This is a genomic window from Micromonospora carbonacea (assembly GCF_014205165.1).
In the GTDB taxonomy this organism is placed as follows: Bacteria; Actinomycetota; Actinomycetes; order Mycobacteriales; family Micromonosporaceae; genus Micromonospora; species Micromonospora carbonacea.
This window is the reverse complement of sequence record NZ_JACHMZ010000001.1, coordinates 1,605,051-1,661,742: the sequence shown is the minus strand read 5'-3', so window position 1 is coordinate 1,661,742 and position 56,692 is coordinate 1,605,051. Positions and strand designations below refer to the sequence as shown.

Annotated in this window: 52 protein-coding genes and 1 pseudogene (2 of these 53 only partly in view); 15 read left to right on the top strand and 38 right to left on the bottom strand. The window is 76.2% G+C overall.

The window, feature by feature from the left end:
• A protein-coding gene (locus tag HDA31_RS07535; protein WP_178065807.1) for an SAM-dependent methyltransferase crosses the window boundary here: on the bottom strand, positions 1-604 show its 5' portion. 230 nt of this gene lie to the left of the window's left edge; only the first 604 of its 834 coding nucleotides appear in the window; the start codon lies at positions 602-604; its stop codon lies off the left edge, out of view.
• Between the two features lie 385 nt (positions 605-989).
• Here HDA31_RS07535 and HDA31_RS07530 point away from each other — a divergent pair, with 385 nt between their 5' ends.
• Positions 990-1,202 carry a hypothetical protein gene (locus HDA31_RS07530; protein ID WP_178065808.1) on the top strand — a complete coding sequence of 71 codons (213 nt, stop codon included), beginning with the start codon at positions 990-992 and terminating at the stop codon, positions 1,200-1,202.
• A gap of 199 nt (positions 1,203-1,401) precedes the next feature.
• Complete coding sequence (locus tag HDA31_RS07525) at positions 1,402-1,968, top strand: hypothetical protein (protein ID WP_178065809.1); 567 nt, start codon at positions 1,402-1,404, stop codon at positions 1,966-1,968.
• Between the two features lie 64 nt (positions 1,969-2,032).
• On the opposite strand, the gene HDA31_RS07520 is transcribed toward HDA31_RS07525, so the two are convergent.
• Positions 2,033-2,509 carry a hypothetical protein gene (locus tag HDA31_RS07520; RefSeq protein ID WP_178065810.1) on the bottom strand — a complete coding sequence of 159 codons (477 nt, stop codon included), beginning with the start codon at positions 2,507-2,509 and terminating at the stop codon, positions 2,033-2,035.
• A gap of 67 nt (positions 2,510-2,576) precedes the next feature.
• Positions 2,577-3,461: a LysR family transcriptional regulator gene (locus HDA31_RS07515; RefSeq protein ID WP_219824938.1), complete on the bottom strand. Its 885-nt coding sequence runs from the start codon at positions 3,459-3,461 to the stop codon at positions 2,577-2,579.
• 125 nt (positions 3,462-3,586) lie between these two features.
• Between HDA31_RS07515 and HDA31_RS07510 the strand changes: the two genes are divergently transcribed.
• Positions 3,587-4,543, top strand: coding sequence for an FAD-dependent oxidoreductase (locus HDA31_RS07510; RefSeq protein ID WP_178065811.1), 957 nt, complete (start codon positions 3,587-3,589; stop codon positions 4,541-4,543).
• Between the two features lie 48 nt (positions 4,544-4,591).
• On the opposite strand, the gene HDA31_RS32005 is transcribed toward HDA31_RS07510, so the two are convergent.
• From HDA31_RS32005 to HDA31_RS07495, 3 genes are all read right to left on the bottom strand, one after another.
• Positions 4,592-5,455: a hypothetical protein gene (locus HDA31_RS32005; RefSeq protein ID WP_246384039.1), complete on the bottom strand. Its 864-nt coding sequence runs from the start codon at positions 5,453-5,455 to the stop codon at positions 4,592-4,594.
• A gap of 3 nt (positions 5,456-5,458) precedes the next feature.
• Positions 5,459-8,080 (bottom strand): FtsK/SpoIIIE domain-containing protein, encoded by a 2,622-nt coding sequence (locus tag HDA31_RS07500; protein WP_178065812.1) that lies wholly within the window; start codon positions 8,078-8,080, stop codon positions 5,459-5,461.
• A gap of 192 nt (positions 8,081-8,272) precedes the next feature.
• Entirely contained in the window at positions 8,273-9,100 is an 828-nt protein-coding gene (locus HDA31_RS07495; RefSeq protein ID WP_074474412.1) for an SGNH/GDSL hydrolase family protein, read from the bottom strand.
• 195 nt (positions 9,101-9,295) lie between these two features.
• Here HDA31_RS07495 and HDA31_RS07490 point away from each other — a divergent pair, with 195 nt between their 5' ends.
• A complete protein-coding gene (locus tag HDA31_RS07490) occupies positions 9,296-10,846 on the top strand; it encodes a M1 family metallopeptidase (protein WP_178065813.1) in 1,551 nt (516 codons plus the stop codon).
• Positions 10,847-10,894: 48 nt separating this feature from the next.
• Here HDA31_RS07490 and HDA31_RS07485 read toward each other — a convergent pair whose 3' ends face one another.
• Both HDA31_RS07485 and gltB read right to left on the bottom strand, forming a co-directional pair.
• Positions 10,895-12,400, bottom strand: a complete 1,506-nt coding sequence (locus tag HDA31_RS07485) for a glutamate synthase subunit beta (RefSeq protein WP_178065814.1) — start codon at positions 12,398-12,400, stop codon at positions 10,895-10,897.
• Positions 12,393-17,057, bottom strand: coding sequence for a glutamate synthase large subunit (gene gltB / locus HDA31_RS07480; RefSeq protein WP_178065815.1), 4,665 nt, complete (start codon positions 17,055-17,057; stop codon positions 12,393-12,395). The genes HDA31_RS07485 and gltB overlap by 8 nt, the downstream gene beginning before the upstream one ends.
• A 145-nt stretch (positions 17,058-17,202) precedes the next feature.
• Between gltB and HDA31_RS07475 the strand changes: the two genes are divergently transcribed.
• Entirely contained in the window at positions 17,203-18,054 is an 852-nt protein-coding gene (locus tag HDA31_RS07475) for a GNAT family N-acetyltransferase (protein WP_178065816.1), read from the top strand.
• Between the two features lie 293 nt (positions 18,055-18,347).
• Here HDA31_RS07475 and HDA31_RS07470 read toward each other — a convergent pair whose 3' ends face one another.
• The 5 genes from HDA31_RS07470 to trpC all read right to left on the bottom strand — a co-directional run bounded on the left by HDA31_RS07470 (position 18,348) and on the right by trpC (position 23,861).
• Positions 18,348-19,535: an FAD-dependent oxidoreductase gene (locus tag HDA31_RS07470; RefSeq protein ID WP_178065817.1), complete on the bottom strand. Its 1,188-nt coding sequence runs from the start codon at positions 19,533-19,535 to the stop codon at positions 18,348-18,350.
• A gap of 14 nt (positions 19,536-19,549) precedes the next feature.
• Complete coding sequence (gene lgt, locus HDA31_RS07465) at positions 19,550-20,671, bottom strand: prolipoprotein diacylglyceryl transferase (protein ID WP_178065818.1); 1,122 nt, start codon at positions 20,669-20,671, stop codon at positions 19,550-19,552.
• Positions 20,672-20,884: 213 nt separating this feature from the next.
• Complete coding sequence (gene trpA, locus HDA31_RS07460) at positions 20,885-21,688, bottom strand: tryptophan synthase subunit alpha (protein ID WP_178065819.1); 804 nt, start codon at positions 21,686-21,688, stop codon at positions 20,885-20,887.
• A 3-nt stretch (positions 21,689-21,691) separates the two neighbouring features.
• On the bottom strand, positions 21,692-22,927 hold the full coding sequence (gene trpB / locus HDA31_RS07455) for a tryptophan synthase subunit beta (RefSeq protein ID WP_178065820.1): 1,236 nt from the start codon (positions 22,925-22,927) through the stop codon (positions 21,692-21,694).
• Between the two features lie 70 nt (positions 22,928-22,997).
• A complete protein-coding gene (trpC, locus tag HDA31_RS07450; RefSeq protein WP_074474421.1) occupies positions 22,998-23,861 on the bottom strand; it encodes an indole-3-glycerol phosphate synthase TrpC in 864 nt (287 codons plus the stop codon).
• 521 nt (positions 23,862-24,382) lie between these two features.
• On the opposite strand from trpC, the gene HDA31_RS07445 reads away from it, so the two are divergent.
• On the top strand, positions 24,383-24,640 hold the full coding sequence (locus tag HDA31_RS07445; protein ID WP_178065821.1) for a hypothetical protein: 258 nt from the start codon (positions 24,383-24,385) through the stop codon (positions 24,638-24,640).
• 87 nt (positions 24,641-24,727) lie between these two features.
• On the opposite strand, the gene HDA31_RS07440 is transcribed toward HDA31_RS07445, so the two are convergent.
• The 4 genes and pseudogenes from HDA31_RS07440 to HDA31_RS31995 all read right to left on the bottom strand — a co-directional run.
• Positions 24,728-25,348 (bottom strand): Trp biosynthesis-associated membrane protein, encoded by a 621-nt coding sequence (locus HDA31_RS07440; protein ID WP_178065822.1) that lies wholly within the window; start codon positions 25,346-25,348, stop codon positions 24,728-24,730.
• A gap of 37 nt (positions 25,349-25,385) precedes the next feature.
• On the bottom strand, positions 25,386-26,939 hold the full coding sequence (locus tag HDA31_RS07435; RefSeq protein ID WP_178065823.1) for an anthranilate synthase component I: 1,554 nt from the start codon (positions 26,937-26,939) through the stop codon (positions 25,386-25,388).
• The gene (hisI, locus tag HDA31_RS32000; RefSeq protein ID WP_246384707.1) at positions 26,936-27,370 is read right to left on the bottom strand and encodes a phosphoribosyl-AMP cyclohydrolase; all 435 of its coding nucleotides are present in this window, start codon (positions 27,368-27,370) and stop codon (positions 26,936-26,938) included. The genes HDA31_RS07435 and hisI overlap by 4 nt, the downstream gene beginning before the upstream one ends.
• 219 nt (positions 27,371-27,589) lie before the next feature.
• Positions 27,590-28,585: pseudogene (locus tag HDA31_RS31995) on the bottom strand (hypothetical protein); the annotation flags it as partial.
• Positions 28,586-28,616: 31 nt separating this feature from the next.
• On the opposite strand from HDA31_RS31995, the gene HDA31_RS07425 reads away from it, so the two are divergent.
• The 3 genes from HDA31_RS07425 to HDA31_RS07415 are packed head-to-tail and all read left to right on the top strand — an operon-like array spanning position 28,617 to position 30,760.
• A complete protein-coding gene (locus tag HDA31_RS07425) occupies positions 28,617-29,387 on the top strand; it encodes an ABC transporter ATP-binding protein (protein ID WP_178065825.1) in 771 nt (256 codons plus the stop codon).
• Entirely contained in the window at positions 29,384-30,139 is a 756-nt protein-coding gene (locus HDA31_RS07420; RefSeq protein ID WP_178065826.1) for an ABC transporter permease, read from the top strand. Before HDA31_RS07425 ends, HDA31_RS07420 begins: the two co-directional genes overlap by 4 nt.
• A 21-nt stretch (positions 30,140-30,160) precedes the next feature.
• Positions 30,161-30,760 (top strand): TetR/AcrR family transcriptional regulator, encoded by a 600-nt coding sequence (locus HDA31_RS07415; RefSeq protein ID WP_178065827.1) that lies wholly within the window; start codon positions 30,161-30,163, stop codon positions 30,758-30,760.
• A 109-nt stretch (positions 30,761-30,869) separates the two neighbouring features.
• On the opposite strand, the gene HDA31_RS07410 is transcribed toward HDA31_RS07415, so the two are convergent.
• The 3 genes from HDA31_RS07410 to HDA31_RS07400 all read right to left on the bottom strand — a co-directional run bounded on the left by HDA31_RS07410 (position 30,870) and on the right by HDA31_RS07400 (position 35,383).
• A complete protein-coding gene (locus HDA31_RS07410) occupies positions 30,870-31,622 on the bottom strand; it encodes a DUF2470 domain-containing protein (protein WP_178067672.1) in 753 nt (250 codons plus the stop codon).
• A 111-nt stretch (positions 31,623-31,733) separates the two neighbouring features.
• On the bottom strand, positions 31,734-33,509 hold the full coding sequence (locus tag HDA31_RS07405; RefSeq protein ID WP_178065828.1) for an ABC transporter ATP-binding protein: 1,776 nt from the start codon (positions 33,507-33,509) through the stop codon (positions 31,734-31,736).
• A complete protein-coding gene (locus HDA31_RS07400) occupies positions 33,506-35,383 on the bottom strand; it encodes an ABC transporter ATP-binding protein (protein WP_178065829.1) in 1,878 nt (625 codons plus the stop codon). Before HDA31_RS07400 ends, HDA31_RS07405 begins: the two co-directional genes overlap by 4 nt.
• 151 nt (positions 35,384-35,534) lie before the next feature.
• Between HDA31_RS07400 and HDA31_RS07395 the strand changes: the two genes are divergently transcribed.
• The 3 genes from HDA31_RS07395 to HDA31_RS07385 all read left to right on the top strand — a co-directional run bounded on the left by HDA31_RS07395 (position 35,535) and on the right by HDA31_RS07385 (position 39,183).
• Positions 35,535-36,164, top strand: a complete 630-nt coding sequence (locus tag HDA31_RS07395; RefSeq protein WP_178065830.1) for a TIGR03085 family metal-binding protein — start codon at positions 35,535-35,537, stop codon at positions 36,162-36,164.
• Positions 36,165-36,291: 127 nt separating this feature from the next.
• Positions 36,292-37,233 (top strand): terpene synthase family protein, encoded by a 942-nt coding sequence (locus HDA31_RS07390; protein WP_178065831.1) that lies wholly within the window; start codon positions 36,292-36,294, stop codon positions 37,231-37,233.
• A 123-nt stretch (positions 37,234-37,356) separates the two neighbouring features.
• Positions 37,357-39,183: an AMP-dependent synthetase/ligase gene (locus HDA31_RS07385; RefSeq protein WP_074474430.1), complete on the top strand. Its 1,827-nt coding sequence runs from the start codon at positions 37,357-37,359 to the stop codon at positions 39,181-39,183.
• A 149-nt stretch (positions 39,184-39,332) separates the two neighbouring features.
• Here HDA31_RS07385 and HDA31_RS07380 read toward each other — a convergent pair whose 3' ends face one another.
• Positions 39,333-40,637: a low temperature requirement protein A gene (locus HDA31_RS07380; protein ID WP_246384041.1), complete on the bottom strand. Its 1,305-nt coding sequence runs from the start codon at positions 40,635-40,637 to the stop codon at positions 39,333-39,335.
• A gap of 74 nt (positions 40,638-40,711) precedes the next feature.
• A complete protein-coding gene (yczR, locus tag HDA31_RS07375; protein ID WP_178065832.1) occupies positions 40,712-42,169 on the bottom strand; it encodes a MocR-like transcription factor YczR in 1,458 nt (485 codons plus the stop codon).
• A gap of 58 nt (positions 42,170-42,227) precedes the next feature.
• Between yczR and yczE the strand changes: the two genes are divergently transcribed.
• Together yczE and HDA31_RS07365 are read left to right on the top strand one after the other, a co-directional pair.
• Complete coding sequence (yczE, locus tag HDA31_RS07370; RefSeq protein ID WP_178065833.1) at positions 42,228-42,896, top strand: membrane protein YczE; 669 nt, start codon at positions 42,228-42,230, stop codon at positions 42,894-42,896.
• Between the two features lie 85 nt (positions 42,897-42,981).
• Positions 42,982-43,443 carry a hypothetical protein gene (locus HDA31_RS07365; RefSeq protein WP_178065834.1) on the top strand — a complete coding sequence of 154 codons (462 nt, stop codon included), beginning with the start codon at positions 42,982-42,984 and terminating at the stop codon, positions 43,441-43,443.
• A gap of 120 nt (positions 43,444-43,563) precedes the next feature.
• Here HDA31_RS07365 and hisF read toward each other — a convergent pair whose 3' ends face one another.
• From hisF to hisD, 12 genes are all read right to left on the bottom strand, one after another.
• Positions 43,564-44,331, bottom strand: coding sequence for an imidazole glycerol phosphate synthase subunit HisF (hisF, locus tag HDA31_RS07360; protein WP_178065835.1), 768 nt, complete (start codon positions 44,329-44,331; stop codon positions 43,564-43,566).
• A 206-nt stretch (positions 44,332-44,537) separates the two neighbouring features.
• Complete coding sequence (locus HDA31_RS07355) at positions 44,538-45,536, bottom strand: NADP-dependent oxidoreductase (protein ID WP_178065836.1); 999 nt, start codon at positions 45,534-45,536, stop codon at positions 44,538-44,540.
• A 95-nt stretch (positions 45,537-45,631) separates the two neighbouring features.
• Entirely contained in the window at positions 45,632-46,063 is a 432-nt protein-coding gene (locus HDA31_RS07350) for an organic hydroperoxide resistance protein (protein WP_178067676.1), read from the bottom strand.
• A 5-nt stretch (positions 46,064-46,068) separates the two neighbouring features.
• Positions 46,069-46,515 carry a MarR family winged helix-turn-helix transcriptional regulator gene (locus HDA31_RS07345; RefSeq protein ID WP_043967344.1) on the bottom strand — a complete coding sequence of 149 codons (447 nt, stop codon included), beginning with the start codon at positions 46,513-46,515 and terminating at the stop codon, positions 46,069-46,071.
• Between the two features lie 123 nt (positions 46,516-46,638).
• Entirely contained in the window at positions 46,639-47,028 is a 390-nt protein-coding gene (locus HDA31_RS07340; RefSeq protein ID WP_074474436.1) for a RidA family protein, read from the bottom strand.
• Entirely contained in the window at positions 47,025-47,750 is a 726-nt protein-coding gene (priA, locus tag HDA31_RS07335; protein WP_178065837.1) for a bifunctional 1-(5-phosphoribosyl)-5-((5-phosphoribosylamino)methylideneamino)imidazole-4-carboxamide isomerase/phosphoribosylanthranilate isomerase PriA, read from the bottom strand. Before priA ends, HDA31_RS07340 begins: the two co-directional genes overlap by 4 nt.
• Before the next feature lie 32 nt (positions 47,751-47,782).
• Positions 47,783-48,106 carry a hypothetical protein gene (locus tag HDA31_RS07330; protein ID WP_074474438.1) on the bottom strand — a complete coding sequence of 108 codons (324 nt, stop codon included), beginning with the start codon at positions 48,104-48,106 and terminating at the stop codon, positions 47,783-47,785.
• A 42-nt stretch (positions 48,107-48,148) separates the two neighbouring features.
• Positions 48,149-48,793 carry an imidazole glycerol phosphate synthase subunit HisH gene (gene hisH / locus HDA31_RS07325; RefSeq protein WP_178065838.1) on the bottom strand — a complete coding sequence of 215 codons (645 nt, stop codon included), beginning with the start codon at positions 48,791-48,793 and terminating at the stop codon, positions 48,149-48,151.
• On the bottom strand, positions 48,793-48,963 hold the full coding sequence (locus HDA31_RS07320) for a CG2302 family histidine operon protein (protein WP_178065839.1): 171 nt from the start codon (positions 48,961-48,963) through the stop codon (positions 48,793-48,795). The genes hisH and HDA31_RS07320 overlap by 1 nt, the downstream gene beginning before the upstream one ends.
• 2 nt (positions 48,964-48,965) lie before the next feature.
• A complete protein-coding gene (gene hisB / locus HDA31_RS07315) occupies positions 48,966-49,577 on the bottom strand; it encodes an imidazoleglycerol-phosphate dehydratase HisB (RefSeq protein WP_074474440.1) in 612 nt (203 codons plus the stop codon).
• Positions 49,577-50,647 carry a histidinol-phosphate transaminase gene (locus HDA31_RS07310; protein WP_178065840.1) on the bottom strand — a complete coding sequence of 357 codons (1,071 nt, stop codon included), beginning with the start codon at positions 50,645-50,647 and terminating at the stop codon, positions 49,577-49,579. Before HDA31_RS07310 ends, hisB begins: the two co-directional genes overlap by 1 nt.
• A complete protein-coding gene (hisD, locus tag HDA31_RS07305) occupies positions 50,644-51,966 on the bottom strand; it encodes a histidinol dehydrogenase (protein WP_178065841.1) in 1,323 nt (440 codons plus the stop codon). Before hisD ends, HDA31_RS07310 begins: the two co-directional genes overlap by 4 nt.
• Before the next feature lie 186 nt (positions 51,967-52,152).
• Here hisD and HDA31_RS07300 point away from each other — a divergent pair, with 186 nt between their 5' ends.
• Positions 52,153-52,854 carry an LON peptidase substrate-binding domain-containing protein gene (locus tag HDA31_RS07300; RefSeq protein WP_074474443.1) on the top strand — a complete coding sequence of 234 codons (702 nt, stop codon included), beginning with the start codon at positions 52,153-52,155 and terminating at the stop codon, positions 52,852-52,854.
• On the opposite strand, the gene HDA31_RS07295 is transcribed toward HDA31_RS07300, so the two are convergent.
• The 4 genes from HDA31_RS07295 to HDA31_RS07280 all read right to left on the bottom strand — a co-directional run.
• Positions 52,769-53,635, bottom strand: a complete 867-nt coding sequence (locus tag HDA31_RS07295; RefSeq protein WP_246384042.1) for a DUF2567 domain-containing protein — start codon at positions 53,633-53,635, stop codon at positions 52,769-52,771. The two genes, HDA31_RS07300 and HDA31_RS07295, sit on opposite strands and share 86 nt — an antisense overlap.
• A gap of 90 nt (positions 53,636-53,725) precedes the next feature.
• A complete protein-coding gene (locus HDA31_RS07290; RefSeq protein WP_178065842.1) occupies positions 53,726-55,465 on the bottom strand; it encodes a MinD/ParA family ATP-binding protein in 1,740 nt (579 codons plus the stop codon).
• Between the two features lie 76 nt (positions 55,466-55,541).
• Positions 55,542-56,450 (bottom strand): hypothetical protein, encoded by a 909-nt coding sequence (locus tag HDA31_RS07285; protein WP_178065843.1) that lies wholly within the window; start codon positions 56,448-56,450, stop codon positions 55,542-55,544.
• Positions 56,451-56,454: 4 nt separating this feature from the next.
• A protein-coding gene (locus tag HDA31_RS07280) for an RluA family pseudouridine synthase (protein WP_074474445.1) crosses the window boundary here: on the bottom strand, positions 56,455-56,692 show its 3' portion. 707 nt of this gene lie beyond the right edge of the window; only the last 238 of its 945 coding nucleotides appear in the window; the start codon falls outside the window, past its right edge; it ends in the stop codon at positions 56,455-56,457.

The following is a 56,692-nucleotide window of genomic DNA, read 5'->3' as shown; positions in this document are numbered from 1 at the left end:
CCGCGTCCACCGTGTCGGCGGTGAGGTGGGAGATCGCGAGGTAACTGCCAGGCGCCAGGGCCTCCCGGTATGCCGCGACGAGCCCCTTCGGATCATCCTCGTCGGGAACGAACACGAGCAGCCCACCCAGGATGATCCCCACCGGCTGCGACAAATCGATCAAATCGCGGATTGCCGGGTGTGCCCACACCTGCTCAGGGTGCCTCCCGTCGGCTTCCGCCATGGCGGCGAGCGGCTCCTTCGCAAGAATTTCCTCGCCGTGGATGACGGCCGACGGGTCGTTGTCCACATAAATCACCCGCGCGCGGGGGTTGAGGGCGTGCGCGACCTCGTGCGTATTGTTGGCAGTCGGCAGACCCGCCGCGATATCGATGAACTGCTCCACCCCCTGCGCCACCAGATATCGCACGGATCGGCGCAGCCAGTCCCGGTTACCGCGAGCCAGCAGGTCGACGCTGGGCAGCGTCAGCTTGATGCGCTCCGCCTTCTGCCGGTCGATGGCGAAGTTGTAGAGGCCCCCCAGGTAGTAATCGTAAATGCGTGCGATATTGGCGTTTTCCACGTCAGCTACCGCCCCATCCAGGCGGTTGGCGCTTGCCGTCATTCGAGCCCCTTCGGAGGTTGCTACGGCGCAGGACCGGCTCGCCGGCCCGCCACATGATAATCCGACAACCGCGGATATTGCGATGCTGTGTCCGCCATCGATTCGACTGTGCGGACATTATTGCGGCAGCCGCCGCTCGCGGTCGGACCTTCTCCGCGCGAAGAGCACGCCCGAGCCGTTGCAGTTTGAGGTAATTCGCCGGCAGGCCCCAGAGACGAGGACGAGTTCGACAGCTCCCGGGTCCCCGATGACGCCAGCCCATCGCCGTCACCGATTAGTTGAACCTCGTTACTCATCGTCAACTCCTGATGCGCGGGCTCCGAGTTCTTCGGCGGTGGCGGCGAACTCGCGCAACGCAGCCTGGAGGTCCCCGACGATCCCCGGGGTGATCACCTCGGGCGGCAGCGGCGCGGCGGCATCCTCCAGCAAGGTCCTTCAACCACGTGAGGGTGCCGCCGGCATCGAGCGCCTGCACCTGGTGCACGAACGTGGCGCCCTGGGCCCGGGCTCCGGTGCGCCGCACCGGGTCGCGGGCCCGCGCCTCGCCGAAGCCGCGCGTCTTGACCATGGCGGCCTGGGCGTCGACGTAGCCGGGTGATTCCGCGTCGGCGCCCCACCAGACCAGCAGCGGTGGTCCGCCACGGTGAACACGACAGGATATGAGGAGATGCCCATATTCGCCCACCGCCGACGTATCGGGTATCCGACAGAAACTCACGAGAACTATCGACGATCTTCATCCGTTGATGAGTCAGGATTCTTCGCGATCACTGTGGACCGACACGACCGGGAGAGCCATGCGGGACAGCCTTCTCAGCACCGCCGACGAGGTGTTGGAGCGGCTCGAAGACGAGATCGCCTTCCTGGCGGAGGGCCTGGCCGGGGTGTCCGAACAGCTCACCTGCCTGACCGCCGAGCTCGACGGCCAGCTCGCCGAGGGCGCTCCCGACCAGGTCGGGCACACCCTCGACCGGGTCGCCGCGCTCCTGTGCGACCAGGTGCTCAGCGACCTGACGGCCCTGGCCGGGCTCGGCGCGATCCGCCACGGCCATCCCCCACAACGGGAGGACGACAGCGTCCACGCGATCCCCACGCCGACCGCCGTGGGCCTCCCCGCCGCCGGGCAGGGCGACGCGGGCCAGCGCCCGGCCGACGAGTTGCGGACCCGGGTCGCGGCGGCAGCGGACCACCTCCGGCGCTTGTCGGCCTTCGTCACCGACCGGTTCGACCTGGCCCGCGCGGCGGCGGAACGCGGTGACGCCGACCGGGCGCTGGAGGAGTTGCGGCTGACGCGGGAGGCCGCCGGGAGCGCACCTGCGGGCTACCAGCTCTGGCTGACCTGCCTGGCCGACCTGCCCGGCTGACCCCGCCGGCCCCCGCCCAGCCCGACCCACGACCCACCGCCCGCTGTCCACCACCACGAAATGATCAGTCTGCGGTGCGCTCCGGGGTGGCCGCGGGTCGGACCCCCGCCGCCACGGCCCGCAGCTCCGGCTCGGGCACCTGTTCCGGGTCGGCGCGCACGTCGACGGCCACCCCGGGCTCGACCAGCCGGAACGCCTCGCCGTCGCCGACGAGGCCGGTCACGCCGCCCTCGGTGAACTCGGTGAGTGGCCACGTCGCCGCGTCCCGTTCGTGGTAGTCGGCGAGGAAGTCCCGCAGCTCGCCGAGCGTGCCCAGCCGGCCCCCGCGCAGGACGTGCACCCGCAGGTCGACGCGCCAGCCCTCCGCCACCTGCCGCTCCCACACCCGGGTCCGGAAGCGCACCCCCTCCCACTCGCTGGCGAAGTCGGACACCTCTCCGTCGACCCCCGCCGGAACGTACCCGATCAGGAACCCGCCCAGCTCCCCGCCCATCGACGCCTCCCCCTCGCCCGACCCGACCCGCGCCGGGATCCCGGACACCTATCGTCCACAACGGACGACAACTGTCCACGATCCCGGCGGCCACGGGCGACAAGGGGCGGCGCCGTCAGTCCAGGAGCGCCACGAGGGCGTGGACGGCCGGGTTGGTGGTGTCGCGGTGCCAGGCGAGGGCGACGTCCACCGTGGGGGTCGGCGCGGTGAACCGGCGCAGGCGTACCCCCGGCACCTTCAACGCCCGCGCGCGACCGGCGGGCACGGCCGCGACCACGTCGCCCTGCGCCACCGCGCGCAGCAACTGCTCGTCGTCGGGCTCCTGCCGGACCAGCCGGAAGCCGCCGTGCGGCCAGACCTGGGCGATGGTCCGGTCGAACATGCCGGGGCCGTTGGCGCGGGACCACATGACGGCCGGCAGGTCCACCACCTCGGCCCGGGTGATCCGGCGGCGGCCGGTGGCCAGCGGGTGCCCCGCCGGCAGGGCCAGCAGCAGTTCCTCGGTGTCGACGGTGCGGCAGGCGAGCGCCGGCTCGTCGACCGGCGGGCGGACGAACGCCGCGTCGAGCCGGCCGGCGAGCAGCCCGGCGACGTTCGGCGCGGTCCAGGCGGTCTCGGCGGCGACCTCCGCGTCGGGGTGGGCGGTGCGGAACCGGGCCACCAGGGCGTCCACCGGGCCGCCGCGCGCCGACCGGGTGTACGCGAGCCGCAGCCGCCCGCCCCGGCCCTGCACCAGATCCCTGATGCGGGCGGCGCCGGCGTCGACGTCGGCGAGCAGCCGCGCGGCCTCGGCGGCCACCCGCTGCCCCACCTCGGTCAGCGTGCAGCCCCGGCTGGTGCGGTGCACCAGCGGCACGCCGAGCTGGCGTTCCAGGGCGCGGATCTGCTGGCTGAGCGCCGGTTGGGCGATGTGCAGGCGGGCGGCGGCCCGGGTGAAGTGCAGTTCCTCGGCGAGCACGGCGAAGTAGCGCAGCCGGCGCAGGTCCGACCAGGCGTCCATCCCCGGATCATAAGCGCCGCCTATCGCCGCCCGCCCGGTTCCGTCTTGGACGTGGTCCCGGCCGGCGCGGCACGATCCGAGGCCACGGCACGACACCGGGCGGGCCACGAGGGAAGGAGCCGGCGATGACGGAGACGGCGGACGTGGTGGTGGTCGGCGGCGGGATCATCGGGTTGACCGCCGCCGTGACCCTCCAGGAGCGGGGCGCGCGGGTGACCGTGCTGGCGGCGGACGACCCGGCGGACACGGTGTCGACGGTGGCCGCCGCCGTGTGGTACCCGACGCACACCGACGCGGATCCCCGGGTGCTGCGCTGGGCGCGCGAGACCCACGCGGAGCTGACCCGCCAGGCGGGGGCGGGCGTGCCGGGGGTGGTGGCCCGGCCGACGCGGATGCTGCTGCGCCACCGCTACGACGGCCCGCCGTGGTGGGCGGCGGCCACCGGGGACCTGGTGGCCGGGCCGGCCGAGCCGCCGTACACGGCGGTGCTGCGGTTCACCGCGCCGGCGGTGGAGATGACGCCGTACCTGGGGTGGCTGGCCGGGCGGGTCACCGCCGGCGGGGGGCGGGTGCTGCGCCGCCGGGTGGGCCGCCTCGCCGAGGCGTTCGACGTCGCCCCCACCGTGGTCAACGCGACCGGGCTGGCCGCCGGCCGGCTCGCCGCCGACCCGGCCGTGCACCCGGTGCGCGGGCACCTGGTGCTGGTGGCGAACCCGGGGCTGACCACGTCGGTGCGCGACGAGGACGACCCGGCCGGGATCACCTACGTGCACCCACGCCGGCACGACGTGGTGCTCGGCGGCACGTACCAGCCGGGGGTGTGGGACACCGGGCCCGACCCGGAGACGGCGGCGGCGATCCGGCGGCGGTGCGTGGCGCTCGTGCCGGAGCTGGCCGACGCGCCGGTGCTCGGCGAGCGGATCGGGTTGCGCCCCGCCCGGCACGGCGGACCCCGGGTCGCGGTCGAGGCGGCGGGCCCCGCCGGGGGCCGGCTGGTGCACGCGTACGGGCACGGCGGCGCGGGGGTCACCCTGTCCTGGGGGTGCGCGGCCGAGGTGGCCCGCCTCGCCCTGGCCGGCTGACCGGCCGGCCGGCGACGACCGGCGGCCCGGGGCCGGGGCAGCCGGGCCTCAGCGCAGCAGGCGGAACAGCACCAGGTAGCCGCAGTAGGCCAGCGGCATGAGCAGCACGCAGGTCACGAAACCGAGCGGCACGAACCGGGGCGGCGGCCCGTCCGCGCCCAGCGCCGGCCGCCCCCATCGGCCGAGCACGAGGTAGCCGGCGACGAAGCAGAGCACGGGCAGCGCGCCGCAGGTGGCCACGTAGACGGCCCCCGGGCTGGCCACCACCCCCGCGACGCCGAGCAGCACCATCGCCAGCACGACGCCGGCAGCCGCGCACGCCGCGTACACGGCCAGGGCCCGCGCCAGCGGCGACCACGCCGGCAGCAGCGGCGGCCGGCGGCCGACGGCCTCCGTGAGGCCGATCAGCCGGTCGGTCTCGTCGGCGAGCCGCCGGGCCTCGGCCAGCTCCGCGCCCGGGTCGACACCCCCGGCGCGGGGCGCGGGCACCCCGGCCGACGTCGGCACCGCCACCACCGCGCCGGTCGTCCCACCCTGGGGGTACGCCCCGACACCCGGCCGCCCCGGCGCGTCGGCTGCGCCGCCGGCCCCCGCCGTCCCCGGCTCCGGCGACCCACCGGCCCGCCCGCCGGACGCCCCCGCCCCGGACGCCCCCGCCCCGGCCGGTGCCGGCGACACCGTCGGCGAGGCGGGGCGCGCGCCCGGGGCGGCCGGCGGGTCGGCGGTGACGCCGGCGGCCCGGCCGAGCTGGTCGAGGCGGTGGGACTGGGCGTCGAGGCGTCGGGTGAGCTGGTCGAGCGTCGCGCGCAGGGCCGAACGGTGGCGGTCGGCGGCGACGGCGTCCCGGTCGGTCTCGCGGCGCTGGTCGGCGAGCTGCCGGGCCAGGGCGGCGTACTCGGCGAAGGTGGCCACGGCTCAGCGCTCCTCGTCGATCTCGTGTCCCGGCCCGGTGAACGGCACGATCAGCCGGGTGCGCTGGTCGTGCCGGTCCACCAGCAGCGCCCGGTCGGGACGCGGGGTGTAGGCGAGGTCGTGCTCGCCCAGGTGCAGCCCCAGCTCCGCGCCGGGGACGTTCAACGCGACCAGGCAGGCGACGTCGTCGCGGTGGTGCGTCCCGCCGAGGTCGTCGGCGAGCCGGCGCAGCCCCCGCCACCAGCCCAGCAGGTGCACCCCGTGGCCGGGGCCCTCGCGCAGCAGGGCGCGCAGGTCGTCCAGGCCGGAGCGGAACGTGGTCGGGTCGGTGCCGGCGAGGGCGGCCGAAGCCGCGTCCGCGCCGAAGACCACCAGGTAGGTGCGGCCGGCGATCGGCGGACGGGCGGGGTCGGCCGAGTCGGCGGGGCTGGCCTGGTCGGCGGGGCTGGCCTGGTCGGCGGGGCTCGGCGGGCCGGCGGCGGCGAGGGCGGCGATCCGGTCGCGCAGGGCGGCCGGGTCGAGCCGCTGCACCGGGTGGCCCGCCGCGGCGAGCGCGACGGCGGTCGCGTCGACCACCGGGTCGACGGCGGCGACCAGCCCGGCGAGCAGGAACCGGGCCCCGCCGGGGGCGTGCTGCCGGCCGAGGCCCAGCGCGGCGGCGCGCAGCACCTCCGCGCCGACGGTCGAGGTGCCGACCACGGCCAGGTGCCGGCCCGGGGTGGCGTCGAGGGTGAACGAGGCGGGGCTGTTCGCCACGTCGACGACGCGGCCCACCAGGGCGACCGGGGGCCCGCCGCCGGGGCGCAGGGCGGCGAGGGCCGGATCGTCGTCGGCCCGCGCCGGATCGTAGCCCCGGAAGACGGTGGGCGCGGCGGAGCCGGCCGGCCGCTCGCGCCACAGCTCGTGGCGCAGCCGGGCCAGCTCGGCGCGGGCCGCGTACGCGTCGGGGAAGCGGGCCACGGTGTCGGCCCCGGCCGCCCCGGCGGCGGTGTTGAGCACGGCCGCGCCGATCGGCAGCGCGTCGGCGGCGGTGTTGAGCGCGTCGAGCACTCCCCCGCCGCCGGGCAGGGCCACCCGCAGCGGGAACTGCCCGAAGATCGCCTCGGCGCGGCCGTACAGCGACTCGATGCCGGCGGTGGACTGGCTGGCCAGGACCAGGTGCACCCCGTACGAGCGGCCCTTGCGGGCCAGCTCCTCCAGCAGGTCGACGGCCTGGCGGGCGACGGCGTCGGTGCCGGCGAGCAGCACCTGGAACTCGTCGACGACCGCCACGATCCGGGGCACCGCCGCGTCGCGGGGCAGGTCGGCGAGCTTCGTGACGCCGTGCCGCTTGAGGACGGTCGCCCGCCGGTTCAGCTCCCGGCGCAGCTCCCGCAGCACGGCCAGGCCGTATTCCCGGTCGCTCTCGATGCCGACGACACGGGCGTGCGGCAACCAGGACGGGTCCCGCTCGGTGGGCACGAACTCGGTGAAGCTGACGCCCTCCTTGAAGTCGAGCAGCCAGAGCTGGAGCTGGTCGGGGGCGTAGCGGGCGGCCAGCCCGTAGAGGGCGTCGAGCAGGAACACCGTCTTGCCGGCGCCGGTGCGGCCGGCGATCAGCCAGTGCGGGGTGGCGTCGTCGAAGGCGACGGTGACCGGCTGCCGCCCGGCCCGGCCGACCACGGTGGACAACCCGGCGGCGCTGGTCGCCGCCCAGCGGCGGGCCGGCAGCAGGTCGGCGAAGGCGGGCGGGACGTCGCGGCGGGCGGCGGGGGCGAGGTGCGCGGCGAGGGCGGCCACGGTGGCCGGCGGCAGGTCGCCGTCGAGCACGACGGGGGCGGCCAGCCCGGAGCCGTCGGCGCTGAACGGGTGCCCGGGCGGGTCGCCGACGTGGGCGTACCGCTGCATCAGGCGCAGCGCGGTGGCCGCGCCCGGCGGCGGCGCGTCGGAGCCGGCGGGACCCTGCTGGCCGGCGGCGGCGCGGTGGCCGGCGAGCAGCACGCAGACCGCGGCGGACGCCCCGGCGTGGGTGAGCGCGGCGAGCCGGGCCAGCTCGCGGGGGCCGGGCGCGGCGGCGACGACCAGCACCAGCAGCTCGCGGGCGGCCGGGTCGGCTGCCTGGGCGGCCCGGGCGTGCCGCTCGGCGGAGTCGAGCAGCGCGGCGACCTCGGCGGCGGTGGTGGCGGTCGGGGCGAGCACCCCGGCGTCGAGCAGCGGGCGCAGCGGCAGGAAGGTGGCCCCGAAGGCCACCGTGTCGATCCCGGCGACCCGGACCGTGCCGGGCGGGGCGGTGGCGAGCAGCCGCAGCACCACCGCGCGCAGCAACTCGCCGACGCGCGGGTCGCGGGCGTCGGCGTCGACGGTGAGGTGGCAGCCGCCGCCGAGCGGGACGAGCACGGGGAAGCCACCGTCCAGGGTGGTCGCCTCGCCGACGCGGATCGGGGCGGGCGCGCCGGTCAGCGCGGTGACCCCGGGGGCGGGGGCGGCGAGCCGCCCGCCCACGGCGGCCAGCCGGGCGACGACGTCGGCGGCGGTGGGGGCGGCCGGGCCGGGCGCGCCGAGCGACCGGCGGGCCCGGTCGAGCCGCTCGCGGGCCTGCCGATGGGCGGCGACCGCCTGACCGTACGCCGACGCGAGCCTGCCCACCCTCTGTTGCCCCCCACGCGCGATGGCCGTCTGGTCCAGCGAACCCTAACGGACGCGCGGCGGCGTGGGACAGTCCGCCGCGACGGCGCGCGCACCGGCCCCGCCGGGGCGGCCGGCGGGGCCGGTGGTGGGCCGGCGGCGGGGCCTGAGGCGGGGCCCGCCGGCCGCCGGCCGTCTCCGCAGGGCGCGGGGTCAGCCGGTGACGGCGGTGAGCGCCGGCAGGTAGCCCAGCCGGTAGCCGTCGGCCTTCGGGTGGTACGCCTCGATGACGCCGGTGACGTCGTGGATCCACGGCACGGCGGCGCAGACGCCGTGCCCGGCGAAGTAGGGGCGGGCGTCGGCGAAGGTGGCCCCGGCCGCGGCGGCCCGGCCGGCGGTGATCGAGGCGAGCAGGTCGGCGGCCTCGTTGATGATGGTGCGCTTGTAGGCGCTCATCGCCAGCGCGCCGCAGGAGGTCGTCTCGAACAGGCGCGGGTAGCCGAGCACCACGAGCCGGGCGTCGGGGGCCTTGGCGCGGATCGCCGCGTAGGTGCGGTCGAGGCGGCCGGGCAGCTCGGTGGTGGCGAACGCCCTGGCCTCGTTCACCGCGCCCTCGCAGGTGCTGGTGCTGCCGAACCGGCAGCTCGTGATGACGTCGACGAAGCCGGCGTCGTTGCCGCCGATGGTGATGGTGACCAGGGTGGTGCTGGCGCTCAGCGCGTTCACCTGCTTGTTGATCACGTCGGCGGTGACCGCGCCGCCGCAGGCGGGGAACGCGAAGCTGGCGACCTGGTGGGCGGCGGCCCAGAGCGGGGCGTACGACTTGTCGCTGCGCAGGCAGGTGGACAGGTCGTACGGCCCGGCGCCGACGCCGGAGGAGTAGGAGTCGCCCAGCGCCACGTAGTTGACCGCGGCGGCGGCTCGGGCGGGTTTCGCGGCCTGGGCGGCCTGGGCGACGCCGGGGGCGGCCGCCGCGCCGAGGGTCGCGGCGAGCAGTGCGGTCAACGCGGTCAGGGCGCGGACCAGCGGGCGGTGGGGCATGGGGAACCTCCGCGGGGGCAGGGGTGGTGGATCCTCGGAACCGCGCGCGTGGCCCAGGGGTGGTGGTTACTGGTCGGTAATGCTATCGAAACATTTCCATCGAGGGAATAGGGCGTGGACCGCCCGCCGGGACACACCCGTTTACATCTGTCGATTAGGTTGGCCGGCGTACACCCAACGGAGGGAGTCCATTCCGTGCGACGCGTTCTCGCGGCGGCCATCGCCGCCCTGACCGTCTCCACCGCCGGCGCGGTCGCGGCCGGCGCACCCGGCCACGCCGCCGCCCGATCGGGCTGGGGCCGGCCGGCAGCCGCGCCGGCCGCGCCCGGGCCCGGCAGCCCCGGCCTGGGCGACAGCTACTTCCCCGACTACGGCAACGGCGGGTACGACGTCGACCACTACGACATCCGGCTGCGCTACGAGCCCGCCACCGACCAACTCTCCGGCACCACCACGATCCTCGCCCGGGCCACCCAGGACCTCACCCGGTTCAACCTGGACTTCGTGCTCGGCGTCCAGTCGGTCAAGGTCAACAACTACCCGGCCGTCTTCGCCCGCGAGGGCGCCCACGAGCTGGCGATCACCGCACCCCGCCCGATCGTCTCGGGCCAGTCCCTGACCATCGTGGTGCAGTACGCGGGCGTGCCCTCGCAGACCCGCGTCGACGGCTGGACCGGCTGGACGAAGACGACCGACGGGGCGCTGGCCGTCAACGAGCCCGAGTCGGCCTGGTGGTGGTACCCGAGCAACGACCACCCCAGCGACAAGGCCACCTGGGACGTCTCCGTGTCCGTGCCGACCGGCGTCGAGGTCGTCAGCAACGGCGTGCAGCCCCGGCCGCCGCTGGCCGAGCCCGGCAACCGGACGCGCTGGGGCTGGCGCAGCGCCACGCCGGGCGCGACGTACCTGGCGTTCCTCGCGATCGGGGATTACGACATCGTCACCGACACCGCGCCGAACGGGCTGCCGGTCGTCAACGCGTACAGCACCACGCTGGGCTCGCTCGGGCCGGCCGCGCGGGCCAGCATCGAACGCACCGCCGAGATCGTCGACTGGGAGAGCGGGATCTTCGGGCCGTACCCGTTCGAGGCGCAGGGCGGCGTCGCCGCTCCGGCCAACAGCATCGGCTTCGCCCTGGAGACGCAGACCCGCTCGGTGTACGGGCCGGGCTTCTGGCGGCGCGGGTCGAACACCTACGTGGTCGTGCACGAGAACGCCCACCAGTGGTTCGGCGACTCGGTCTCGGTCGCCGACTGGAGCCAGATCTGGCTCAACGAGGGCTTCGCCAGCTACGCGGAGTGGCTCTGGTCGGAGGAGCAGGGCGAGGGCACCGCGCAGGAGTGGTTCGACTTCACCTACGCCAGCTACCCGGCCGACGACGCGTTCTGGCAGGTGCCGCCCGGCGACCCGGGCGCGAACAACGTCTTCGACGGCGCGGTCTACGACCGGGGCGCGATGGCCCTGCACCAGCTCCGGCTGGCCGTCGGCGACGCGGCGTTCTTCCGCATCCTGCCGGAGTGGACCGCCGCCCACCGCCACGGCAACGGCACGATCGCGCAGTTCCAGGCCCTCGCCGAGCAGGTCTCCGGCAAGGACCTCGACGCCCTGTTCACGACCTGGCTGTTCACCAAGGGCCGCCCGGAGCTGACGGCGGGCGGCTCGGCGGCCCGCGCCGCCGCCCCGGCCGCGCCGGTCAAGCCGAAGTCGTGGGCGAAGGTCCGCGAGGCCCACGAACTGCTGCACTGACACGCCGGCGGGCCGGGACACCAGGTCCCGGCCCGCCGAGCGGGGCCGTCAGCGGGCGGCGAGCGGCTGCCGCGCCGGGTCGACCGGGGCGGGCAGCTCGCCCACCCCGCCCAGGTAGGAGTGGATCGCGGCGGCCGCCGCCCGCCCCTCGGCGATCGCCCAGACGATCAGCGACGCGCCCCGGTGCATGTCCCCGGCGACGAAGACGCCGTCGGCCTCGGTCTGCCAGTCCGGCCGGGCGTCGATCGCGCCCCGGGCGTTGCGGGCCACCCCGAACTGCGCCAGCAGCGGCTGCTCCTCGGTGCCCTCGAAGCCGATCGCCAGCAGCACCAGGTCCGCCGGCAGCTCCCGCTCCGAGCCGGGCACCGCGGTGACGATCCGCCGGCCGTCGCGCTTCTCGACAGTCACCTCGGCGATGCGTACGGCGCGCACCTGGCCGGTGCCGTCGTCGACGAACTCCTGCACGGCGGCGGCGAACACCCGCTCGCCGCCCTCCTCGTGCGCCGGGTAGTTGCGCAGGATCCACGGCCAGGTCGGCCACGGGTCGCGCGCGGCGTCGCGGGCGTGCGGCGGCTCGGGGTACAGGTCGAGCTGGTGTACGCCGGCCGCGCCCTGCCGGTGGGCCACGCCGAGGCAGTCCGCGGCGGTGTCGCCGCCGCCGATGATCACCACGTGCTTGCCGGCGGCGTCGATCGGGGTGCCGTCGGGCAGCACCGCGAGGGCCGGCCGGCCCGCACCGGCGGCGGCGACGACGCGGTTCGCGGCGACCAGGTGCGTCATCGCCTGGTGCACGCCGCGCAGCTTGCGCCCCGGCGTCTCCGGGGTGTCCCGGCCCTGCAACGCGCCGCAGGCGAGCAGCACCGCGTCGTGCGCCTCGCGCAGCTGCTCGGCGGTCACGTCGACGCCGACGTCCACCCCGGTGCGGAACGCGACGCCCTCCGCCTCCAGCTGGGCCAGCCGCAGGTCGATGTGCTGCTTCTCCAGCTTGAAGTCGGGGATGCCGTAGCGGAGCAGGCCGCCGATCGCGTCGTCGCGCTCGTACACCGTCACGGCGTGGCCGGCGCGGGCGAGCTGCTGGGCGGCGGCCAGGCCGGCGGGCCCGGAGCCGACCACGGCGACCGACCGGCCAGTCGGGGCCGCCGCCGGACGCGGCGCGAGGCCGGCCCGCGCCGCCGCGTCGGCGATCTCCACCTCGACCTGCTTGATGGTGACCGGCTGCCCGCCGCCGATGCCGAGCACGCACGCGGCCTCGCATGGCGCCGGGCAGAGCCGGCCGGTGAACTCGGGGAAGTTGTTGGTGGCGTGCAGCGACTCCACCGCGGCGTCCCAGCCGCCCGTGCGGACCAGGTCGTTCCAGTCCGGGATGCGGTTGCCCAGCGGGCAGCCGTCGTGGCAGAACGGGATGCCGCAGTCCATGCAGCGGGTGGCCTGCTCGCGGATCAGCGTCTCGCCGGCCGGCGGGTACACCTCCCGCCAGTCGGAGATCCGCACCGGCACCGGCCGGCGCGCGGGCAGCCGCCGGTCGTAGCGCAGGAAACCGTTCGGGTCAGGCACGAGCCACCTCCTGGGCGACCACCCGCGTGGCGGGCGGCACCGGCGCGGCCGGCGCGCTCAGCGCGCTCATCACCGCGTCGTCGACGTCGTGGCCGGCGGCTTCGGCGGCCCGCATGATCTCCAGCACCCGGCGGTAGTCCCGGGGCACCACCGCGGTGAACTCCTCCACCGCCTCCGGCCAGCGCTTCAGCAGCGCCTCGGCGACCGCCGAGCCGGTCTCGGCGAAGTGCCGGTGCACCAGCTCGTGCAGCCGGTCGGACTCCTCGTCACTGAGCGGGGACAGGTCGACCAGCTCGGTGTTGACCCGCTGCTCGTCGAGCCGCCACACGTACGCGGTGCCGCCGGACATGCCGGCGGCGAAGTTGCGCCCGGTCTCGCCGAGCACCACCACCGTGCCGCCGGTCATGTACTCGCAGCCGTGGTCGCCGACGCCCTCGACGACCGCCACCGCGCCCGAGTTGCGCACGGCGAACCGCTCGCCGACCCGGCCGCGCAGGAAGACCTCGCCGGCCGTGGCCCCGTACAGGATGGTGTTGCCGGCGATGATCTGGTCCTCGGCCCGCTCCCCCGGCGCGGCCTCGCCGTCGACGAACGGCGCGGCGGCGTCCGGGCGGACGACGAGCCGGCCGCCGGAGAGCCCCTTGCCGACGTAGTCGTTGGCGTCGCCGTGCAGCCGCAGGGTGACCCCGCTGGGCAGGAACGCGCCGAAGGACTGCCCGGCGGTGCCGCGCAGCAGGAACTCGATGGTGTCGGCGGGCAGGCCGGCCCCGCCGCGGCGGCGGGTGACCTCGCCGCCGAGCATCGCGCCGACGCTGCGGTGCTCGTTGCGCACCGCCACCTCGACCCGCACGGGCGTGCCGTCGGTCAGCGCCGGCTGGGCGAGGGCGATCAGCTCGTTGTCCAGCGCCAGCTCCAGGCCGTGCTCCTGGGCCCGCACGCCGCGCCGGGCGGCGCCGGCCGGCAGCTCCGGGGAGTGCAGGACCCGGCCGAGGTCGAGGCCGTGGGCCTTCCAGTGGTCGATGGCCGGCACGACGTCGAGCAGCTCGGTCTGCCCGATCGCCTCCTCGATCGAGCGCAGGCCCAGCTCGGCGAGGTAGCCCCGGACCTCCTCGGCGAGGAAGAGGAAGAAGTTCTCCACGAACTCCGGCCGGCCGGTGAACCGCTCGCGCAGCACCGGGTTCTGGGTGGCGATGCCGACCGGGCAGGTGTCGAGGTGGCAGACGCGCATCATCACGCAGCCCTCGACGATGAGCGGGGCGGTGGCGAAGCCGAACTCCTCCGCGCCGAGCAGCGCCGCGACCAGCACGTCCCGGCCCGTCTTGAGCTGGCCGTCGACCTGCACGGTGACCCGGTCGCGCAGCTTGTTGAGCAGCAGGGTCTGCTGCGCCTCGGCCAGGCCCAGCTCCCACGGGGTGCCGGCGTGCTTGAGCGAGTTGAGCGGGGACGCGCCGGTGCCGCCGTCGTGGCCGGAGATGAGGATGACGTCGGCCTTGAGCTTGGCCACGCCGGCCGCGACGGTGCCGACGCCGGTCTCGCTGACCAGCTTGACGTGCACCCGGGCGGCCGGGTTGACGCACTTGAGGTCGTGGACGAGCTGCGCCAGGTCCTCGATCGAGTAGATGTCGTGGTGCGGCGGCGGGGAGATCAGGCCGACGCCGGGGGTGGCGTGGCGGGTGCGGGCGATCCACGGCCACACCTTGTTGCCGGGCAGCTGCCCGCCCTCGCCGGGCTTCGCGCCCTGCGCCATCTTGATCTGGAGGTCGTCGGCGTTGACCAGGTATTCGCTGGTGACGCCGAACCGGCCGCTGGCGATCTGCTTGACCGACGAGCGGCGGGCCGGGTCGTGCAGCCGGTCGACGTCCTCGCCGCCCTCGCCGGTGTTGGACTTGCCGCCGAGGCGGTTCATGGCGATGGCGAGGGTCTCGTGCGCCTCGGCGGAGATCGACCCGTACGACATCGCGCCGGTGGCGAACCGCTTGACGATCTCGCTGGCCGGCTCGACCTCGTCCAGCGGCACGGGCGGGCGGACGCCGGTGCGCAGGGTGAACAGCCCGCGCAGTGAACCGGCCTTCGCGGCCAGCTCGTCGACCTTGGCCGTGTACTGCCGGAAGACGTCGTACTGGCGGCTGCGGGTGGCGTGCTGGAGCAGGAAGACGGTCTCCGGGTTGAACAGGTGCAGCTCGCCCTCGCGCCGCCACTGGTATTCGCCGCCGACCTCCAGCCGGTCGGTCGCCGCCGCGCCCGGCGCCGGCCAGGCCAGCGAGTGCCGGGCGGCCACCTCGGCGTGGACGCCGTGCAGGTCGACCCCGCCGATCGTGCTGGGGGTGCCCCGGAAGTAGCGCTCGACGAGGCGGGCGTCCAGGCCGACGGCCTCGAACACCTGCGCCCCGCAGTACGACGACACGGTCGAGATGCCCATCTTGGACATGATCTTCAGGACGCCCTTGCCGAGCCCCTTGACGTAGTTGCGCACCGCCTTCGCCGGCTCGACGCCGGTCAGCGCGCCGGTGGCGATCATGTCCTCGACCGACTCGAAGGCCAGGTAGGGGTTGACGGCCGCCGCGCCGTAGCCGATCAGCACGGCCGCGTGGTGCACCTCGCGGCAGTCGCCGGACTCGACGATCAGCGCCACCTGGGTGCGGGTCTGCTCGCGGACGAGGTGCTGGTGCACGGCGGCGGTGAGCAGCAGCGACGGGATCGGGGCGAGGTCGGCGTTGGAGTCACGGTCGGACAGCACCAGGATGCGCACGCCGTCCTCGATCGCCTCGGAGACGTGCCGGCAGATCTCGGTGAGCCGGGCCTTGATCCCGGCCCCGCCGTCGCGGGCCCGGTAGAGCCCGGAGACCCGCACGGCCTTGAAGCCGGGCAGGTCGCCGTCCTCGTCGATGGAGAGGATCTTGGCCAGCTCGTCGTTGTCGATCACCGGATAGGGCAGCACGATCTGCCGGCAGCTCGCCGGGCCCGGGTCGAGCAGGTTGCCCTCCGCGCCGATGGTGTGCTGGAGGCTGGTCACCAGCTCCTCGCGGATGGCGTCCAGCGGCGGGTTGGTGACCTGGGCGAAGAGCTGGTGGAAGTAGTCGTAGAGCAGCCGCGGCCGGGTCGACAGCGGGGCGATCGGGGTGTCGGTGCCCATCGAGCCGAGCGGCTCGGCCCCGGTGCGGGCCATCGGGGCGAGCAGGATCTTCAGCTCCTCCTCGGTGTAGCCGAAGGTCTGCTGGCGGCGGCGCACCGAGTCGTGGGTGTAGACGATGTGCTCGCGCGGCGGCAGGTCGCCCAGGTCGATCAGCCCGGCGTGCAGCCACTCCGCGTACGGCTGGGCGGCGGCCAGCTCGGTCTTGATCTCGTCGTCGGAGACGATCCGGCCGGCGACGGTGTCGACCAGGAACATCCGGCCCGGCTGGAGCCGGCCCTTGGCGACCACGGTGGCCGGGTCGAGGTCGAGCACGCCCGCCTCGCTGCCGAGCACCACCAGGCCGTCGGCGGTGCGCCACCAGCGCCCCGGGCGCAGCCCGTTGCGGTCCAGCACCGCGCCGACGACCTCGCCGTCGGTGAACGCGACCGACGCCGGCCCGTCCCACGGCTCCATCAGGCTCGCGTGGAACCGGTAGAAGGCGCGCTTGTCGGCGCGCATGTCGGGGTCGTTCTCCCACGCCTCGGGGATCATCATGAGCACGGCGTGCGGCAGGCTGCGCCCGGCCAGGTGCAGCAGCTCCAGGACCTCGTCGAAGTTCGCCGAGTCGGAGGCCGCCGGGGTGCACACCGGGAAGACCCGGCGGATGTTGCCGGGGAGGTTCGGGCTGCGCAGCAGCGCCTCGCGGGCCTGCATCCAGTTGCGGTTGCCGCGGATCGTGTTGATCTCACCGTTGTGGGCGATGATCCGGTACGGGTGGGCCAGCGGCCACGACGGGAACGTGTTGGTGGAGAACCGGGAGTGCACCAGCGCGATGGCGCTGTCGACCCGCCCGTCGGTCAGGTCGGGGAAGAACTCGGGGAGCTGGTCGGGGGTGAGCATCCCCTTGAACACCATCGTCCGGCAGGACAGCGACGGGAAGTAGGCCGGCACGCCCCGCTCGGCGGTCTCCCGCTCGGCCTGCTTGCGGACGCAGAACGCCACCCGGTCCAGGTCGAGGCCGGACAGCGGCGAGCCGGCCGGGCCGGCGGGGGTGTCGGTGAGCCGGCTGGCGGCCAGGAAGACCTGCCGCACCCGGGGCATCGCCGCCAGGGCGGTCTCGCCGAGGCCGCTCGGGTCGGTGGGCACATCCCGCCAGCCGAGGACCTCGGCGCCCTCGACCAGGGCGTACTTCTCCAGCACCCGGCGGGCGCGCGCCTCCGCGTCGTCGTCGGTCGGCAGGAAGACCAGGCCGGTGGCGTACTCGCCGGCGGGCGGCAGCGGGAAGTCGACGACCTCGCGCAGGAACGCGTCCGGCACCTGGATCATGATGCCCGCGCCGTCGCCGGTGTTGTGCTCCGCGCCCCGGGCGCCCCGGTGGTCCAGCCGGAGCAGCGCGCCGAGACCGTTGGCGACGACCGAGTGGGAGCGCCGGCCGTACAGGTCCGCCACGAACGCCACCCCGCACGCGTCGTGCTCGTGCGCGGGGTCGTACAGCCCGGCCGCGGGCGGGGCCGACTGCTGGCTGAGAGGGTACGGAAAGGCCACCGGGCCTCCTGTCGTCACTCAGGTTGGATCATGGTCGGGACGACGTCGGCCCTTATGGGTCTATTGAGTCTACGTTAGGGGTAGGCGCGCAAGGCCAGTTCAGATTGATCACACTTCCAGATTCTGGGAAGGGTAGTCTCGCGCGGTGGATCACGTACGCGCTGAGACGACCGTGACGTTCGACCGGCTGGAGCGGTTCTACGACGCCGTGCCCCGCGACGTGGCCCGCGCGGAGGAACACGGCCCCCTCGTCCTGTTCGTCCGGGAAGGGGAGGGATGGCCGTTCTACGCGCGGCCCCGCCTCGACGCCGCCGGGCCGCCCTCCGTGGCCGACATTACCGCAGTGCGCCAGCGGCAGCGGGAACTCGGCCTGCCGGAGGCGTTCGAGTGGGTGCACGAGCGCAACCCGGCCCTGCTCGCGGTGGCCCGCGCGGCCGGGCTGACCGTCCTGGAGGCCCCGCTGATGGTCCTCGACCCGGCCGCCCTGGCCGACCCGGGCGGCTTCGCCGACGTGCCGGTGCGCCTGCTCGACGCGGCCTCCCCCGGCCTCGCCGCCGACGTGGCCGCCCGCCGGGCGGTCGCCGCCGTGGGCTTCGCCGCCGCCGGCACCGCCCGGGGCGACGCCGGCCCGGCGCAGCGGGACGCGGCGATCACCGAGCTGGACGTGGCCGCGCTGGAGGAGGAGCGGGCGCGCATCGCCGACGGCCGGCGGCTGTCCGCGCTCGCCGAGGCCCCCGGCGAGGGGGCGCTGGCCAGCGGAATGGCGATGCGGGTCGGCGACACCGCCGAGATCGCCGGGGTGGCGACCCTGCCGGCCGCCCGCCGCCGGGGGCTCGGCGCGGCGGTCACCGCCGCCCTCGCCCACGCGCTGCGCGCCGCCGGCACCGACCTGGTCTTCCTCTCCGCCGGCAGCGAGGACATCGCCCGCGTCTACGTCCGGGTCGGCTTCCGCCGGATCGGCACCGCCTGCATCGCCGAGCCCGCCGCGATCATCTGACGCCGCCGCCCCGGCGGCCCGGCGGGGACGCGCCGCCGCCTGCCGGCGGGGACGCGCGGCGATGTCGGCGGGGACGCGCGGCGATGTCGGCGACATCGCGGTATCAGGGGCGCGGGGATACCGCCATGTCGCCGACATGACGCCCGGACCCGGCCCGCGCCCGGACCCGGCCCGCGCCCGGACCCGGCTCGGCCCCGGACCCGGCCCACGCCCGGCCCGAGCCCAGCCCCGTCCCCGGCCCGGACCCCGGCCCGCCGCTCGCGGGCAGCGGGCCCCGGCCCTGCCCGGGGCGGTCAGGACGGGGGACGCCACTGCGCGGCGGAGGCCGCCGCGCCGGAGAGCAGGCGGGGACTGATCGCGCCGAGGGCGGCGTCGCGCGCCCGCAGGGCGAGCCGGCCCCGCGCCTGGAGCACCGCCGACATCCGGCGGGTCTGCCGCACCACCGTCGCCGCGCGGGGCCGGCGCAGCCGGTCGTACGCGGCGACCGCGTCCGGCAGGCGCGACTCGCGCAGCAGCGAGGCGAGGGTGGCGGCGTCCTCGAAGGCGAGGCACGCGCCCTGGCCGAGGTGCGGGGGCATGGCGTGCGCGGCGTCGCCGAGCAGCACCACCCCGCCCGGCCCGGCCGGGAAGCCGTACGAGCGGGGCAGCGGGCGCAGCTCGCGGATCTCCTGCTGCACCAGGTCGGCCGGGTCGGTGGCGTCGAGCAGCTCGCCGACCGGCGCGGGCCAGCCGGCGTACCAGCGGCGCAGCAGGGTGAGCTGGGTCTCCGGCGGCTCCGGGCGGGACGCGCCCGCGGCGGTGGCCACCCAGTAGATGCCGCCCCGGCTCGACGCGCCCGACGAGCCGCGCTCGCCCAGCGAGGCGGCCACGAAGCGGTACCCGGCCCCCAGCGTCTCCCCGCCCACCGGCGCGTCGGCCGGCAGCCGGGGCGCGCGGTACCAGGGGATCACCGCCCGCCAGGCGGCGCAGCCGGAGCTGACCACCCGGGACTCGGGGGCCAGCTGCCGGCGGATCTCGCTGTCGGTGCCGTCGGCCGCGACGACCAGGTCGGCCTCGAAGCGCTGCCGGCCGTCGCCGACCGACGGGCGCTGGCCCGGCTCGGCCCGCACCGTGCGCACCGACACGCCGGTGCGCAGCTCCACCCGCTCGCCGAGGCCGGCGATCAGGGCGTCGTGCAGGTCCTCCCGGTGCACCACGACGGGCATCCGGTCGGCCGGGGTGGGGCGGGGCTGCACCAGCCACTGCCCGTCGGGGCGGCGTACGCCGCCGTCGGGCAGCGGCGTGGCGATCGCGTCGAGCCCCGCGCCGAGGTCGAGGGCGCGCAGCGCGCGTACCCCGTTGGGCCAGAGCACGACGGCCGTCGGGTCCGGGCGGACCCGGTCGGCGCGCTCCAGGAGGGTGACCTGCCAGCCGGACCGGGCCAGCGCGCCGGCGACCGCCAGGCCGCCGATGCCGGCGCCGACCACCACCGCGGTACGCATGCCGGCCCTCCCGCTCAGCTCTCGCGGTCGGCGGCGCGGGAGCCGGTGGCCCCGGCCGCCTCGTCGCCCGCCCCGTCGGGCCCGGCTGCCCCGCCGTCGGCGTCGCCGGTCGCGGTGGGGTCGTCGGGGACGGCCCCGGTCTCCTCGTACGCGCGGAACTGCTCCTCGCTCACCACCCGGTAGCCCGCCGGGGCGGCGGCCCGCGCGCCGGCCTCCCGCTCGGACAGGTCGAGCTGGGACACGTCGCCCCCGGTCGCCGGGGCCGGGGCGGGGCCGCCCAGCGGGACGAGGTATTCCCGGGGCCCGCGCACGCGCAGGAAGTAGACCAGCGCCCCGACGAAGACCAGCGCGGCCGTCCAGACGTTGAGCCGGAGGCCGAGGATGTGGTTGGCCTCGTCGGTGCGCATCAGCTCGATCCAGAACCGGCCGGCCGTGTAGCCCATGACGTAGAGCGCGAACGCCCGCCCCCGGCCCAGGCGCAGCCGCCGGTCGAGGACGAGGACCAGCGCGGCGACGCCGACGTTCCACAGCGCCTCGTAGAGGAACGCCGGATGGTAGAGCCCCGGCAGCAGCACCGGCTCGCCGTCGACGACCTTGGCGTGGCCCGGGTTGCGGGGATCCATGTCGTGCACCTGCAACCCCCACGGCAGGGTCGTCAGGCCGCCGTAGAGCTCGTTGTTGAACCAGTTGCCCACCCGGCCGACGGCCTGCGCGAGCGGCAGCCCCGGGGCGAGCGCGTCGGCCACCACCGCGAACGGGATGCCGAGCTGGCGGGCCGCGAGCCACGCGCCGAGCGCCCCACCCGCCACCGCGCCCCAGATGCCGAGACCGCCCTCCCAGATGGCGAACGCCTTGAGCGGCTCGCCGCCCGCGCCGAAGTATTTCTCCGGCGAGGTGATCACGTGGTAGATCCGGGCGCCGATGATGCCGGTCGGCACCGCCCAGACGGCGATGTCGAGCACCGCGCCGGGGGCGACGCCGCGCTGGCGCAGCCGGCGCTCGGTCACCACGCAGGCCACCGCGATGCCGGCGATGATGCAGAGCGCGTACGCCCGCAGCGGCAGCGGGCCGAGCTGCCAGACGGCCGTGCTGGGGCTCGGCAGGGCCGCCTGGGGGATCGTGGAGACGAGGGTCACGGTTGCACACGCTACCGCCGCCCACCGCCCCGGCGGCACCCCGGGCCGGGTGCAAGGAAGGGCCCCTTGTTAACGCCTGGGGTCGAGAAGGGTCCCCTTCTCACCCCGCACGGCGCGCGCGAGCGGTGCCGGGCGGGGCGGGGCGGAGGGGGCGGGGCGGGGCTGGGCGGCGGAGGGGGCGGGGCGGCGCTGGGCGGGGCGGCGCGGGGCGGGTCAGCGCTGCGGGTGGCGGACGCCCTCGGCCAGCTCGGCGCTCAGCGCCCGCAGGGCGGTCAGGCCGGCGGCCGGGTCGGGCGCGTCGAGCAGGCAGCGGATCAGGGCGCTGCCGACGATCACGCCGTCGGCGTACCCGGCGACGGTGCCGGCCTGCGCGCCCGTGCCGACGCCGAGCCCGACGCCGACCGGCAGGTCGGTCACCTCGCGCAGCCGGGAGACCAGGATCGGCGCGGCCTCCGAGGTCTGCGACCGGGCGCCGGTGACGCCCATGATGGCGGTGGCGTAGACGAAGCCCCGGCAGTGCTCCGCGGTCATCCGCAGCCGCGCGTCCGTCGACGACGGGGAGACCAGGAAGGTGCGGTCCAGGCCGTGCGCGTCCGAGGCGGCCAGCCACTCGTCGGCCTCGTCGGGGATCAGGTCGGGGGTGATCAGGCCCGTGCCGCCGGCCGCCGCGAGGTCCCGGGCGAACGCGTCGACGCCGTACTGCTCGATGGGGTTCCAGTAGGTCATGGTGACCACCGGCGCGCCGGTGGCCGCGACCGCCTCGACGATGCGCAGCGCGTCGGCGGTGCGCACGCCGCCGGCCAGGGCGATGTCGCTGGCCTTCTGGATGACCGGGCCGTCCATCACGGGGTCGGAGTAGGGGATCTCCAGCTCGATGACGTCCACGCCGGCGGAGACCATCGCCTTCATGGCCGCGATGCTGCCCTCGACGGTCGGGAAGCCGGCCGGCATGCAGCCCACCAGCACGGCCCGCCCGTCGGCCCGGGCCTTGTCGAACGCGACCCCGATGCGGCTCACGAGTCACTGCTCCTTGTCGAGGATGCCGAAGTATTCGCCGGCGGTGTGCACGTCCTTGTCGCCGCGACCGGAGAGGTTGACCAGGATGACCGGCTCCCGGCCCAGCTCGGCGGCGAGCCCCGGGGCGATCTTGCGCGCGCCGGCGAGGGCGTGCGCGCTCTCGATCGCCGGGATGATCCCCTCGGTGCGGCAGAGCAGCTCGAACGCGGCCATCGCCTCGGCGTCGGTCACCGGCAGGTAGTTCGCCCGGCCGCTGTCGTGCAGCCACGCGTGCTCCGGCCCGACGCCCGGGTAGTCCAGACCGGCCGAGATGGAGTGCGACTCGATGGTCTGCCCGTCGGCGTTCTGGAGCACGTAGGTGCGCGCGCCGTGCAGCACCCCGGAGGTGCCGCCGGTGATGCTGGCCGCGTGCCGGTCGGTGTCCACGCCCTCCCCGCCGGCCTCGAAGCCGTAGAGTCGCACGCCCTCGTCGGGCACGAAGGCGTGGAAGATGCCCAGCGCGTTGGAGCCGCCGCCGACGCAGGCCGCGACGGCGTCGGGCAGCGCGCCGGTCGACTCCAGGCACTGCGCGCGGGCCTCGACGCCGATGCCCCGGACGAAGTCCCGGACCAGCTCGGGGAACGGGTGCGGCCCGGCGGCCGTGCCGATCAGGTAGTGCGTCTCGTCGACGTTGGCGACCCAGTCCCGCATCGCCTCGTTCATCGCGTCCTTGAGGGTGCGCGAGCCGGTGGTGACCGGGACGACGGTGGCGCCGAGCATCCGCATCCGGGCCACGTTGAGCGCCTGCCGCTCGGTGTCGACCTCGCCCATGTAGACCACGCATTCGAGGTCGAACAGGGCGGCGGCCGTCGCGGTGGCCACGCCGTGCTGGCCGGCGCCGGTCTCGGCGATCACCCGCCGCTTGCCCATCCGCTTGGTCAGCAGCGCCTGGCCGAGGACGTTGCGCACCTTGTGGGCGCCGGTGTGGTTGAGGTCCTCGCGCTTGAGCAGCACCCGCGCGCCGATCTGGGCGGAGAACCGGTGCGCCGGGTAGAGCAGCGAGGGGGTGCCCGCGTAGTCGCGCAGCAGCGCGTCGAACTCGGCGCGGAACGACTCGTCGGACATCGCCTTGCGGTAGGCGGCGTCGAGCTCGTCGAGCGCCGCGACGAGCGCCTCCGGGACGAACCGGCCGCCGAACCGGCCGAAGTGACCGGCGGCGTCGGGGAGCTGACCGGCCGGGGCCGGTTCGGTGGCGCTCATGGCGGTGTCCTCTCGCTGCTGACTTCTCGCCCCGGGTTGCTCGGCGCGCCGGGCGGGAGCCCGGCGCGGCTCAGCGCGCCGGGCGGGGCGTCGCCGGGTGGTTGCCGGCGTTGACCAGGGCGGCCACCGCCTCGCGGGGGCTGGACTGGGTGACCAGGCCCTCGCCGACCAGCACGGCGTCGGCACCGGCCGAGGCGTACCGGATCAGGTCGTGCGGGCCGCGCACGCCGGACTCGGCGATCTTGACGACGTTGCTGGGCAGGCCGGGGGCGATCCGCTCGAACACCGACCGGTCGACCTCCAGGGTACGCAGGTCGCGGGCGTTGACCCCGATCACCTGCGCGCCGGCCTCCATGGCCCGGTCGGCCTCCTCCTCGGTGTGCACCTCGACCAGCGCGCACATGCCGAGGGACTCGATCCGCTCCAGCAGCCCGACCAGCGCGTTCTGCTCCAGCGCGGCCACGATCAGCAGGACCAGGTCCGCGCCGTGCGCACGGGCCTCGTGCACCTGGTAGCTGGAGACGACGAAGTCCTTGCGCAGCACGGGCACCCTGACCGCGGCCCGGACGGCGGCCAGGTCGTCCAGCGAGCCGCCGAACCAGCGCCCCTCGGTGAGCACGCTGATGACCCGCGCGCCCCCGGCGGCGTAGTCGGCGGCGAGGACGGCCGGGTCGGCGATCTCGGCGATCTGGCCCTTGGACGGCGACGAGCGCTTCACCTCGGCGATCACCGCCACGCCGGGTCGGCGCAGGGCCGCGTACGCGTCCAGCGGTGGCGGCGCGGCGGCGGCGAGCTCACGGATCCGCTCCAGCGGAACCTGCTCCTGCCGTCGGGCGACGTCCTCGCGGACGCCGGCCAGGATCTCGTCGAGGACGCTTCCGGACGCCGCCGGACCGGCCCCGTCCCCCTCCGCGTGCGCATGCTCAGCAGTCACCAACGGACTCCCCTCTCCGGGTGTCATGGGCCGATGCTAGGGGGCGCCACCTGGCAGCACGTGCCGGGGGTATGGCGCGCCTCACGAGATGGGCTGCGGCATAATGGCCGACTTCCGGTGAACGGTAGATCACCGAGCGCGATCTCCCGCATCGATCGCGGTGACGCCGCCGCCCGCCAATCCATCGATGATCGCCCATCTTCATCGGATCATTGTCCGTCCGCGGCGCGCCGGGCGCACGCCGCCCGTCGGCACCGGCGCGACCGGCCGGCGGCCCCCGCGCCCACCGGCGGCGCGACCGCGCGCACGCCGGTCGATGTTGTGACGAAGCTCAAGGCTGAACGGCCCTGCCCAGGTGGCCGGACCCGGCGGACAGTTGACGTGGCGGTGACCACGGCGAAACGTGAGCCGGGCACCGTGGGACTCGGGCAGACTCGACAAGGGGCCTGCCCACGGCCCATCGGGCGGTCGCGGCGAGCCGCCGCCCGCGCCGTCGGAACGATCTCGTGTGGGGTGACCAGATGAGCACTGCCGGGCCCAACCCGACCATCGGACTGACCACCATCTCCCGCACCGTGGCGTCGCTGGCCGTCGGGGTGGTGCACACCCTGGAGCGGGCCGTCGTGGGCGACGCCCGGGTGCGCACCGCGCGCGGCAACGCCTGGGAGGCCGTCTGCGCCGACCGGGCCCGCGCCGACCAGCGCGCCGAGCTGAACCGGCTGGTGGCCGAGCTGGCCGCCGCCCGCGCCGCGACGCCGGACCGCCAGCCGGTCGGCTGACCCCGGCCGCCCGCGCCGCCAGGCGGCCCGGCCGCCGGCCGGGCACGCGTCCCCCGGTCAATCGCCCGCCGGTCAGTCGGCCGTCGGTCAATCGGCCGTCGGGTCCTCGCCCCGGTCCAGCGCGTCCCACGCCTCGGTGGTCCGCCGCCCGGCCACCGGGCCCGCCACGGCGGCCTCCGCCGCGGCGGGGCCGACGCCGGGCCGGGCCGGGCGCTCGTAGCGCGCCCCCATCGCCGGCCAGCCCCCGCCGCGCAGCGCGACGAGGCCGCCGCCGAGGGCGGCGAGCAGGCCACCGACCAGGCAGAACGCCGGCCACTGCCGGCTCACCGTGCCGTCGAACGCGGCCACCAGGCCGTAGCCGCCGCCGGCAGCCACGGCCGCGCCGAGCGCCAGCAGCAGGACGCCGACCAGCCGGCGCGGCACCCCCCGGGTGGCCAGCACTGCCCCGCCCCCGGCCAGCCCGACCACCGCGAGCGCGGGCAGCCAGGGCAGCAGGCCCGCCCCGGTGCGGGCCGCCCGCACCGGGGGCAGCGGCGCCGGCCGGGCGGCCAACTCCACCGCCCAGGTCCGGGTCGAGGCCCACAGCGCCAGGCCCGCGCCGGCCAGGCAGAGCAGCACGGCGTACGTCAGCTCGCGGCGCGCCCGCGCGGCCGGCGCGCCGGCCCCGGAGGTCTCCCCGCCGGTCGCCGGCCCGGTCACCGCGGCCACCCGCCGCCCGGTGCCGCGACGGGCCGCCCCGCCGCGCTCACCGGGCGGGCCGCAGCGTCTCGGCGGCGGCGATGGCGGCGAGCACGGCGGCGGCCTTGTCGCGGGTCTCCCGGTCCTCGGCGGCCGGGTCGGAGTCGGCCACCACCCCCGCGCCGGCCTGCACGTACGCGCGGCCGTCGCGGATCAGCGCGGTGCGGATGGCGATCGCCATGTCCAGGTCCCCGCCGAAGCCGAAGTAGCCGACCGTGCCGCCGTAGAGGCCGCGCCGGACCGGCTCCAGCTCCTCGATGATCTCCATGGCCCGGACCTTCGGCGCGCCGGACAGGGTTCCGGCGGGGAAGGTCGCGGCCAGCGCGTCGAACGCCGTCTGCTCCGGACGCAGCTCGCCGACCACGGTCGAGACGATGTGCATGACGTGGCTGTAGCGCTCGATGGTGGCGAACTCCGGCACCTCCACCGTGCCCGGCCGGCAGACCCGGCCCAGGTCGTTGCGACCCAGGTCGACAAGCATGACGTGCTCGGAGCGCTCCTTCGGGTCGGCGAGCAGCTCGGCGGCGAGCCGGGCGTCGGCGTCCGGCGTGCCGCCGCGCGGGCGGGTGCCGGCGATCGGGTGCAGCAGCGCGCGGCGTCGACCGTCGGGGCCGGCGTTGACCTTCAGGTGCGCCTCCGGCGACGAGCCGACGACGTCGAAGCCGTCGAAGCGCAGCAGGTACATGTACGGGCTCGGGTTGGTGGTGCGCAGCACCCGGTAGACGTCCAGCGGGTCGGCGTCGGTGGGCCGCTCGAAGCGCTGGGCCAGCACGATCTGGAAGCACTCCCCGGCCCGGATCGCCTCCTTGGCCGCCTCGACGGCCTTCGGGTAGCCGCCCGGGTCGGTGCGGCTGACCACATCGGCGACGGCCGGCCGGTCGACCGTGGAGATCATCGGCGGGATGGGCCGGGACAGCGCCGTGGTCATCGCGTCCAGCCGCCCCACCGCGTGGTGGTAGGCCGCGGCGACCAGGGCGTCCCGGCCCGGCTCGTCGGCCGGGGGCAGCACCGCGTTGGCGATCAGGATCGCCGAGCCGTCGTAGTGGTCGAGGACCACCAGGTCGGTGGCGAGCATCATGCCCAGCTCGGGCAGGCCGAGGTCGTCCTCGGTCAGCTCCGGCAGCCGCTCGAAGCGGCGGACCAGGTCGTATCCCAGGTAGCCGACCATGCCGCCGGTCAGCGGCGGCATGCCGCTGTCCGGGTCCCAGGCCGGGCCGGCGAGGGCCTCGACGGTCTCGCGCAGCACCCGCACCGGGTCGCCGCCGGCGGGCAGCCCGGCCGGCGGCTGGCCGGTCCAGCACGCCGCGCCGTCGCGCTCGGTGAGGGTGGCGCTGCTGCGCACCCCGATGAACGAGTACCGCGACCAGGCCATCCCCGCCGAGCCGGCCCCCTGCTCGGCGGACTCCAGCAGGAACGTGCCCGGGCCGCCGGCCAGCTTGCGGTAGACGCCCACCGGGGTCTCCGCGTCGGCGAGCAGCCGCCGGGTGACCGGGACGACCCGCCAGCGGGCCGCCAGGTCGGCGAAGGTGGCCTGGTCGGGGCTGACGACGCCGTCGGTCATGCGGGCCCCCCGCTGGTGGTGACCGGCAGCTCGGTGAAGAAGCAGGTGCGCTCGCCGGTGTGGCAGGCCGCGCCGACCTGGTCGACGCTGACCAGCAGCGCGTCGCCGTCGCAGTCCAGCGCGACCGAGCGGACGTGCTGGAGGTGGCCGGAGGTGGCCCCCTTGACCCAGTATTCCTGCCGGCTGCGCGACCAGTAGGTCGCCAGCCCGGTGGTGAGGGTGCGGTGCAGCGCCTCGTCGTCCATCCAGGCGACCATCAGCACCTCGCCCGTGTCGTGCTGGCGCACCACGGCGGCCACCAGGCCGTCGGGGGTGCGGCGCAGCCGCGCGGCGACGGCCGGGTCAAGCCGGGACGGGCGGGCCGGGCCGGGGGTCGCCGCCGGGGTCTTGCGGGCGTTGGCGCCGGTCACCGGCGCGTCAGGTACGGGCACAGTCACCCATTCTCCCGCACGCGGCGCGGGCACCGGCGACGGCTCCCGCCGGGCGAGGGGGGTCGGGCCCGGCACGCAGGCCCGCGCCGGCCCGGGCCCGCCCGTGAGCTGCGCGAGGTAGCGGTCCAGCCGCCCGTCGGACAGCGCCTCGGCGAGGTCCGCGCCGGCGCCGGCGGCGATCTCCTCGGCGTACGGGCGGACCAGCGGGACGGTGCCGGTGACCAGCCGCCCGGCGGCGGCCCAGAGCTGGCCGACGGAGCCGGGGCGCACGCCGAGGCAGAGCAGCATGTCGTCGCGGTATCCGGGCGGGGCGACCGGCAGGTCGAGGGCGGCGGCGAACGCCGCCCGGCGGGACACCACCCGCACCGACGGGTTGGCCAGCCGCAGCACGGACGGGCAGAGCCGGGCCAGGTCGGCGGCGGCCAGCCGGACGCCGAGGTGGTCGCCCCGGGCCCGGGCCCCGGCGACCTTACCGAGCGTGGCGATCAGCTCCTCCAGCCGCGGCTCGTCGGCGGGCTGACAGAGCACCGGCAGGTCGATGCGGGCCCGCCACCGCTCGTCGGCCCAGAGCAGCCGGATCGGCGCGGTGACCGGCAGCCCGAACGCCCACTCGGCCGGCTGGGCGAGCCGCTCCAGCCAGGAGCGGACGTCGCGGACCGCCACCGAGACGTGGGTGAGCCGGCCGCCGTTCTCGGCCAGGTAGGCGCGGCGGGCGGCGTACGGGGCGTTGATCGGCGGCCCGGCCGGGCGGGGCGGCGGCGCGTCGGTGACCAGCACGTCGAGGTCGACGTCGCTGTGCGCCGTGGCGGCCCGGCGGGCGTGGCTGCCCCGCAGCAGGATGCCGACGACGGGGCGCTCGGCCGCCTGCCGCAACCGGGCGGCCCAGTCGTCGAAGAATCCACTTTCCGGTGACGCAGCGTGACCCACCGCGCCATCGTGCCGTACGCCCGATCGGGGCGCAATGCCCGATGCCGGACGGGCTGTCCGGTCAGAAGGCTGACGCCCGGTCCGAAGGCTAGTGCCCGAGGGTTCTCTTTCCTGCCCCGGGGTACCTTTCGCCGCCGCCGTCGCCCCCGGCTCCGGCCGGCGGCCCCCGCCCGCCCCGACGGCAGCCCTGCCCGCCCGGTCCCCGCCCGACCCGGCGGCAGCCGTCGCGGACGCTCCGGCGGCGGCCCGTTGCGGACGGTGCCCTCCCTCGCCTACCGTGGAGTTCATCGGGTGATGAATTCTTTCTCAGGGAGTGGCGATGGACCATGCGATCGCGGTCCGCGACCTGGTCGTGGACCGGGGCCGACGCCGGGTGCTGCACGGCGTGACCTGCGCGGTGCCGCGCGGGGCCGTCACCGGCCTGCTCGGGCCCAGCGGCAGCGGCAAGACCACCCTCATGCGGGCCGTGGTCGGCGTGCAGACGGTCCGCTCGGGCTCGGTGACCGTCCTCGGCCGGCCGGCGGGTTCCCCCGCGCTGCGCAGCCGGGTCGGCTACCTGACCCAGGCGCCCAGCGTCTACGCCGACCTCACCGTCGCCGAGAACGCCCGTTACTTCGCCGCCCTGCACGGCCGGGGCCGGGCCGAGGCGGACCGGGCCGTGGCCGACGTCGGGCTGGCCGGGGCCGCCGGCCAGCTCGTCGGCGCCCTCTCCGGCGGGCAGCGCAGCCGGGCGTCGCTGGCCTGCGCCCTCGTCGGCGAGCCGGAGCTGGTCGTGCTCGACGAGCCGACGGTCGGGCAGGACCCGGTGCTGCGGGCCGACCTGTGGGCCCGGTTCCACGCCCTCGCCGCCGCCGGGACGACCCTGCTGGTGTCCAGTCACGTGATGGACGAGGCGGCCCGCTGCGACCGGCTGCTGCTGATCCGCGAGGGTCGGCTCGTCGCCGACGACACCCCCGACGCCGTCCGCGCCGCCGCCGGGGTCGACGACCTCGACGAGGCGTTCCTGCGCCTGATCCGGGCCAGCGAGGCGGCCGGCGACGGACCGGCCGGCGGCACCGGGCGGGCGGCCGGCGAGGGGGCGGCGGCGTGAACGCGCGCATCCTGGCCGCCACCACCGGCCGCGTCCTGCGCCAGCTGCGGCACGACCGGCGCACCGTCGCCCTGCTCGTGCTGGTGCCGGCCCTGCTGCTCACCCTCGTCTACTACATGTACGCCGACCAGCCCACCCCGCCCGGCCAGCCGAGCATGTTCGACCGGGTGGCCCTGGTGATGCTCGGCGTCTTCCCCTTCGTGATCATGTTCCTGGTGACCAGCATCGCGATGCTGCGCGAGCGCACCTCCGGCACCCTGGAGCGGCTGCTCACCACCCCGCTGGGCCGGCTCGACCTGCTCTTCGGCTACGGCATCGCGTTCGGCCTCGCCGCCGCCGGCCAGGCCGCGATCGCCGCCGGGGTGGCCTACCGGGTGTTCGGGCTGACCACCGCCGGCAGCAGCGCCCTGGTGATCGCGATCGCCGTGGTCAACGCGGTCCTCGGCGTCGCCCTCGGCCTGCTCTGCAGCGCCTTCGCGCGCACCGAGTTCCAGGCCGTGCAGTTCATGCCCGTCGTGGTGATCCCCCAGCTGCTGCTGTGCGGGCTGTTCGTCGCCCGCGACGAGATGGCCGGCTGGTTGCAGGCGGTCAGCGACGCGCTCCCCCTGTCGTACGCCGTCGAGGCGTTGCAGGAGGTCGGCGCGCACGCCGAGCCGACGGCCACCATGTGGCGCGACCTCGGGGTGGTGGCCGGGGCGGCGGTGCTGGCGCTGGCGCTGGCCGCGGCCACCCTGCGCCGCCGCAGCGGCTGACGCGCGGGCGGGGTGGGGACGATGGCGACGCCGCGACGCACCGGCCGGCGGCCCGGCAACCCGGGCACCCGCGAGGCGATCCTCGACGCGGCGCGCGCCGCGTTCGCCGAGCGGGGCTTCGACGCGTCCTCGATCCGGTCGATCGCCGCCGCGGCCGGGGTCGACCCGGCGCTGGTGCACCACTACTTCGGCGGCAAGGACCAGCTCTTCCTGGCCGCGATGGGCGCCCCGCTCGACCCGGGCGAGCTGCTGCCCCGGGTGCTGGCCGGCGACCCCGACGGCGTCGGCGAGCGGCTGGTGCGCACCTTCCTCGGCGTCTGGGACTCCCCGGCCGGCGTCGCCGCGGTGGCCCTGCTGCGCTCGGCCGTGAGCAACGAGTGGACGGCCCGGCTGCTGCGGGAGTTCCTGGTCACCCAGGTGCTGCGCCGGATCCTCCAGCACCTCGACGTCGACCCGGCCGAGCTGCCGCTGCGCGGGTCGCTGGTGGCCAGCCAGCTGGTCGGGCTGGCCCTCATGCGGCACGTCGTGCGGCTGGAGCCGGTCGCCTCCGCCCCGGCGGAGACCCTGGTCGCGGCGGTGGGCCCCACCGTCCAGCGCTACCTGCGCGGGGGGCTGGGGTAAGGAAGGGCCCCTTGTTAACGCATTCGGTAGAGCGGGGTACCCCGCTCACCTCCCGGAGCACGGCCCGCGCCCACCGGCACAGCCCGCGCCCCAGCGAGCGGCGCGGCGCTCAGCCGCGGGGCGCGGCGGAGTGCGGGTGCTGGCAGAGCATCGGGTGCAGCAGCCGGGCGAGCTCCCGGTGGTCGGCCACCGGGCGCGGGAAGGCCAGCCGGGCCCGCCGCCGGGCGCCGGGCCGGCCGAGGGAGACCAGCAGCCCGTACCGGTCGACGCGGACCACGCGGGGCGGGCCGTCGGGGCCGGACTCGACCAGGCCGAGCTGCCGCCGGACGTACGCGGCCATCTCCCGGCCGTGGTGCACGGCCAGCTCGGTGAGCAGCTCCGGCTCCACCGGGTGCAGCGGGTCCGGCTCCGCCTCGGCGTACGCCACGGGGTCGATCCGCAGCAGCCCGTCGGGGCGCTCCAGCCGGGCCTCGGCCACCTCGAAGCGGTAGAGCCGGAAGCGGGTGCCCACGTCGAGCAGGTCGCCGGTCGGGTCCACCTCGGCGAAGTCCAGCGTGGCCTGGCGGGCCGCGTCGCCGTGCAGCGGGGCGGCCCACCCGGAGACCCAGGCGCGGCCGAGCGACGGGGCGCCGGCGGCCGGCGGCAGGTCGAGCACGTCCAGCGCCACGGCGACGTCGGAGCCCTCGCCCCGGGGCAGCGCCGCCGCCAGGTCGCTGTGCACGCCGACGAGGAGCAGCACCCGCCCGTCGGCGTCGGTGGCGTGCCGGACGTGGAACGGGCCGGGCCGCTGGGCCAGGTGCACCAGGGCCGGGAGCCGGCCGGCGACCAGCGTCCGGACGGTCTCGGCGGGCGTGGGGCGCAGGGCGGGACTGGGGCGCATGACCCACCTCCGAAGGTTAGGCTTACCTAATCAGCACCGTAGACCATGCGCTCCTCCGCGTCCACCGCACCGCCGATCCGCCCGCTCGGACCGTCAGCGGGTCTGCTCCAGCCAGGAGGCGTGCAGCAGGCCGTAGACCGAGTCCGGGTCGCGGATCAGCTCCTCGTGCGGCCCGCGCTGCACGATCCGGCCCCGGTCCACCACGATCACCTCGTCGGCGGCCTCGGCGGTGGAGAGCCGGTGGGCGATCGCGAGGGTGGTCCGGCCCCGGGTCACCGCGTCCAGGGTGCGCTGGAGGCGCACCTCGGTCGCCGGGTCCACCGCGCTGGTCGCCTCGTCGAGCACCAGCAGGTCGGGATCCGCCACGTACGCCCGCGCCAGCGCCACGAGCTGCCGCTCCCCCACGCTCAGCGCCTCGCCCCGCTCGCCGACCGGGGTGTCCAGCCCCGCCGGCAGCCCGGCCAGCCAGTCGGCCAGCCCCAGCTCGGTGAACGCGGCCGTCAGCTCCGCGTCGGTCAGTTCCGGCCGGGCGAAGCGGACGTTGTGCCCGACGGTGGCGTCGAACAGGAAGCCGTCCTGCGGCACCATCACCACCCGGGAACGCAGCGAGGCGAACCGGACCTCGGTCAGCGGCACACCGGAGAGCAGCACCGCCCCGTCGGTCGGGTCCATCAGGCGGGTGAGCAGCTTCGCGAACGTGGTCTTGCCGCTGCCGGTCTCGCCCACCACGGCGACCCGGCTCTTCGCCGCGATGTCCAGGGTCACGTCGTGCAGCACCGGCGGCCCGCCCGGGTAGGCGAAACCGACCCCGGCGAAGCGGATGTCCAGAGGCCCCGACGGCAGGTCCCGCCCCTGCTCGCCGGGGTCGGCCACGTCCGGGGCGACGTCGAGCACGTCGAGCACCCGCCGCCAGCCGGCGATCGCGTTCTGCGCCTCGTTGAGCACCTCGGTGGCGATCTGCACCGGCTGGATGAACAGGGTCACCAGGAACAGGAACGCGGTGAGCTGCCCGATCGACAGGGTGCCGTCCGCGCCGAGCAGCACCCCGAGCACCACGACGCCGGCCAGCGCCAGCCCGGCGGCCAGCTCCCCCACCGAGCTGCCCATGATGCTGATCCGGATGGCCCGCTGCTGGGCCCGCTGCTGCCCCTCGATCGCCGCGTCGAGCCGCCGGGCGGTCCGCCCGGAGATCCCGTACGCCCGGATCACCGGCGCCCCGACCACGCTCTCGCCGATCGTGCCGAGCAGGGTGCCCATCCGCTGCCGGACCACCCCGTAGGCCCCGCCGAGGCGGCGCTGGAGCTGCCGGATCACCAGCACCGCCGGCGCGAACGCGGCGAGCACCACGAGGGTCAACTGCCAGGAGTACGCGAGCATGACGGCCGTCGTCACCGCGAGCTGACCGAGGTTGACGATGAGGATCACCCCGCCCCACTGGAGGAACTGGGTGATCTGGTCGACGTCGCTGGTGACGCGGGAGACCAGCGAGCCGCGCCGCTCGGACTGCTGGTGCAGCATCGACAGGTCGTGCACGTGCCGGAACGCCCGGGTGCGCACGTTGGCCAGGGCCGTCTCGCTGACCGTGAACAGCCGGCGCATCATCAGGTAGCCGCAGGTGGTGGTCACCACCAGCACGGCGGCGGTCGCCGCGACGACGGTCCACACCACGCCCAGGTCGAGCCCGCCGACGATGCCCTCGTCGATGCCCTGCTGCACGGCCACCGGCACGGCGACCCGGCCCACCATGTAGACCAGCGCCAGCGCGAGGGTGCCGGCCAGGCCGGTGCGCAGCTCGGGCGAGAGGGCCAGGCCCCGCCGCAGCGTGCGCCAGGTGTTCTCCGCCGGTTGCTCGGCCTCCACCACACTCACCGGTCCACCTCGACTTCCAGGCCGGAGGTCAGCGGGGTGACCTCGTCGTACGGGCGGGGCTGCTGCTCGCTCTCGGCCTCGGCCTGCTCGTAGGCGGTGACCAGGTCGGCGTAGCCGGAGACGGTGGCGAGCAGCTCGGCGTGGGTGCCCCGGGCGACCACCCGGCCCTGTTCCAGGTAGATCACCTCGTCGGCGAGGGCGATGGTGGCCCGCCGGTAGGCCACCACGAGGATCGAGGCGGCGGGGCCGCCGGCGGCCGGGGCGCGCAGCCCGGCGAGGATGGCCGCCTCCACCCTCGGGTCGACCGCGCTGGTGGCGTCGTCGAGGACCAGCAGCCGGGGCCGCCCGGCGAGGGCCCGGGCCAGGGTGAGCCGCTGCCGCTGCCCGCCGGAGAGCGAGGTGCCCCGCTCGCCGACCATCGTGTCGAGCCCCTCGGGGAGCGCGGCGACGAAGCCGTCGGCCTCGGCGAGCCGCAGCGCGGCCCAGACGTCGTCGTCGGTGACGCCGGGCCGGTCCAGCGCGATGTTCGCCCGCACGGTGTCGTCGAAGACGAACGGCACCTGGGCGACCAGGGCGGCGGTGCCGGCCAGCGAGGCGGCGGTGAGCCGGCGGACGTCGACGCCGTCGAGGCTGACCGTGCCGGTGTGCGGGTCGACCAGCCGCACGGCCAGCGCGGCGATGGTGGACTTGCCCGAGCCGGTGGGCCCGACCAGGGCCACGGTCTTCCCGGCGGGCACGGTGAAGGTGACCTCGCCGAGCACCTCGGCACCGGGCAGGTGCGCCTCGGCGGGCTCGTAGGCGAAGCCGACGTCGGCGAAGGCGAGCGTGGCCGGCGTCGGGTCGGCCGGGTCGAGGGCGACGTCGCCGTACGGCATCTCGCCGGTGGCGTCGAGCACCCGGCGCACCCGGTCCCAGCCGGCGACGCTGCGCGGCAGCTCGGCCAGCACCCAGCCGATGGCCCGCACGGGGAAGGCGAGCACGGTGAACAGGAAGGCCACGCTGACCAGGTCGGTGACGGAGATGGCGCCCTGCCGGAGACGGAATGCGCCGACGACCAGCACGGCGAGGGTGCCGAGGCTGGGCAGGGTCTCCAGCATCGGGTCGAAGACGCCGCGCAGCCGGCCGACGGAGATCAGCGCGTCGCGCAGCTCGCCGGCGCGGGCGGCGAACCGGGCGGTCTCCTGCGCCTCGCGGCCCATGGTCTTGACCACCAGGGCGCCGTCGAAGCTCTCGTGGGCGATGCCGCTGACCTCGGCGCGCAGCCGCTGGGCGCGGGCCTGGCGCGGGGCCATCCGGCGGGAGTAGACCACGTTGAGGGCGAACAGGGCGGGGAAGACCGCGAGCCCGACGAGGGCCAGCGCCCAGTCGGTGACGAACAGGGAGGCGATCGCGCCGACCAGCATGACCACGGTGCCGACGGCGAAGGGCAGCGGGGCGATCGGGTACCAGGCCGCCTCGACGTCGGAGTTGGCGTTGGACAGCAGGGTGCCGGTGGCGTTGCGCTGGTGCCAGGACAGCGGCAGGTCCAGGTAGCGGCGGGTGACCTGCCGGCGGTAGGCGGCCTGGAGCCGGAACTGCATGTAGCCCGCGCCGAGCCGGCGGCCGAAGATGCCGACCACCCGCAGCACGCTGATGCCGAACAGCGCCCCGGCGGCGAGGGCGAGGGCGGCGACGCCCACCGACCCGCGCGCGATCGCCGGCACCACGACGTCGCCGACCACCGCGCCGACGACGTACGCGCTGGCGATCACCAGCCCGCCGAACAGCACGCTGCCGCTGACCGCCACCGCGAAGATCCGGGGCTGCTCCCGGATCGCCCGGCCGAGCACGGACAGCCCCCTGCGGAGCACGTCCCGACTTGTCCTGCTGGTCACGCTCTCCCCCGCCGTAAGTTGCACATTATCCCCCTCATCCTTACCGGACGGGTCCAGCCACGCTGTCCCGGAACGGGTATGTCGGCGGTCACGTCGGGGGCCGTCCCCGCGACGACGGGCCGACGGCGGCGCGCCGGCCTACGATCGGGCCATGCCGCGGTACGCCCGGTCGGAGCGCGAGGCGCTCGCCGACCTCATGCAGACCCTGGGTCCTGATGCGCCGACCGTCAACGAGGGCTGGTCGGTCCGGGACCTCGCCGCCCACCTCGTCGTGCGGGAGCGGCGGCCGGACGCCGCCGGGGGGATCGCGCTGCCACCGCTGCGCGGGTACGCCGAACGGGTGCGCCTGCGGGTCGCGGCGCGGCCCTTCGACGAGCTGGTGGCGCAGGTGCGCCGGCCGCCGCTGTGGAGCCCGCTGAGCAATCCCCTCACCGACGAGCTGGTCAACGCCATGGAGTTCTACATCCACCACGAGGACGTCCGGCGGGCCCGGGCGGGGTGGGGCCCGCGCGACCTGCCGGCCGGGCTGGACGCGGTGCTGTGGCGGCGGGCCTCGGTGCTCGGCCGGCTGGCGCTGCGCCGCTTCCCGGCCGACCTGCTGGTGCAGGCGCCCGGGCACGGCGCGCTGTCGGCGGGGCGGGGCGGGCCACGGGTGCGGGTGGTCGGCGCGCCGGGCGAGCTGACGCTCTTCCTCACCGGCCGGCAGCGGGTCTCGCGGGTGCAGGTGGAGGGGCCGGCGGCGGTGGTGGACCGGCTCCGGGCCGCCCAGCTCGGCATCTGACCCGCTGTGCGGGAACGGTCGCCAGGAGAGCTGGCCAACCGTTCGGTCGAGCTATGAATATCTATTCATCTGGCGTACCCTCGGCCGGTCGCCCCACTCGGGGTGGCCCAACCCGGCAGGGGGTGACGTGCGGAGCTTCGCGGTCTCTGCCCTGGACGAGCCACCGTTTCCTCCGTGCCGGCACGCCGGCACCGATCTGGCCGCCGCGCAGAGCCTGGGCTGGGCGCAGGCGTTCGGCCTGATCACCAACGGACGCCGGATGCACCGGCTGCGGCACGCCGGCGCCGCCGAGCTGGCCGGGCGCACCTGCCCGGACGCGCCCGACGACCGGCTGCGGCTGCTCACCGACCTGATCACCTGGCTCTTCGTCGTCGACGACGCCTGCGACGACGACGGGCTCGGCGACGCGCCCACCCGGCTCGCCCCGGTCGTGGCCGACCTGCTCGCGGTGCTGGACCGGCACGGCGCCCCGGGCGTCGCCCCGGCCGGCTGCCCGCTGGGCGCCGCGCTGGACGACCTCTGCCGCCGGATCCGGGCCCACGGGCGTGCGCCGCTGCTGCTGCGCTTCGTCGGCCAGCTGCGCGACTACCTGCTGGCCCTGCTGTGGGAGGCGGCGAACCGGGAGCACGGCCGGGTGCCCGGCGTGGCCGAGTACGTCGCGCTGCGCCGGCACACCGGGGCGGTGCATCCCGCGTTCACCCTGACCGACCTCGCGTACGACGCGCCGCCGGAGGCGGACCGCCGCGCCGAGCCGGCGCTCGTCGACGTCGAGACCCTGGCGGCGGACCTGGTCTGCTGGTGCAACGACCTGTTCTCGTACGGGAAGGAGAACCGGGCGGGGCCGGACGCGCACAACCTGGTCAGCGCGATCGCGGCGGAGACCGGCCGGGGCGAGCCGGCGGCGCTGCGGGCGGCGGCCGACCGGTTCAACCGGGCCCTGGCGCGCTACGCCGAGCGGGAGGCGGCCCTGCGCGACGACGACCCGGCGCTGCGCTCGTTCCTGGCGGCCCGCCGCAACTGGGTCCGGGCCACCTACGACTGGTCGCTGCGGGCCGCCCGGTACGCCTGACCGGCGTCGGGCCCGGCGGGCCGGCGCGAGGACTAGCCGATGCGCGGTGCAGGCAATACCCTTCGGTAACCGCAAACGACGTGACCCCCGTCACGCCTCCACCCCCCGAAGGCGGCTACAGCGATGTCTCTCGATGTACCGTACCGTTCCATCCCCGACATGTTCCTCAAGCGCGTCGCGGCCACCCCCGACCGCCCCGCGTTCGCCCACCCCGCCCCCGACGACTCCGGGCCGGTCTGGCTGACCTGGGCCCAGGTGGGGCAGCGGGCCCGGGCGGTCGCGGCGGGGCTGCACGGGCTCGGTGTCGGCCGCGAGGACCCGGTGGCGATCCTGTCGAGCACCAGGCTCGACTGGGTGCTCGCCGACTTCGGCATCATGTGCGCGGGTGGCGCCACCACCACCGTCTACCCGACCACCGAGCCCGAGGACACCACGTACATCGTCGCCGACTCCGGCTCGCGGGTGCTGTTCGCGGAGAACCCGGCCCAGGCCGCCAAGATCGCCGGTGCGACGCTGCCGGCCCTGACCCACGTGGTGCTCTTCGACGGCACGCCCGACCCGGCGGCGGCCGTGCCGCAGCTGACCCTCGCCGAGCTGGAGGAGCGCGGCGGCCGGACCCTGGCCGACGACCCGGGGCTGATCGAGCGCCTGACCGCCGACCTCGGGCCCGACCACCTGGCCACCCTCATCTACACCTCCGGCACCACGGGCCGACCCAAGGGCGTCGAGCTGCTGCACGGCGGGTGGTGCTGGGAGGGCGTCGCGCAGGCCGAGGTGGGGCTGCTGCGCACCGACGACCTGCAGTACCTGTGGCTGCCGCTGGCCCACTCGTTCGGCAAGACCCTGCTCTGCGGCGCGACCCACGTCGGCCTGCCGACCTACGTCGACGGGCGGGTCGAGAAGCTGGTCGAGCTGCTGGCCGTCGTGCGGCCGACGCTGATGTGCGGAGCGCCCCGGGTCTTCGAGAAGGTCTACAACAAGGCGGTCACCACCGCGCAGGGCGCCGGCGGCGCGAAGGCGAAGATCTTCGCCTGGGGGGTGCGGGTCGGCAAGGAGAAGGTCGGGCTGGAGCAGGCCGGGCGGCCCGTCCCCGCCGGGCTGAGGCTGCGCTACGCGCTGGCCGAGAAGCTGGTGTTCAGCAAGCTCCAGGCCCGCCTCGGCGGCCGGATCCGGGTGCTGGTCTCCGGCTCCGCGCCGCTGAGCAAGGAGATCGCCACCTTCTTCGCCGCCGCCAACCTGCCGATCTCCGAGGGGTACGGCCTCACCGAGAGCAGCGCCGGCAACTTCGTCAACCCGCCCGGCGGCCTGCGCATCGGCACCGTCGGCCGGGCGATGGGCGACCTGGAGTGCCGGATCGACACCGACGGGGAGATCCTGGTCCGGGGCCGGCCGGTCATGCGGGGCTACCACCACCTCCCCGAGGACACGGCCGCCGCGTTCACCGAGGACGGCTTCTTCCGCACCGGCGACATCGGCAGCCTCGACGACGACGGCTACCTGCGCATCACCGACCGGAAGAAGGACCTGGTCAAGACCTCCGGCGGCAAGTACGTCGCCCCCTCGCACATCGAGGGCATGTTCAAGGCGCTGTGCCCGTACACGTCGCAGGCGGTCGTCATCGGCCAGGCCCGCAACTACTGCACGATGCTGGTCAGCCTCGACCCGGACGCGATCCTGGGCTGGGCGGCCGGCGGCCCGCTGGAGGGGCGCAGCTACGCCGAGATCGCCGCCTCCGCCGAGGCCCGGGCCATGGTCGAGGGGTACGTCGCCCAGCTCAACGCCAAGCTCAACCGCTGGGAGACGATCAAGAAGGTGACCGTCCTGCCCCGCGACCTGACCATCGAGGACGGCGAGATGACCCCGTCCCTCAAGATCAAGCGCCGGGGCGTGGAGAGCAACTTCGCGGCCGAGATCGACCGGATGTACGAGGGCAGCCTCGCCGAGATCTGAGCCGGCGACCCGCCGGCGGCCGTGCCCCACCGTCCCGGGGCACGGCCGCCGGTCGCCCGGCCGCTCCCTCGCCCGGCCGCCGGTCACTCCGTCGCCCCGTCGATCCGTCGCCTGGCCGCCCGGTCGGCACGCGACGGCAGCGGCCCGGCTCACAGGTGCCCGGCGCGCCACCGGCTCGCCTCGGCCTCGGCCTCGGCCTGCTCCGCCAGCGCCAACTGGCGGACCCGGTGCCGGCGACGTCCCTCCCCCCGGGTCTCCACCACCGTCAGCACCACGCAGACCGCCCCCAGCAGCAGCAGCGCGTGCAGGGCCCCGATCCGGGCGGCCACCGGCGACAGCCCGGCCAGCACCGCCACCGCGACCACCGGCGGCCAGCGCAGCACCCGCAGCGCCCGCACCCCGCAGGCGACGAGGCTGAGCAGGTAGAGGCCGACCCCGCCGTAGAGGACGAGGATCCAGAACGCCCCCAGCGGCTCGCCCCAGGCCGGCGAGGTCGGATCCGCCGCCTCGACGAGCAGGTCCTTGATCCCGAGGGCGAAGAAGATCACCCCGGCGATGATCGGCAGGTGCAGGTACGTGTACACGTCGCGGGCCAGCCGGGCCCGCGCGACCGGGTCGCGGGCCCGGTGCAGCGCCTGCTCGACGGCGAGCGCCAGGACGTCGAAGTACGCCCACCACAGCGTCGCGGCGATCGCGATGCCGCTCACCGCGGCCACCACCACCGGCCAGGTCAGCGGCAGCCCGGTGACGAACTTCGAGCCCAGCCCCAACGCGATGATCGACTCGCCGAGCGCGATCAGCACCATCAGGGCGTGCCGCTCCGCCCAGTGCCCCGCCGACACCACCACCCAGTACGCGCCGCCGAGGCTCGTCCCGGCCACGTACTCCAGGGTCAGCGCGGCGGCCCAGAGGGCCAGTTGCAGGGCCGTCGCCGTGCCGTCGTGGGCGATCCACGGCGGCACCAGCGCGGCCGCGACGAGCAGGGCCGCCGCGACCACCGGCAGCCCGGCGAGCCACGCCCAGCGGCGCAGCCGGACCGGGTCGCCCCGGGCCACCCAGCCGAGGACCGCGAGCTGCGCGGCGCGGACCAGGAAGTAGCAGCCCGCGAAGACCAGCGGGCCGTTCAGCCCGCCGGGCCGGTCCGTGAACGCGCCCGGCATGCTCAGGGCCAGCAGGAAGGTCGCGGCGACCGTCACGAAGCCGACCAGCGGCAGGATCCCCTGGTCGGCGCGGACGGCGTTGCCGAGCCCGGCGAAGCCCGTCCAGCACCACCACAGCAGCCCCAGCACGAGCAGGCAGCGGCACAGGTTGACGGGGCTCGGGTCGTGCACGGTCAGCGTGGTGACGTTGAGGAACGCGTACACGAAGACCAGGTCGTAGAAGAGCTCCAGCCGGGTGGTGCGCGAGCCGGGCGCGCCGGGTCGCACGCCGAGCGACCATCCCCCGCTGCGCACCCCCGCAGTCTCCCAACCCCGGGGCCCGGGCGGCCGGGTTCGGCCGGATCGGTGGACCGCGCGGGCGCGGGCGGTCAGGCGATGACGGCCGGCTCCTGCCAGCGCGGGCGGCCGGCGCGGTCCAGGTCGTAGCGGACCGCCGCGAGCCGCCCGACGGCCTCCGCGAGGTCCGCGGCGGGCAGCGTGAACGGCAGCCGCAGGAAGCGTTCGAGGGTGCCGTCCAGGCCGAACCGGGGACCGGGGGCCAGCCGTACGCCGACCTCCTCGGCGGCGCGGGCCAGCGCGCTGGAGATCGGCCCGTCCAGCTCCACCCAGAGCGTCACCCCGCCGCGCGGCGCGGTGACCCGCCAGTCGGGCAGGCGGCGCGCGAGCGCGTCGGTCAGGGCGTCGCGCTGGGCGGCGAGCTGGGTGCGGCGGGCGGCCACGATGGCCGGCGCGTCGGCGAGCAGGTGGACCGCGACGAGCTGGTCGAGCACCGGGCTGGCCATGTCCACCCCGACCCGGGCGGCGGCGAGCCGCTGCACCTGCGGGGCGGACGCGCGGACCCAGCCGATGCGCAGGCCGCCCCAGTAGGGCTTGCTCATCCCGCCGATGGAGATCACCCGGGAGTGCCGGTCGAACGTGGCGACGGGCGGGGGCAGCTCGGTGCCGTCCAGCGGCAGGTCCACGAACGACTCGTCGATCACCAGGTCGGTGCCGGCGGCGTGGCCCGCGGCGACCACCCGCTCGCGCAGCTCGGCCGGCATCAGGTGCCCGGTCGGGTTCTGGAAGTCGGGGATCAGGTAGGCCAGCTTCGGCCGCCCCTGGCGCAGGCTGCCCAGCAGCAGGTCGGCGTCCCAGCCGGCGGCGTCGGTGGCCAGGCCGTGCGTGGTGATCCGGGCCCGGCGGGCGGCGAGGGCGGCGAGGGCGTTCGGGTACGTCGGCGACTCGACCAGCACGTTGCCCCCGGGTGCCAGGGCCAGCCGCAGCACCAGGTCCAGCGCGTGCTGGGTGCCGCTGGTGACCATGATCTGGTCGGGCGAGGTGGGCAGGCCCCGCGCCGTGTAGCCGGCGGCGACCGCCTCGCGCAGCTCGATGACGCCGGTCGGGTGGTAGCCGGCCCCGCCCAGGTAGCGGGGCAGGTCCTCGGCGGCGGCCCGGGCGGCGGGCAGCAGCTCGGGCGGCGCGGCCAGCGCGGCCACCCCGAGGTCGATCATGTCGCGGTCGTCCAGCGGGGTCCACAGGCCGGTGCTGGCCACCCGGTGGGTGCCCGGGAGCATCGTCCAGCTGCCCGCCCCCCGGCGGCTGGCCAGGTGACCGCTCTCCCGCAACTGCCGGTACGCGGCGGTCACCGTGGTCCGGCTGATCCGCAGCGCCTCGGCCAGCTCCCGCTCGGCCGGCAGGCGCACCCCCAGGGGCAGCCGGCCGTCGGCGAGCAGCCCCCGGACGGCGCCGGCGAGCGCGGCGTAGTCCGGGCTGCGGCGGCGGCCGGGCAGCGCGTGCCACTGCCCGAGGAGCCGAGCCAATTGGGTCCCACGCACCTGGCTCGTCATGGCCACCCTCCCGATATTGGCTCTCCCCACCGCCGGATTGGCACCTAGGGTGGCATGCATGGTGGCAATTGGCAATCTGCGGCACCGGCCCGCCCGGCGGCTGGTCCAGCTCTACGCGGGGCTGACCCTCTACGGCGTCAGCATGGCGCTGATGATCCGCTCCGGCCTCGGCCTCGACCCGTGGGACGTCTTCCACCAGGGCGTCGCCCGGCGGACCGGGCTGTCGTTCGGCACCGTCACCATCGCCGTCGGCGCGCTCGTGCTGCTGCTGTGGATCCCGCTGCGGCAACGACCGGGCCTCGGCACGGTCAGCAACGTGCTGGTCATCGGGCTCGTGGTCGACGCCACCCTGGCCCTGCTGCCCGGCGACGCCCCGCTGGCGGCACGGGCGGCGCTGCTGGTCGTCGGGATCGTCGCCAACGGTGCCGCCACCGCCCTCTACCTGGGCGCGCGGCTCGGCCCCGGCCCCCGCGACGGCCTGATGACCGGCTACGTGGCGCGCCGCCCCGGCCGGTCGGTCCGGCTGGTCCGCACCGTCATCGAGGTCACCGTGCTGGCCCTCGGCTGGCTGCTCGGCGGCACCGTCGGCGTCGGCACCGTCGCGTACGCCCTCGCCATCGGGCCGCTGACCCAACTGTTCCTGCCCCCGTTCACCGTCGACGCGCACCCGGCGGGGGCGGGACCGGTCGAGGTGGGGGCCGCCGGGCCACGCCCCGCCGGACCGTGACCACGTCACCGCGCTGAGCTGCGGCGACGCCCGTACCGGAAAAACAGGTGTTTCCTCCGGGGGCGACGCACGGCATCATTCCTGCATGGGGGAGAGCGGATGGCGCTGGACCGATGCCTGGATCTTCGTTTCGCTGGTGATCGCCAACGGTGCCGGCCGGCACCGCAGGTCGGCGTCCACCCGACGCCCCGAGGGCGTCCGGCTCACTGACGTGCTCTCCACAGCCGACCACCTCAACCACGCCATCCCCGAGCGGCACGAGGTGGAGACCGCGGTCCGCCGGCTCGTCGGGGCCGGCCTGGTGAGCGTGACCGACGGCTGGTTCCGGCTCACCCCCGACGGCGAGCGGCTCTGGCGCTCCCGGCCGAGCGCCGGCCTGGCCACCGCCGTCGACACCGTGCAGGGCGTGCTGAGCCGCCGGCACGCCCCGGGCAGCGCCGAGTGGACCCTCCCCGAGGACGAGCACGCCGCCGCCGTGCAGGAATACGCCGTCCGCTCGATCCCGGCCCCGCGCCGCTCGCCGGAGGGCCACTCCGGGCGGCCCTGACGGGCGAGGGCGTGCCATCGGACGTCGACCGACCCGGCGGCCGCCACGGGGCCGCGCCACCACGTCGGCCCGGCACCGCACGACGGGCGGGACCGGATCGCCCGGCGCCGCCGGGGCGGGTCAGCGCACGGGGTGGCCCGAGCCGCGCAGGGCGTCCTTGACCTCGGCGACGGTGAGCTCGCCGAAGTGGAAGACGCTGGCGGCGAGCACCGCGTCGGCCCCGGCGGCGATGGCCGGCGGGAAGTGGGCCACCTCGCCCGCCCCGCCGCTGGCCACCACCGGCACGTCGACGACGGCGCGGACCGCGCCGATCAGCTCCAGGTCGAAGCCGGCCTTCGTGCCGTCGGCGTCCATCGAGTTGAGCAGGATCTCCCCCGCGCCCAGCTCGGCGCCGCGCCGCGCCCACTCGACGGCGTCGAGCCCGGTGCCCCGGCGGCCGCCGTGGGTGGTGACCTCGAAGCCGCTCGTGGTGGTGCCGGCCGGGGCGCGGCGCACGTCGAGGGAGAGCACCAGCACCTGCCGGCCGAATCGGTCGGCGATCTCGGCGATCAGCTCGGGCCGGGCGATGGCCGCGGTGTTCACCCCGACCTTGTCGGCCCCGGCCCGCAGCAGCGTGTCGACGTCGGCGACCTGCCGCACGCCGCCGCCCACGGTGAGCGGGATGAAGACCGACTCGGCGGTGCGCCGCACCACGTCGAGCATGGTGCCCCGGTCGCTGGAGGAGGCGGTCACGTCCAGGAAGGTCAGCTCGTCCGCGCCCGCCCGGTCGTACGCCGCCGCCAGCTCCACCGGGTCGCCGGCGTCGCGCAGGTCGAGGAAGTTGACCCCCTTGACCACCCGCCCGGCGTCCACGTCGAGACACGGGATCACCCGCACCGCCACCGTCATGCCGGGAAGCCTATCGCCCCGCCCGCCCCGGCGGCCGCCGACGTGAGGCCGACCACCGGCGACGGGCAGGCCCGGCTCCGCACCCGGCTCCACGACGCGGCTCCGCGACGCGGCTCCGCGACGCGGCTCCGCGACGCGGCTCCGGCTCCGGGGCGGGGTGAGAAGGGGACCCTTCTCTACCGGAAGCGTTAACAAGGGGCCCTTCCTTACAGGCGCACCAGCATCTTGCCGAGGTTCTCGCCGCGCAGCAGGCCGAGGAAGGCGTCCGGGGCGGCGGCGATGCCGTCGACGACCGTCTCGTCGTACGAGAGCCTGCCCTCGCGCAGCCAGCCGGCGACCTCCTGGACGAACTGGTCGCGCAGGTGGCCGTGGTCGCCGACGAGGAAGCCGCGCAGGGTGAGCCGCTTGCCGATGAGCTGCGCCAGGTTGCGCGGGGCGGCCGGCGGCTCGGTGGCGTTGTACTGGGCGATCATGCCGCAGATCGCGGCCCGCCCGTGCAGGCGCAGCGCGCCGATCGCGGCCTCCAGGTGCTCGCCGCCGACGTTGTCGAAGTACACGTCGATCCCCTTCGGGGCGGCGGCCCTGAGCTGGTCGGCGACGGGGCCGTCGTGGTAGTCGAACGCGGCGTCGAAGCCGAGCGCCCGCAGCCGCTCGACCTTGGCCGGCGAGCCGGCGCTGCCGACCACCAGGGCGGCGCCCTTCAGCTTGGCGATCTGGCCGACCATGCTGCCCACCGCCCCGGCCGCGCCGGAGACGAAGACGCTCTCCCCGGGCTGCATGGCGGCCACGTCGAGCAGGCCGGCGTACGCGGTCAGCCCGGTCATGCCGAGCACGCCCAGGTAGGCGCTCACCGGGGCGATCGTCGGGTCGACCCTGCGGGCTCCCCGGGCGTCGACCAGGGCGTACTCCCGCCAGCCGAGGCCGTGCAGGACGGTGTCGCCGGGGCCGATCCCGTTGCCCTCGCCGGCCACCACCTCGCCGACCGCGCCGCCGTCGAGCGGGGCGTCGAGGGCGAACGGCGGCACGTACGACTTGACGTCGTTCATCCGGCCCCGCATGTACGGGTCGACGGACATGAACTGGTTGCGGACCACGAGCTGCCCGGGACCCGGGGTGGGCACCTCGGTCTCGACGAGCCGGAAGTTGTCGGCGGTCGGCCACCCCTCGGGGCGGGAGGCGAGGTGGATCTCACGGTTGACGGTCACGGTGTCGGTCGTCCTCTCGGTCGCTGGTCGGGGCTGTGTCAGGCGGGGCGCGGCGCGCGGCGGCAGAAGGGTGCGCCGACGCCGCGCGCCACGGCTCAGGCGGCGAGGGCCTCGCGGACGGTGAGGGCGACCTCGACGTTGCCCCGGGTCGCGTTCGAGTAGGGGCAGACCTGGTGGGCCTGCTCGACGAGCTGCTCGGCGGCGGGCCGGGGGACGGCCGGCAGGTCCACCACGAGGGTGACGGCCAGGCCGAAGCCGCCGCTGCCGTTGGCGCCGATGCCCACCTCGGCGCCGACGACGGAGCCGGTGACGTCGGCCTTGGCCCGCCGCGCCACCAGGCGCAGCGCGGAGTGGAAGCAGGCGGCGTAGCCGGCGGCGAAGAGCTGCTCCGGGTTCGCCGCGCCGCCCGCGCCGCCCATCTCCTTCGGGACCGCGAGGTCGAGGTCGAAGGTGCCGTCGGAGGTGCGGACGTGGCCGTCGCGGCCGTCGCCGGTGGCCCGGGCGTTGGCGGTGTAGAGGACCTGCATGGCGATCACTTCTCCTTCTGTCGGTGGATCGTCTCGGTGACCCGGTTGAGGGTGTCGCGCAGCCCGATCAGCTCGGCCTCGGTGAGCCCGGTGGCCAGCGCCACCCGCAGCGGCACGCCGCACATCCGCTCGCGCAGCGCGCGGCCCGCGTCGGTGAGGCGCACCTCCACCCGCCGTTCGTCGGCCGCGGACCGCGACCGGACCAGCACCCCGGCGGCCTCCAGCCGCTTGAGCAGCGGGGAGAGCGTGCCGGAGTCCAGCCGCAGGGCGGCGCCCAGCTCGGAGACGGTGGGCGCGTCGTCGCCGCGCTCCCAGAGCACCAGCAGCACCAGGTACTGCGGGTAGGTGAGCCCGAACTCGTCGAGGATCGGCCGGTAGACGTCGGTGAGGGCGCGCGACGCGGCGTAGAGCGCGAAGCACACCTGCCGTCCCAGCACCAGATCGTCGGTCACGGGAAAAACATAGTGTGCAATTGAGTTGTGCACAACCTAATGGCCCGCACTGTGCCCCGGCTCACCGCCACCGGCCGACGCCCGCCCGCCCACCCGACGCCCGGGCGGGCGGGGCGCGCCGGGTCAGCGGTCGCCGAGGTACGCCTCCAGCTCCACCTCGACCAGGTGCTCGGGGTCGAGCAGGGCGGCCACCACGACCAGGGTCGCCGCCGGCCGGACCGCCCCGAACACCGCGTTGTGGGCCCGGCCCACCTCGTCGGCGTGCGCGCGGTCCGTCACGTACATCCGGGTGCGCACCACGTCGCCGGGCCCCGCGCCGACCTCGGCGAGGGCCGCCAGGCCGATCCGCAGCGCCTGCGCGGTCTGCGCGGCGGCGTCCCCCACGTGCACCACCCGGCCGTCGACGGTCGCCGTGCAGCCGGCCGTGACGGCCCGGTCGCCGGCCCGGACGACCCGGGAGTAGCCGTAGAGCGCCTCCCAGGGGCCGCCCGAGCCCAGCCGGGTGACCGTCACGCGGCGGCGAGCACGTCGAGGGCCTCTCGCACGGTGAACGCGCCCGCGTACAGCGCCTTGCCGGCGATCACGCCCTCCACGCCGACCGGCTCCAGGGTGGCCAGGGCGCGCAGGTCGTCCAGCGTCGAGACGCCGCCCGAGGCGATCACCGGGGCGTCGGTGCGGGAGCAGACCTCGCGCAGCAGGTCCAGGTTCGGCCCGCGCATCGTGCCGTCCTTGGTGATGTCGGTCACCACGTAGCGGGAGGCGCCCGCCTTGTCGAGCCGCTCCAGCACCTCGTAGAGGTCGCCGCCGTCGCGGGTCCAGCCCCGCGCCGCCAGGGTACGGCCGCGCACGTCCAGCCCGATGGCGACGCGGTCGCCGTACTCGCCGCAGATCCGGTCGCACCACTCGGGGTCCTCCAGCGCGGCGGTGCCGATGTTGACCCGCGCCGCGCCGGTGCCCAGGGCGGCCCGTAGCGACGCGTCGTCGCGGATCCCGCCGGACAGCTCCACCTGCACGTCCAGCCGGCCCACCACGTCGGCCAGCAGCGCGGCGTTGGAGCCCCGGCCGAACGCCGCGTCCAGGTCGACCAGGTGGATCCACTCCGCGCCGTCGCGCTGCCAGGCCAGCGCCGCCTCCAGGGGGTCGCCGTAGGCGGTCTCGCTGCCGGCGGCGCCCTGCACGAGCCGGACGGCCTGGCCGTCGGCGACGTCCACGGCGGGCAACAGGGTGAGGCTCAACGCTCTTCTCCTCGAAATCGATAACGTGCGCGTCAGGACCGGCGGCCCAGTGCGATCACCACGGCCGCCGGCAGCACCAGCAGCAACAACACGACAAGCACCACCCGCAGCGCCAGGTCGTCGACGAAACTCCAGATGGCGACCAGCGCCACGCCGGTCAGGCCGACGATCGCCGCCCGCTCGCCCCGGGAGTGCCGGGCCAGCCGGCCGCTGCGGCGGCGCGGCCAGCGGGGCGTCAGCCGGCGTACCACCGCGCGGCGGCGCTCCCGGCGCGCCACCCGGCGGCGGCGCACCGCCCGCTCCCGCTCCAACTGGGCCTCGCGGGCCTCCCGGCGGCGGGCCCGCTCCTTGCTCACGCCGCTCCCCCCGGCCCGGTGCCCCGGCCACGCGGGCCCCGCTCAGCCACCGGCGGGCACGGTGCCGAGCCAGTTGCGCAGCAGCGCCGCGCCGGTGTCGGCCGACTTCTCCGGGTGGAACTGGGCGGCCGAGAGCGCGCCCCGCTCCACCGCTGCCACGAAGTCCGCCTCGTGGTGGGCGGTGGTCACCGCCGCGCCCGACGCCGCCAGCGCGCCCGCGTCGACCACCCCGTAGGAGTGGACGAAGTAGAAGCGGCTGTCGGCGGGCAGGCCCGCGAAGAGCACCGACGACGCCGGGGGCCGCACCGTGTTCCAGCCCATGTGCGGCAGCCGGGCGGCGGGCAGCCGGGTCACCCCGCCCGGCAGCAGCCCGAGCCCCTTGGTGACCACGCCGTGCTCGTCGCCGTGCTCGAAGAGCACCTGCATGCCCACGCAGATGCCCAGCACCGGCAGGCCGGCGGCGACCCGCTCGGCGATGACCGGGCCCGCGCCGAGCGCCTCGATCCCGGCCATGCAGGCGGCGTACGCGCCCACGCCCGGCACCACCAGCCCGTCGGCCCCGGCGGCGGCGGCCAGGTCGGCGGTGACGGTGACGTCGGCGCCGGCCCGCGCCAGGGCCCGCTCGGCCGAACGCAGGTTGCCCGAGCCGTAGTCGAGCACCACGACCCGCTTGACCAGATCACCCATCAGCCCTCCCCGGGCAGCAGCCAGAGCACCCCGCCGGCCGTGGCCAGCACCGCCAGCACCGCGGTGACCACCACCGCGCCGCGCGTCGCGCCCTGGCGGTGCAGCGAGAATGCCCCGCCGACCAGCACCCCGGCGAGGATCAGCAGCAGGGTCGGCAGCACCCCGCCCACGGCTACAGCGCGCCCTTCGTGCTGGGGATCGCGCCGGCCGACCGGGGGTCGAGCGCCGTGGCCTCCCGCAGGGCGCGGGAGACCGCCTTGAACTGGGCCTCCACGACGTGGTGGGCGTCGGGGTGGCCGCCGGGGCGGGCCGCGCGCAGCACGTCCACGTGCAGGGTGATGCGGGCCGCCTGGCCGAAGGACTCCCAGATGTGCCGGGTCATGCTGGTCGGGTAGACCGGCCCGATGTACGGGGCCAGCGCCGGCTCGTCGTGCACCACGTACGGGCGGCCCGACAGGTCGACGGCGGCCCGGACGAGGACCTCGTCCATCGGGACGGTCGCCGAGCCGTACCGCCGGATGCCGGCCTTGTCGCCCAGCGCCTGGTCGAACGCGGCGCCCAGGGCGAGCGCCGTGTCCTCCATCGTGTGGTGGGCGTCGATCTCCAGGTCGCCGACGGTGCGCACGGTCAGGTCGAAGCCGCCGTGCCGGGCGATCTGGTGCAGCATGTGGTCGTAGAAGCCGACGCCGGTGCCGATCTCGGCCCGGCCGGCGCCGTCGAGGTCGATCTCGACGAGCACCTTGGTCTCCTTGGTGATCCGCTCGACCCGGGCGGTGCGGCTCATCACAAACTCTCCATCGCGGTGAGGAAGGCGTCGGTCTCGGCGGGGGTGCCGGCGGTGACCCGCAGCCAGCCGGGCAGCCCGACGTCGCGCACGAGCACCCCCTGCTCCAGCAGCGCGCGCCAGGCCACCGCCTGGTCGCCGCCGACCCGGAACAGGACGAAGTTGGCGTCGCTGTCGGCGACCCGCAGGCCGCGGGCGCGCAGCCCGGCGACGATCCGGTCCCGCTGCCCCATGATCGCCTCGACCGTGGCCAGCAGGGCGTCGCGGTGCGCCAGCGCCGCGCGGGCGGCGGCCTGGGTGAGCGCCGACAGGTGGTAGGGCAGCCGCACGAGCTGCACCGCCGCCACCACCGCCGGGTCGGCCGCGAGATAGCCCAGCCGGCCGCCGGCGAAGCCGAACGCCTTGCTCATCGTGCGGGTCACCACCAGCCTCGGGTGGCCGGGCAGCACCGCGAGGGCGCTGACCGTGCCGGGGCGGGCGAACTCGGCGTACGCCTCGTCGACCACCACCATGCCGGGCGCGGCGTCGAGCACGGCGGCGACCACCGCCGGGTCCAGCGCCGTGCCCGTCGGGTTGTTCGGCGAGCAGAGGAACACCACGTCGGGGCGGTGCGCGCGGACCTGGGCCACCGCCTCGTCGGCGGTCAGCCCGAAGTCGACTCCGCGCTCCGCCGGCACCCACCGGGTGCCGGTGCCGAGCGCCAGCAGCGGGTGCATCGAGTACGCCGGCGTGAAGCCGAGCGCCGTGCGCCCCGGCCCGCCGAACGCCTGGAGGAGCTGCTGCTGGATCTCGTTGGAGCCGTTGGCCGCCCAGACCTGCCCGGCGGTGAGCCCGTGCCCGAGGTAGGCCGCCAGGTCGGCGCGCAGCGCCACGGCGTCGCGGTCGGGGTAGCGGTTGAGGTCGCGCAGCTCGGCGGTGAGGGCCTTGCCGATCGCGTCGACCACCGCCTCGGGCACCGGGTAGGAGTTCTCGTTGGTGTTCAGCCGCACCGGCACGTCGAGCTGCGGGGCGCCGTAGGGGGTCAGGCCCCGCAGGTCGTCGCGGATCGGCAGCTCGTCGAGGGTCGTCACCGGCCCTCCCCCGGGAAGCGGACGGCGACCGCCTGGCCGTGGGCCGGCAGGTCCTCGACGCCGGCCAGGGTCACCACGTGCGGGGCCACCTCGCGCAGCGCGTCGTGGGTGTATTCCACCAGGTGGATGCCGCGCAGGAAGGACTGCACGGACAGGCCGGAGGAGTGCCGGGCGCAGCCGCCGGTGGGCAGCACGTGGTTGGAGCCGGCGCAGTAGTCGCCGAGCGACACCGGCGACCACGCGCCGACGAAGATCGCCCCGGCGTTGCGGACCCGCAGCGCCCACTCGCGGGCGTTCTCGGTCTGGATCTCCAGGTGCTCGGCGGCGTACGCGTCGACCACCCGCAGGCCCGCCTCCAGGTCGTCGACCAGCACCACGCCGCTCTGCTCGCCGGTCAGCGCGGTGGTGACCCGGTCGGCGTGCTTGGTCGCCGGCACCTGCCGGGCCAGCTCGGCCTCGACGGCGTCGGCCAGCGCGACCGAGCAGGTGACCAGCACGCTGGCCGCGAGGGGGTCGTGCTCGGCCTGGCTGACCAGGTCGGCGGCGACGTGCGCCGGGTCGGCGGTGTCGTCGGCGAGGATCGCGATCTCGGTGGGGCCGGCCTCGGCGTCGATGCCGACCACGCCGCGCAGCAGCCGCTTCGCGGCGGTGACCCAGATGTTGCCCGGGCCGGTGATCATGTCGACGGGGTCGCAGCGCTGCGCGCCGTCGGGGTCGACCGTCGCGCCGTAGGCCAGCATCGCCACCGCCTGCGCGCCGCCGACGGCGTAGACCTCGTCGACGCCGAGCAGCGCGCAGGCCGCGAGGACCCGGGCGTCGGGCAGGCCGCCGTTCTCCTGCTGCGGCGGGCTGGCCACGACCAGCGACCGGACGCCGGCCGCCTGGGCGGGGACCACGTTCATCACCACGGTCGACGGGTACATCGCCAGGCCGCCGGGGACGTAGAGGCCGACCCGGTCGACGGGGACCCAGCGCTCGGTGACGGTGCCGCCGGGCACCACCTGGGTGGTGTGGTCGACGCGGCGCTGGTCGGCGTGGACCCTGCGGGCCCGGCTGATCGACTCCAGCAGGGCGGCGCGGACCTGGGGGTCGAGCGTCCCCTCGGCCTCGGCGATCGCCTCGGCCGGCACCCGCAGCCGCTCCGGCGAGACCCCGTCGAAGCGCTCGCTCGCCTCGCGGATCGCCGGGTACCCATGCTCGCGGACCGCCTCCACGAGGGGGCGGATCCGCTCGACCGCCACGGAGACGTCGAGCTGGGCACGGGGCAGCAGGCGGCGGGGGTCACGGACGCCGCCGCGCAGGTCGATCCGATTCAACACGCCTGCGAGTCTAGGCGGCCGGGCCGGCGGCGGCCCGCGCCGCCCGCACGCCGGGACGGTGAGCCGAGCCACGCCGGCCGCCGGGCGGCCGGGAGACCCGCCGGGGCGGCCCCGCCGGGGGCCGGCGGGCGCCGCGGGGCGGGACGGGCCCCGCCGGGACGGCGCGGGCGGGCTAGGCTCGATCCCGTGACTGCGCGGTTGCCGATCTTCCCCCTCGGGACGGTGCTCTTCCCCGGCCTGGTGCTGCCGCTGCACATCTTCGAGGAGCGCTACCGGGCCCTCGTGCGCCACCTCACGGGCCTGCCCGAGGGCGCGCCCCGGGAGTTCGGCGTGGTGGCCATCCGGGCCGGCTGGGAGGTCGCCCCCGGCACGCCGGGGCGGCCCGTGCCCGGGGTCGGCGGGGTCACGCTGCACGAGGTCGGCTGCACCGCCGAGCTGCGGCAGGTGACCGAGCTGGCCGACGGCGGCTTCGACATCGTCACCGTGGGGCGGCGGCGGTTCCGCGTCGTGCGGCTCGACGAGACCACCGAGCCCTACCTGACGGCCGAGGTGGAGTGGCTGCCCGAGCCGGGCGGCCCCGACGAGGCCGCCGACCTGCTCGCGGCCCGGGTGATCGCGGTGTTCCGGCAATATCTCGGGCTGATCCGCCCCGACCCGGAGGACATCTCCGAGCAGCTTCCGGAGGACCCGACGGTGCTGTCCCACCTGGTCGCCGCGACCGCCATGCTGACCGTCGACGACCGGCAGCGGCTGCTCGCGGTCGACGACACCGCCGCCCGGCTCCGCGCCGAGCTGCGGCTGCTCAACCGCGAGGCGACCCTGCTGCGCCAGGTGCGGGCGGTTCCGGTGCCGCTGTCGGAGCTGGCGAGTCCACCGGCCCCGAACTGACCTGCGGCCCGGCGCCGGCCGGCACGGCGTAGGCCCAGGACAGGTCCGGCTCGGGCTCCGGGCGCAGTGACGGCCACCGCGACCAGCCGGCCAGCAGGGTGTACGTCACGGCCGCGCCGAACGCCGGCAGCAGCAGGTTGCCGTACGGCAGGGGCAGCACGTCGAACAGCCGGTGCAGGCCACCGGCGCGCAGGTCGGCGGGCTTGGTGAACGCCTCCCCGTCCGGCGCGGTCGCCAGCAGCCGCTCGTACGCCGACAGGCCCACCCGCCGGCCGACCTGCCAGGCCACCAGGGCCGCGCCGAGGCCACCGGCCGCACCGGCGAGCAGCCCGACGGGGCCGCGCCGCCGCCGCAGCAGCACCCACAGGCCCAGCGCGGCGAGCACGCCGAAGCCGAGCCCGAGCAGGCTGAACCAGCCGTCGGCGGCGATCGGCTGCTCCGGCTGCGGCTGGGCGTAGACGGCCCCCTCGGCGGTCTTGACCACCGGGGTGTCGGGGGCGACGGCCGCCCAGAGCAGCCCCAGCGGGACGCCCAGCGCGGTCACCAGGGCCGCCGCGCCCAGCGCCACCCCGGCCACCCGGCCCGGCCGGCGCTCGGGCGGGGCCGGGTCGGCGGGAACCGGACCGGCCGGCGGCGCGCCGAACGGGCCGGGGGGCGGCTGGTGGGCCGGGGGCCCGGCGAACGGGTCGGGGGGCGGGACGGCCGACGGCTCGGGGACCGGCCCGGCGGTCGGGTCGGGACGGGGCGCGGGACGGTCGGCGTCGGAGGTGTCCGGGCTCACCCGATGATCCTTACAGACCGGCGGCGTCCCCGGGGCGTCGGTGCCGCCGCAGCAGGCGCGGGGGCCCGGCGGGCGCGGCGGGCGAAGGGCTCAGCGGGCGAAGGGCTCCAGCATGACCGACGCCGCGCGCAGCCACGCCTGCCGGGTCTCCGGCTGGAGCTGGTGGTATTCGATCGACGAGCCGGTCTCCAGCGCCGGGTCGTACGGCACCACGGCCACCGCCCGGGTGCGGGTGGCGAAGTGCCGCTCCAGGTCGGTCTGCAACGGCGAGCGGCCCGGCGTCGGGCAGGAGATCAGGGTGACGGCGTTGTCGGCCAGCTCGCCCATGCCGACCTCGTGCAGCAGGTCGAGCATCCAGTCGGCGCTGAACGCGGCGTCCTCCCGGGGCACGGTGGTCACCACGAGCTGGTCGGCGGCCTGCATCACCGTGCGCCAGTTGGGGCTCTCCACGTTGTTGCCGGTGTCCACGCAGACCACGTCGTGCGTGCGCCGCAGCAGCTCCAGCACCCGCTTGACGGTGAACTGGTCGAGCCGCTGGGCGAACCGGGGGCTCTCCTCCCCGGCCAGCACGTCGTACGAGCCGTCGGCGGCGTGCCGCAGGTAGTCGTCGAGGCTGCCCAGCAGGGTGGAGCCCTCCAGGATCTCGATCTGGGCGAGGTCGTGGATCAGGTGCCGGATCGTCCGGGCGTGCCGGGCGCTGCCGGCCCGCAGCCCGAGGGTGCCGCGCAGCTCGTTGTCGTCCCAGGCGAGCACGCCCCGGCCGCGTACGCTGCCGACGGTGGCGGCGGCCAGCACCGTGGCGGTGGTCTTGTGCACCCCGCCCTTGGGGTTGGCGAAGGCGAGCACCCGGGGCGTGCCCAGGTCACGGCGGAGCACCCCGGCGGCGCGTTCCAGCTCGCTCTCGGCGCTCTGCGCCCGCCACTCGATGCGGGCCGGGTAGCCCCGCTCGACCACGGCGGGCGGCCCGGGCGGCGGCTGGTAGACCGGATCGGCGACGGGCTGGTAGGCGGCCTCGGCCCGGTAGACCGGCTCGGCCGGCGGCGGATGGTAGACCGGCTCCGCCGGGGGCGGCGGGTAGGCGGGCTCCACCATGGGCGGCTGGTAGACCGGCTCGGCCAGGGGCGGCGGGTAGGCGGGCTCGGGGCGGTAGCCGCCGCCGTCGAGCAGCGAGTAGCGGGACTCGACCGGCGCGGGCTCGGGGCGGTAGCCGCCGCCGTCGAGCAGCGAGTAGCGCGACTGGGCGGGCGGCGGCGGGTCGGCGCGGCGCGGCGGCTCCGGGTCGGGTCGCCCGGGGCCGGACCGCCACGACGGCTCGGCCGGATAGGTCGGCTCGGGCTGGTAGCCGGGGGGCTCGGGCTGGTAGCCCAGCGGATCGGCCGGGTAGCCCGCCTGCTCCGGCTGGTAGGACGGGGCCTCCGGCTGGTAGCCAGGGGGCTCCGGCTGGTAGCCCAGCGGATCGGCCGGGTAGCCCGCCTGCTCCGGCTGGTAGGACGGGTCGATCCGGTAGGCCGGGTCCACCCGGTAGCTCGCCCCGGCCCGGTAGCCGCCGCGCGCCGGCTCGGCCGGATAGCCGGGCTCCGCGGCGTACGGCTGCTCCCCCGGCGGGCCGATCGCCGCCCGCCCGGCATAGCCGTTGCCGGACCCGCGCCGGGGCAGCGGCTCCGGCGCCGCGCGGGCCGCCTCCTCGGCGTGGCGGTCTGCCTCGGCCTGCTCCGCGGTGCGACCACCGAGCCGGGCCCGGTCGAGCAGCGCCCGCCACCGCGGTGCTGGTTCGGCCGGCCGACCCCAGCTGGTCTCCGTGCCGTCCAAGGCTCGCCCTCCCAGCGCCATCGATCTCCGCCTGACAGGCTACGAACGAAACCCTATTCGGACCACACCGGTCCGCGCACATCCTGATTCGGCTTTGTCACTTCTCCGGCGCCGTTCGGCTGCCCGCAGGCGCGTCCGGGGAGCTCGTGACGCCGGACGGGGCCACGGCGGGTCGACCCCGATCGACGTTCGGTGAGGAATCCGTCGCCGTCGGTGCCGCTTCCGACGTTTCGCCCACCAGCGGCGTCGGGCCGGCGTCGGCCGGCGGGCGGGCCACGTCGCGCTGCTCGGGCAGCGGCGGGGTCACCACCGTCCGGTCCAGCCGGCTCAGCTCCGGGGCGGGGTCGACGGCGCGGACCCCGGGCCGGGCGGCCAGGGCGCGCAGCGCGTCGGGCGCGGCCCGCACGACGGCGGCGTAGGCGCACCCGCACCCCGCCCGGTACGCCGCCGCCTCGCCCGCCGCGACCAGCGCGCCGGTCTCGTACGCCCGGCGCAGCTCGGCGTCGTCGGCGGCGGCGGCCCGGGCCCGCTGGTCGGCGGCCTCGCGGTCCTTGCGGCCCGCCACGCCGGCCATCCCCGCCACCACGTCCTGCGGGAGCCGCTGGGCCCGCAGCCGGACGATCTCGGTCTGCCGGCCGGGCAGCGGCGCCCGCGCCACCACCTCGACGACCTCCGCCCCGGCGAGGACGTCGGCCAGCCGGTCCGGCGCGAGGTAGTCCCCGAACGACACCAGCGCGTACGTGCCGGCCGGCGACCCGCCCGCCGGCAGGGCCGCGAGCTCGGCGGCGGCGGCGCGCAGATACGCCGGGATCGACGCGCCGGCCGGCACGCCGACCCGGGTCACCTCGCCCACCGTGCGGTCGCCCGCCGGCCGGTCGTGGCGGCCGACCCAGCCGGCCGCCGCCAGCACCGCCGCCACCGACAGCAGCGCGGCGACGGCGAGCGCGCGGGGCCGGCGCGGGCCCGGCGCGCGGCTGTCCGGCCGCCCGGCGTCTCGGCTGGTCACCGGGTCAGTCGCGGAGGACCCGCAGCGCCCGGTCCAGGTCGTCGGGATAGTCGCTCACGAAGGTCACCTCGTCGCCCGTGCGGGGGTGCAGGAAGCTCAGCGACCGGGCGTGCAGCCACTGCCGGGCCAGCCCCAGCCGGGCCGACAGGGTCGGGTCCGCGCCGTAGGTGACGTCGCCCACGCAGGGGTGGCGCAGCGAGGAGAAGTGCACCCGGATCTGGTGGGTGCGCCCCGTCTCCAGC

Excerpts from the sequence above, each read along its gene's own strand:
- HDA31_RS07525 (WP_178065809.1), top strand. The coding sequence starts at position 1,402 with ATGCGGGACAGCCTTCTCAGCACCGCCGACGAGGTGTTGGAGCGGCTC.
- HDA31_RS07515 (WP_219824938.1), bottom strand. The coding sequence starts at position 3,461 with ATGGACGCCTGGTCGGACCTGCGCCGGCTGCGCTACTTCGCCGTGCTC.
- HDA31_RS07510 (WP_178065811.1), top strand. The coding sequence starts at position 3,587 with ATGACGGAGACGGCGGACGTGGTGGTGGTCGGCGGCGGGATCATCGGG.
- HDA31_RS07495 (WP_074474412.1), bottom strand. The coding sequence starts at position 9,100 with ATGCCCCACCGCCCGCTGGTCCGCGCCCTGACCGCGTTGACCGCACTG.
- HDA31_RS07470 (WP_178065817.1), bottom strand. The coding sequence starts at position 19,535 with ATGCGTACCGCGGTGGTGGTCGGCGCCGGCATCGGCGGCCTGGCGGTC.
- trpB (WP_178065820.1), bottom strand. The coding sequence starts at position 22,927 with ATGAGCGCCACCGAACCGGCCCCGGCCGGTCAGCTCCCCGACGCCGCC.
- HDA31_RS07445 (WP_178065821.1), top strand. The coding sequence starts at position 24,383 with ATGAGCACTGCCGGGCCCAACCCGACCATCGGACTGACCACCATCTCC.
- HDA31_RS07435 (WP_178065823.1), bottom strand. The coding sequence starts at position 26,939 with ATGACCGACGGCGTCGTCAGCCCCGACCAGGCCACCTTCGCCGACCTG.
- HDA31_RS07425 (WP_178065825.1), top strand. The coding sequence starts at position 28,617 with ATGGACCATGCGATCGCGGTCCGCGACCTGGTCGTGGACCGGGGCCGA.
- HDA31_RS07415 (WP_178065827.1), top strand. The coding sequence starts at position 30,161 with ATGGCGACGCCGCGACGCACCGGCCGGCGGCCCGGCAACCCGGGCACC.
- HDA31_RS07395 (WP_178065830.1), top strand. The coding sequence starts at position 35,535 with ATGCCGCGGTACGCCCGGTCGGAGCGCGAGGCGCTCGCCGACCTCATG.
- HDA31_RS07385 (WP_074474430.1), top strand. The coding sequence starts at position 37,357 with ATGTCTCTCGATGTACCGTACCGTTCCATCCCCGACATGTTCCTCAAG.
- yczR (WP_178065832.1), bottom strand. The coding sequence starts at position 42,169 with ATGACGAGCCAGGTGCGTGGGACCCAATTGGCTCGGCTCCTCGGGCAG.
- yczE (WP_178065833.1), top strand. The coding sequence starts at position 42,228 with ATGGTGGCAATTGGCAATCTGCGGCACCGGCCCGCCCGGCGGCTGGTC.
- HDA31_RS07365 (WP_178065834.1), top strand. The coding sequence starts at position 42,982 with ATGGGGGAGAGCGGATGGCGCTGGACCGATGCCTGGATCTTCGTTTCG.
- hisF (WP_178065835.1), bottom strand. The coding sequence starts at position 44,331 with ATGACGGTGGCGGTGCGGGTGATCCCGTGTCTCGACGTGGACGCCGGG.
- HDA31_RS07350 (WP_178067676.1), bottom strand. The coding sequence starts at position 46,063 with ATGCAGGTCCTCTACACCGCCAACGCCCGGGCCACCGGCGACGGCCGC.
- hisH (WP_178065838.1), bottom strand. The coding sequence starts at position 48,793 with ATGGGTGATCTGGTCAAGCGGGTCGTGGTGCTCGACTACGGCTCGGGC.
- hisB (WP_074474440.1), bottom strand. The coding sequence starts at position 49,577 with ATGAGCCGCACCGCCCGGGTCGAGCGGATCACCAAGGAGACCAAGGTG.
- HDA31_RS07290 (WP_178065842.1), bottom strand. The coding sequence starts at position 55,465 with ATGGCGCTGGGAGGGCGAGCCTTGGACGGCACGGAGACCAGCTGGGGT.